This is a genomic window from Chromohalobacter sp. 11-W (genome assembly GCF_029889905.1).
Classification (GTDB): domain Bacteria; phylum Pseudomonadota; class Gammaproteobacteria; order Pseudomonadales; family Halomonadaceae; genus Chromohalobacter.
This window is the reverse complement of sequence record NZ_JARANZ010000001.1, coordinates 57,427-115,097: the sequence shown is the minus strand read 5'-3', so window position 1 is coordinate 115,097 and position 57,671 is coordinate 57,427. Positions and strand designations below refer to the sequence as shown.

Here is a 57,671-nt window from a genome sequence, read left to right as displayed (position 1 = left end):
CCGCTCAGTTCGCCGAACTGGAAACCCTCGGCGAGCTGACCAAGATCGCCTGGAAGCACGACGTTCAAGTGATGATCGAAGGCCCCGGCCACGTGCCGATGCAATTGATCAAGGAGAACATGGATAAGCAGCTCGCGGAGTGCGACGAGGCCCCTTTCTACACCCTAGGCCCGCTGACCACCGATATTGCGCCGGGCTATGACCACATCACCTCCGGCATCGGCGCGGCGATGATCGGCTGGTATGGCTGCGCCATGCTCTGCTACGTCACGCCCAAGGAGCATCTGGGCCTACCCAATAAGGACGACGTCAAGACCGGTATCATCACCTACAAGATCGCCGCGCATGCCGCAGATCTCGCCAAGGGTCATCCGGCCGCGCAACGCCGCGACAACGCGCTCTCGAAAGCGCGTTTCGAATTCCGCTGGGAGGATCAGTTCAACCTGGGACTCGACCCCGACACCGCCCGCGCCTATCACGATGAAACGCTACCCAAGGACTCGGCCAAGGTGGCGCACTTCTGCTCGATGTGCGGGCCCAAGTTCTGCTCGATGAAGATCAGCCATGAAGTGCGCGATCATGTCTTCAAGGAGCGAGAGCCCAAAGGCAGCGGCGGCGAGGAGGAGTTGAGCGAGGCTGAAAGCGCACGCCGCGACGGCATGCGCGAACAAGCCGAGCAATTCCGCGCGCAAGGCGGCAACTTATACCGCGAGGTCTAACACGCACCCGAGACGGAAAAGGCCGCGCCAGCACGTCGTGGTCGATGTCCGGGCCGGGCTGGCTGTCCACGAGAGGCCGGCACCGTGGCGTGCGGGATGCGTGAGGTCCAGATGGCATCTAGACTGGGTGATCCTTCGATCGCGGTCGGCGATCGATGACCATCGCAGACAGGAGCGTCGATATGCTCAACGACTGGCTCGTATCCCATCCCTCCAATTTGGTCTGGGTGGTCTTGTGTACGTTCGTGCTGTATCTGGTCGTGGTGGCTTTGGCACGGTGGTCGGGCGTGCGTAGCTTCGCCGAGATGTCGACTTTCGATATCGTGGTCACGATCGCGCTCGGCTCGATGATCGCCAGCGTGGTGGTCTCCAAGAATCCGCCCCTTCTGCAGGGGTTGGTGGCAGTGGCTACGCTGTACGTGCTACAGCTGCTCGTGTCGCGACTGCGCTCGCGTTGCTCCGTGTTTGAGGCGGCGACCGACAATCGGCCAATTCTGCTCATGGGGTCGGGTGGCGAGATCAAGCACGCCAACCTGCGTGTGGCGCGCGTCACAGAGGATGATCTGCGCGCCCACATGCGCCGAGCCAATGTCTCGGATGCCCGTCAGGTACATGCAATGATCATGGAGGGCACCGGCAACATCAACGTATTGCACGGCAAGCATCACGAACTCGGCGATGAGCCGTGGATCCTGCACGGCGTACGTGATTACACGCGCTAGGCCTCGATCCGACCATCAGTCCATATCTGGGGCTCGACCTGGATACCGCCCGCAATACGAAAAAAGCCACGCCGTTATATGGCGTGGCTTTTCATTTCGAGCACGTTAGGCGAGATCAGCGCAGCGAGGTCATCAGCACTTCAGTATCGGTCACCTGAAAGTCGATCGACATCATGATGCTTAGTGCCGTGATGGTGAAGATCGAGAAGATGAACACCTTCTTGGCCCACACGCGGTCGTCGCCGGTGCGGTAACCACGAAGCGCCATGACGAGCCAATAAAGCCCCATCGCTGCCGCCACCGCGAAATAGCCATAGCCGGCATAGCCTCCTAGCGTGAGCATCAGGGTCGCACCCAAGAACGCCAGGATATACCAGAAGATATGATGCTTCGCCGCCCTCACGCCACGCGTTACCGGCAGTACCGGGATCGACGCCGCGCGATAGTCTTGGTAGCGGAAGATGGCAATGGCATACGAATGCGGCATCTGCCACAGGCAGAAGATCAAAAGCAGCGTCAGCGCACCAAGATCGAACTGCCCGCTGACCGCACAATAGCCCACCACCGGCGGCGCCGCGCCCGACAAGCTGCCCACCAGGGTGCCATAGACCGAGTGTCGTTTGAGATACAGGCTATAAAGCCCGACATAGACGACGAACCCGAGCAAGGCGAACAGCGTCGCCAAGGCATTGGTGCCCAGTGCCAAGATCAAGAAGCCTGCAATGCCCAACACACTGCCATATGCCAGCGTGATACCGGGTGAAATCAGCCCCTGGACCGTGACACGCCCTTGGGTACGCTCCATCAAACGATCGATATCGCGATCGATGTAGTTATTGAACACGCACCCGGACGCGATCACCAACGCAATTCCGATGACCGTGGCCAGAAAGAGCACGCCATCCACGCTTCCTTGGGAAGCGAGGAAGAAGCCCCCGGCCACGGAGATCAGATTGCCGAAGATGATGCCCGGCTTGGTAATGGAGACGTAGGGTTTGAGCATCACGCCGAGCGACTCACCCACCAAGCATCATGTTGGCGTGCAGGTTCTGCATGATCCACAGCGACCCACCTACCAGAATGACCAGGATCAACGCCGTAAAGATAAAGGACCCGGCGTTCCATCCCTCTTCGGTCTTGAAGTCCAGGTGCATGAACATGATCAACTGCACCAGCACCTGAAAGATGGCCATGATCGAGATCGTCACGACGACGGCCATATTGCTGAAGCCACCGCTCATGACCATCCAGAACGGGATGATCGTCAACACGAGAGAGAGGATCAAGCCAATTACATAGGACTTGACGCTGCCGTGATTGCCACCATCGTGGGAAGCATGTGCATCGCTCATTACAGAACTCCCATCAGATAGACGAAGGTAAAGACACAGATCCACACGATATCCAGGAAGTGCCAGAACAGGCTCAGGCACATGATGCGTGGGCGCGTCTTGTCGTTAAGGCCCTTCGTGAACAATTGGACGATCATCACCAGCATCCAGATCAGACCGAAGGTCACGTGGAGGCCATGCGTCCCGACCAGCGTGAAGAAGGAGGATAGGAAAGCACTACGATCCGGCCCAAAGCCTTCAGCAATCAGGTGATGGAATTCATAGATTTCCAACCCGATAAAGCCGGCACCCAGCAAGAACGTGATGACCAACCATCCTTTCACCTGCGCCACTCGATCGGCATGCATGGCCAGTACGGCCATGCCATAGGTGAAACTACTGAACAGCAGCAGGAAGGTACTGACCAAAATCAGCGGGAGCTCGAAGATATCGGCCCCAGAGGGGCCACCCGCCGTGCCTTTCATGAGCACGGCATAGGTCGCGAAAAGGCTCCCGAAGATGACCAGGTCACTCATCAGGTAGACCCAGAAGCCGAATACCTTCATGGCACCCGCATCGTGGTGCTCATGCTCGTCATGAGCATGAGCGTCATGTTGATTAACAGTTTGCGTCGTCATGATTACGCCTGCATCTCCAGCCGTTTATGGTGCTCGCGCTCAATACGCTCGACTTCCGCCGCCGGGACGTAGTAGTCGATGTCGTCGTTGAAGACACGGAACATGAAGGCTACGAACATGCCAATCGCGCCGACACCGGCCAGCCACCAGATATGCCAGACCAACGCGAAACCGAACACGATGCTGATCAGACCGATGATCGGTCCTGCCGCGGTGTTCTTCGGCATGTGAATGTCTTCGTACTGGGTCGGTTTGTCCGCTGCCATACCCTTCTCTTTCTTCGCTTCCCAGAAGGCATCGACGGAGCCGACATTGGGTAGATGCGCGAAGTTATAGAACGGTGCGGGAGAAGAGGTCGACCACTCGAGTGTACGCGCGTCCCACGGATCGCCCGTGATGTCGGCGTTTTTCTCGCGATCGCGAATACTCACGATGAACTGAATCACGGTGCAGGCGATACCGCACAGGATGCAGACGGCACCGACCCACGCCACGATCATCAGCGGCTGCCAATCGGCGTTGGCGTAAGACTGCATGCGACGCACTGCTCCCATGAAGCTCAGGATGTAGAGCGGCATGAAGGCTAGATAGAAACCGGTGATCCAGAACCAGAAGGAACGCTTGCCCCACTTCTCGTCGAGCGTAAAGCCGAAGGCCTTCGGGAACCAATAGGTCAGACCCGCGAGCATGCCGAACACCACGCCACCGATGATGACGTTGTGGAAGTGAGCGATGACGAACAGGCTGTTATGCAGTATGAAGTTCGCGCCGGGCACGGCCAGCATCACCCCGGTCATGCCACCGATGGTGAAAGTGATGATGAAGCCCAGCGTCCAGAGTACCGGCGATGTGAACTGCAGCCGACCGCGATACATGGTGAACAGCCAGTTGAAGATCTTCACCCCGGTCGGAATGGCGATGATCATCGTCGCGATACCGAAGAAGGCGTTGACGTTCGCGCCAGCCCCCATGGTGAAGAAGTGGTGTAGCCACACCACGAACGACAGGATGGTGATACAAGCCGTCGCCCAAACCATGGTGTTGTAACCGAACAAGCGCTTCTTGGCGAAGGTCGCAATGACCTCGGAGAACACCCCGAAAGCCGGCAGGATGAGAATGTACACCTCAGGATGGCCCCAGGCCCAGATGAGATTGACGTACATCATCATGTTGCCGCCCATATCGTTCGTGAAGAAGTGCATCCCCAGGTAACGATCGAGAGTCAGCAGTGCAATGGTCGCAGTCAGAATCGGAAAAGAAGCTATGATCAGGATGTTCGCGCACAGCGACGTCCAGGTGAAGATCGGCATGCGGAACAGCGTCATGCCCTTGGTACGCATCTTCAGAATGGTGACGAAGAAGTTGATACCGGTCAGGGTGGTGCCGATCCCCGATATCTGCAGTCCCCATATCCAATAATCGACCCCTACGCCGGGACTGTACTGTATTCCCGATAATGGCGCATAGGCCAACCAGCCGGTCTTGCCATACTCACCAATGAGTAGCGATACCATGGTCAAGACGACACCCGCCATGAACAGCCAGAAACTCAGGTTGTTCATGAACGGGAAGGCGACGTCACGCGCACCGATCTGCAGCGGCACAACCAGGTTCATCAAGCCGATGACCATGGGCATGGCCACGAAGAAGATCATGATCACACCATGCGCGGTGAAGATCTGATCGTAATGCTCAGGCGGTAGATAGCCCTCGGCGCCGCCGGCGGCCAAAGCCTGCTGGGTGCGCATCATGATGGCGTCGGCGAAACCGCGTAGCAACATGACCAATGCTACGAGGAAATACATGATACCCAGTTTCTTGTGGTCGATGGAGGTGATCCACTCCGTCCACAGCCACTTCCACTTCTTGAAATACGTAAGGGCACCGACCACGATCAACCCGCCCAGCGCCATGACAAGCGCGGTCACGACGAGGATCGGTTCGTGGTAAGGAATAGCCTCAAGGCTGAGTTTTCCGAACATAATGTTACTCCGCTGCCTCTGCGCTCATGGACGTCTCGCCATGGCCGCCATCGTGTCCACCTTCACCGTTGCCACCATGGAAACTCTCGACGATGTCGCGGTACAGGCCTGACGTTACGTCGGAGAAATACTCCACAGGATGGTCCGTGGACGGTTCCGCCAACTCTTGGTAGCTCCCTTCATACGAGAGCGTCTCGGACGACTGACCCACCTTGTCGACCCAGGCATCGAAATCATCCTGCGACATGGCGCGTGCATCGAAGGTCATCTCCGAGAAACCCTCGCCACTGTAGTTGGAGGACTTGCCGTCGTAGACGCCCGCCTCGTTCGCCACCAGGTACACGTCGTTGTCCATGCCGGCCATGGCATAGATCTGACTACCCAGGGTGGGAATGAAGAACGAGTTCATCACCGAGGCCGAGGTCACGCGGAAGTGAACCGGCACATCGACGGGCATGGCTACTTCGTTGACCGTTGCGATGCCTTGCTCGGGATAGATGAACAACCACTTCCAGTCCAAAGCGACGACCTGTACTTCCATGGTCTCGGCGTCGGATTCGATCGGCTTGTGCGGATCCAGCGAGTGCGACGTTTTCCAGGTAATGATCCCCAGAAACAGGATGATTACGCAGGGGATGAGCCACACAACGGCTTCGATCTTGTTGGAGTGCGCCCAGTCCGGCATGTACTTGGCGGCATGGTTGCTATGCCGATATTTCCAAGCAAAAACCACCGTCATGACGATAACGGGGATCACCACAATCATCATCAGCCAGAAAGCCGTGATGATCAGCGATTTCAGCTCCACCCCGATCTGGCCCTTCGGATCCACCAGCGCCGCGTCGCAGCCACTCAGCAACACTGCGATCAGAGGTAGGATACCGAGCCATCCCAGGTTCTTCTTCATTCTCATTGCATGGCCTCACTCAAGCATGGGAAGACGTTGCAGCGCTTGCTCATTGAATGCTTTCCTCCGCTAGCGACCCGTTAGGCCTGGCGGTCAAAATGTAGTGGCACGTTCGCCAACGGAACGTCAGCGACTTGGAGCGTGTCCAAATGGTCGGCTCATGCATTACTGACCACTTGGAAACGCCCCATGGCATGCATCCCGACCGATCACCGGTTTCCCGGCTGCCCATGGCACGAGTGTGATGCGCTCTGAAGGTTGGGCGTACCGCGCATGCTAGGCAATGGTGAATGTCTCCGCCATAAACGAGCACGCATTGATTACGCCATCTCACCCCTCGCCTGCCTGCTAAAGCATCGCTATTCGGTCGAATGCAGGCAACAAGCAGGGAGAGCCGACGGGGCGGCATTCTGAAGCAAAATCAGGCGAAATAGAAGCGACCAATTGCCGCATCCATGTCGCACCCTGAGCCTCTTGACTGAGCAAGCGCTCATACGATTGTAGGGGGTAGCGCAAGGTCCCTCAACGACGCCATGACATGGGATCAGAAAAGATCCGGCGCAAACACCAGCAACGCCACGCCGACGCCCGTGGCCAACGAAATTCCACCGCCCCACAGCATCCCCCTGCGCACTTGCTGCCAGGTATCGTGGACGCGAACGGCACGGGCCACCTTGACCTTTAGCTCCGCGTAGCGGGCGTATTCGCCATCGGCGCTGATCGAGAAGTCGTTGGCCACGTTGCCGTTCCAATATGGCGCATGACTCAACCCCATTCGCGCACGCAGCAGCCCTATGCCCGTCAAGGTGCCATAGAGCTGGTCGTATTCACGCTTGCGCGATTCGACGCGCAAGACATCTTCGGCGTCCGTCTTGACGGCCTGATTCTCACAGCGCGCAATGGCCCGGGCGATGCCCGCGTCGTTCGCCGACACGTGTATGTTCAATCGTCGATAAAGATCACGCATGTTGGCGCATCAAATAATCGTAGGCATTCTTGATTCGCTGAAAGCGCAGCGACGCCGTGACCATCGCCTCCTGACTTTGCGCATGATAGCGATCGGGATGGTATTTTTGGGCCAGACGTCGGTAGGCGCGCTTGATGTCGCTCTTCTGTGCATTTTCCATCAAACCCAGTACGGCCAATGCCCGCTGAGCCTTTTCATTACCCGTGGCATGGCCTTTGGCATACGCACCGTCGTGGGAAAAGCCTTCGTTGGAGAAACCCTCGCGATGCCGCTTGCCCTTGTCCGAATGCTGGCCATCATGGGCCTGCTCACGCTGCCCGGTCTTCTCGCGCCGCCAACGCCAGCGACGCTGCCGAGCTTCTTCACGCTCGTCCTTGGCATGCTCACGCTGGCGATAGCGCCGCTCATGCCAGTGACGGTCCCGCGAACCTTGCGCGTTGTCTTCCTCCCCACCCGTGCGCTCCCGAGAACTTTCACCTTGCGCGCCGCGATGGCCTTGCTGGGAGGAATGCCGATGATCGGCACTCTCGCGTGACCGCCAGTAATGTGCGGCACTCGGGTCCTCGGGCGCCTCCAGCGGGTAACCGGCAACATCCCGGAACAAGACCTCGAACGTCTCTGGCGCTACGTTCAGCAGGTCGGCCAGAAAACGCAGCACATGATGCTGGCCAGCCGCCAATGCCCCTTCATGGGTTGCCACATGAATCGCTTGGCGGAGAAAGGTTTCCCGGCGCGGCCCTCGATAATAGCGCTGCAACACTTCCGCCGCGAGCTGCAAGGCGACGAAATCCGGCGCACTCGCCAGGTCGACGATCAACTGATAACCATGATCGTGACGAAAGTCTCCGGTGAGCTCGTCGAGCAAGGTGCGCTTGCGGTCGCTCAAGGTCCCCTGCCCATCGCTCATCGCCAGCCACGCCAATAACAACAACGCAGCCGTATCGGCCTCGTTACGGCTGCTGAGCAATAAACGCTCGAAAGGCGTAAAACGCGATGATGCCATGCCAGCTCCTGGCTTTTGGATTGTTCGTTATAGGTAATTGCCGCGTGGCGTGCGAGCATCCTATGAGCATCGGCCGCTAGCTGCATACCTTTAACGGTGACGCCATGACATGAGTCATCCCCTTTTTTCTAGCTAGCCACCTCCGCAGTCGCGATCAACTGGTGTCGGATGGCGCATCGCTGACATCGCCACTGGCCGTCGTGGCATGCTCAGTCGCAGTCGGCAGGTTCTCAGCCTCGACCGATGACTGTTCGAGACTCACGCTCATACGCGGCATGGCGAGTTCCATGCCGAGTTCATCGAAACGTCGCTTGAGCCGCAGGTTGAAAGCCCGCGCCACGTCCCACTGCATGATCGGCGCCGTGCGCATGCGCATACGCAGAATCGCCGCACCGGCATCGAAACTTTCCACCCCCTGGAGCTCCAGCGGCGACCAGATGTAATGCCGCATCATCGGATCTCGGCGCAGCTCTTCGGCCACTTCACGCACGATAGCGATCGCTTCGTCGATCTTCATATGATGCGCCACACGAACACGCATCAGGGCGACACCGAATTCCCGTGAAAAATTCTGGATTCCCTTGATCTGACTAAAGGGCATCGTATGCACGATGCCATCCAGGTCACGCAAGCGCACAGTGCGCAGACTCAATCCCTCGACCGTCCCCATGTGCCCGCTCAGGTCGACGAAATCGTCGATGGCCAACGAATCCTCGATGAGGATGAAAAGCCCCGTGATCAGGTCCTGGACCAGCGTCTGAGCGCCAAAGCCCACCGCCAGACCGATCACCCCGGCACCGGCCAGCAGCGGCGTGACATTAACCCCCAGATTGGCCAGCGCCACGATGACCGCGATAATCACGATGGTGGCAAAGACCACATTGCGAATCAGCGGTGTAATGGTTTGCGCCCGCGTGCTCTGCGCGCGCCCGCTGCGACCGCGCTTGGAAGAGAGCAATGCCCGCTCGATCGCGGTATCGGCAAGAATCCAGACCAGCCACGCCAGCAGCAAGGTCATGCCGATACTGATCAGCGATTGCCCGATACGCTGGCTGATGCCCTCGTCCCCACCAAAGGCCAACAACGACAAGCCCCAGACACGCATCGCCAACTCGGCGAAGACCAACCAGCTGACCAAGTGCGCCAGAGTATAACCGAAGCGCAGCAGACGCCGCCGATACTGTGACTGACGACGCAGCTTGGAAGGCTGCTCGGCATGGCGATGAATCAGACCATTGATGATCAGGGTCACCACCAATAATCCGGCGGTCACGATGGCCTTGGCGAAGGCGCTGCGTGAATCGCCCTCCGATGTCAGGATCGCAACCAGCGAGACCACGACCATGAGCAGAATCGGCACATGCCACAATGACCCGATCACCTGGATCAACTCACTGCTGGCACGCTTGTCGCGCCGGTAGCGATAGGGCCGATTACGGATCAGGTGCTTGATCGGGCGCTTGAAGCGGATCGTAAACGCCCCCGTCAACAAGGCGGCGGTGACATTGGACAGCATCGAGACCATTTCCGCTAACGACGCTCCCAAGTCCGAGCGCAGTTCCGAGGCATTCGAGGCGTCGCCCAAGGCGACCAGCGCACCGATGATGAACAACCAGCGAGCTGCCCGGCGATGCAGAATACGCAAAGCAACACGACGATGGCCGTTAGCGAATAGCGAGAAGACGACTTCACACACGGCGGTGAACAGAATCCCACACAAGGTGATGTAAGCGATCACCATCGCCAGCGTCATCCCCAGTGTGGACGTCATGCCGTGCACGACACCCAGGGTGAGGCCGAAGGCGAGGCCCCAGGGTAGCAAGCGCCGCAGCATATGGCGTATCAGCATCCAGGTGCTCGGCTCGGCGCTGAGCGTGAGTTGCATGTTCATGCGCTTGGCCAAGCTGCGCCCGCCGAACACCATCAGCGCCGCGCTACCGCCCCACAATCCCAGCACCCAGACGAAATCGCCGACGAGATGCAGCAACGACTCCAACGACGAGACACGCTGCGTCAGGGTGTCCCCCGCCCGTTCGCCCAGACGTTGCCAATACTCGAACGGGGTCACGACCTCGCCGGAATCGCTCAATGAGGTCAGCGAGTCCGCAATGGCCCCCAACAACCCTCGCGGCGACTCTGGCTCGGCGTCGGCATCGGCGCCCTCCAGCGAGGCTCGCAACTCACGCAACTGTGTGAGCAAGGCGTCTCGACGCTCCTGATCCTCGAGCATCGAGATGACGCTATCTAACGAGGCACGCGCCTGCGCGTTCGATGGCACCTCATCTTGTGATGCCTGACCGTTACTGCCCCCGGACAGAGCCGCCAGCGGGGATGCACTCTGGCCCCACGCACTGCCGGAAAAAACTAGTAATGCACACAAGAGGAGGATTCCTCGGTACCAATGCGCCACGCCCTTGATCATGCTCACCTCACCTCGTCTTCCCATCATGACAGAGTGCCCTAGCCGAGCGTCGCAACCAACCGGCCGGCACGTCTGCACCATGCACGCGCAAATAAAAAAGCCAGGGCGCGAAGCCCTGGCCATAGTCGGTTCAATCGAAGATCAGTGACTGTTTGTCGGCGGCCCGGACGTTGCCGACGTCTCGTCGTCATCCTCGTGATGAGAGGATACGCCCCGTTTCTTCTGCAGCCATACCTGCGCGTTGGCGATCATGGCGTAGAAGGCTGGCACGAAGAAGCTCGCCAACACGGCCACCGAGACCATCCCCATCGCCACCGTGGTGCCGATATGATGGCTGTTGGTGTCATTGGCACCACTCGCGATGGCCAGCGGCAAGGTCCCGAAGATGAACGCCAGCGAGGTCATCACGATCGGTCGGAAACGCAGCTCAGAGGCGGTCAATGCGGCATCACGGATCGACTTGCCGAGTTCGCGCCGCTGCAACTCGGCGAACTCGACGATCAGGATGGCGTTTTTAGCCGCCAGCCCGACCACCACCAGCATGCCCACCTGGACATAGACACTGGTATCCAATCCACGCAGCACGATCCCGCCGATGGACCCGATAAAGGCAAAGGGTACCGCCGTGATGACCGCCAGCGGCAACGCCCAGCTTTCGTACTGCGCCGCCAGGATCAAGAAGACCATCAGAATGCCGAAGGTAATGGCAATAATCGCGGCATTGCCGGCATTGGCCTCCTGGAAGGACGTGCCTGTCCAGCCCATCCCCCAATCGTTGCCAAGTTCTTGCTGAACCACCTCTTGCATCGCAGCGATCGCCTGGCCCGAGCTATAACCCGGCGCGGGGCCACCCTGGAACTGCGCCGACGGATAGACACCAAAGCGCGATACGACAGAGGGTGCCGACTGACGTTCGAGCGTCACGAACTCGGAAATCGGGATACGCTCGCCATCGCCGCCACGCACGAAGATCTTGTTCAAGTCATCGGGTGTTTGCCGGAACGTGTCCTCGTTCTGCATGTAGACCTGGAAGTTGCGGTTCTGATACGTGAAATAGTTCACGAAACCGCTGCCTAGCGTATTCGAAAGCGTCGTATTGAGATCATTGATCGACACGCCGTAACTCAGGGCTTTTTCCTGGTCTATATGCGCTCGATACGATGGCACCGAGGCATCGAAGGTGGTGAACACCTGGGCCAGCTCAGGACGCTTGTTGGCAGCCTGCATTATTTTACCGGAAGCCTGCATCAACTCGCGGGAATCAGCCCCACCGTAGGACTGCAGATAACCGGTGAAGCCACCCGTGGTGGAAAGCCCGATGATCGGCGGCATGTTGAAGGCCATGGTCGTACCACCCTCAAGACCAGCCCCAATGCGATTGATCTTGGCGATCATGTCCTCGACGGACTCATCACGCTCTCCCCATGGCTTCATGGTGATGAACATCACGCCCTTGGCCGTATTGACCGCGCTGGAGAGCATATCGTAGCCGGCTATCGCCGTGGAATATGCCACCGCCGGGTCCTGCTCGATCTTGTTGCTCAGCTTCTCCATGTACTCGGTGGTACGCGCAACCGATGCGCCTTGTGGCAAGGTGATACTCGCGATGGCGATCCCCTGGTCGGTTTCGGGAATCAATGTCGAAGGATTGCTCTGGTACAGCCAATAGGAACAGCCGATGATGAGCGCCGCCAAGACCAGCGTCAGCACCCAAGCCTTGACCAGCAAGCGTACGACTGCCATGTACCCCCGCGTCACCCAATCGAAGAAGCGATCGAACAGACGGAATGGTGTCGAAGCGGCACGCGCGATCTTGGAATCGCCTATCTCTGACTTATGCTTGACGAAAAGCGCGCTCATTGCCGGCGTGAAGGTCAAGGCCACGACTGCTGAGATGGCCACGGAGATGGCAATGGTCAACGCGAACTGCTGGTAGATCTGGCCGGTAAAACCACCCAAGAAAGCCACCGGTATAAACACCGCCGCCATGATGAACGAAGTTGCTATAACCGGGCCGCTCACTTCTTTCATGGCGGTGATGGCCGCCTTGCGTATGGGTATTTCGGGATCTTCCTCCAGTAATCGCTCGACGTTTTCCACCACCAGTATCGCGTCATCGACCACGATGCCGATCGCCAGCACCATGGCAAACAGCGACAACAAGTTGATCGAGAAGCCGAACATGTACAGCCCGGCGAAGGTCCCCACCACCGAGACCGGCACCACCGACATGGCAATGATCGTGGTGCGCCAGTTCTGCAGAAAGATGAACACGATCACCGCAACGATCAGCAACGCCTCTATGAACGTATGGAAGACCGACTCCACCGAGGCATCGATAAACAATGTCGTATCGTAAGGCACGTCATACTTAAGCCCCGGCGGAAACCGCTCGGACAGCTCGTCCATCTTGCTCTTGACGGCCTCGGCGGTTTCCAGGGCATTAGCGCCGGGCTGCTGATTGATCATGATCGGCGTCATGGTGGCGCCGTTCATGTTGGCGTTGACCGAATAGGATGACGCCCCCAGTTCGACACGCGCCACATCGCTCAAGCGCAGCGCCGAGCCATCGTTGTTGGTGCGCAGAATGATATCGCGGAATTGTTCCGCATTAGCCAAACGCCCCGGCGCCGTAATGGTATACGTATACGCACGCGGGTCCTCTTGCGGCGCCTGGGCCAGGGCCCCCGCCGGAATTTCCGTATTCTGCGACCGGATGGCATTGGCCACCTCGGCCGAGGTCATGTCGTACTGCGCCAATTTATCCGGATTGAGCCAGATACGCATGGCGAACTCGCCACCCCCCAGCACCTCGGCCGTCCCCACGCCGGGGACCTGGCGGAGTTCATTGAGGATATTGAGCGTGGCGTAGTTCTGCATGTAGATGTTGTTGTATTCATCCGTCGGCGACGTCAACGCCACCAACATCAAGATACTGCTTGAACTCAGCTCAACCGTGACCCCTTGCGATTGCACCGATTCAGGCAACTGCGACAACGCCTGCTGGACACGGTTATTGACGTTGATCGTGTTGATATCACCGTCAGTACCGATACCGAACGAGACGTTCATCCGCATCGAGCCATTATCGGCACTGGTCGAGGTCATGTAGATCATGTCCTCGACCCCGTTGATCGCCTCGGCGATCGGAGCCGCCACGGTCTTAGAGACCGTCTCGGCATCGGCACCGGGATAGGTTGCCTGCACGGAAACCGTTGGCGGTACGACGCTGGGATATTGCTCGATGGGCAAGACGCGCATCGCCATTATCCCGATCACCGCCACGATGATCGAAATAACGGTGGCGAAGACCGGCCGTTTTATGAAGAAGTTGGAAATATTCATCCGTCAGGCTCCACCTTCCTCGTTGGCTTGGCCATCGCCATTGGATGCCCCTTTCTTCTCGGTCTGACTTCCCGATGCAGCCTCGCCTTTTTCGGCACCCGAGAGCGCTTCGGCATCGCCGTCGAACGGCTGAGGATCGATGCTCGCACCGGCACTGATGTTGCCTGGATCGCTGACGATGACGCGGTCTCCCGCCTTGATCCCGTCCATAATGATCATCCACGGTCCCGCTGTATCACCGAGCTGCACGGTCTGCGTGCGCACCTTGTCTTCTTCATTCAGCACATAGACTTGAGGACCCATCAGCCCTTGCGTCACAGCAATCTCGGGCACGGCGAACACATCGAAGCGCTTCAGGCCTTCCAGCTCGATGCGCACGAACTGTCCCGGCATGAACATGCCATCGGGATTATCGAAGAAGGCATTCGCCTGCACGGTGCTGGTGCTTTCGCTGACACGCGAGCCCAAAAATTCTACGCGCCCTGTCAGGGTCTGCCCCGGCAACGCCGGAATCTGCAGTTCGGCGGTAATCGCCTCTTTACCCTGTTGTTGCTGGCGCTGACGCCGTAGTTCGAAGGCTTCTTCCTGAGGCAGTTGGAAACGCACCTCGAGAGGATTGAGCGGGGTAATCGTCGCCAACTCGGTGCCATCGTTGACGAGATTGCCGAGATTCACCTCGCTCAGGCTGATCATGCCCGCTACCGGCGCCTCGACATCGGTGTAATCAAGATCGATACGCGCGCTATCAAGCGACGCTTGTGCCTGGGCAACGCTGGCACGCGCGACCTTGAGATCGGCCTGCGCCTGATCACGTTGTTGTACACTGACGGAGTTCTGCTTGAGCAGGCGCTCATAGCGGGCGGCATTAGTCCGCGCCAGTTCCGCATCGGCCTGCGCGCTTTGCAGATCCGCCTCGCGCTGGCGCACGGTCGCTTGATAGGTTTCGGGTTCGATCGTGTAGAGACTCTCGCCCTTCTCGACCTGCTGGCCGGGGTCGAAATGCCGCTCTTCGAGCGTACCGCTGACACGCGCCACGACGGTCACTTCATTATCGCTGCGCAGCATGGCAGGATAAGATTTATCGAGCGAAATGTCGCGCTTGGCCATTTCCATGACCTGAGCCTTTTTGGGCGGCGGAGAAGACGCCTCGCTTGACTGCTGCTGAGCATCGTCATCGCTGCCGCAGCCCATCAACAGAACGCCCGCCAACGCCACGGCCCAAAGGCCCCGGCGCTCATTCCCTGTCGTGGATACCATCGGTATTTTACCTTGTTTGATCGAGATCAATGATGGCTAAGACTACACGCATACATACATGAATGTAAATGCCATTCACTTGGGGTATGATGTCTAAAAAAGTCTCGCCTCTCGGTGTTCATTCCCCGCCGTCTGGCCGGATTCATCAACGAGATCACGCCATGCCCCGCAGAACCAAAGCCGAAGCTGAGGCCACGCGAGAAGCCTTGCTCGATGCCGCCGAAGACGTCTTCCTCGAAAAGGGCGTCTCACGCACCTCGCTCGAACATATCGCGCGTCATGCCGGTATGACGCGCGGCGCCGTGTATTGGCACTTCAAGAACAAAGCCGACCTGTTCCATGCCATGCTCGACCGGGTCAAGATGCCGCTTCAGCAGATCATCGACGACATCACCGCCGAGCGCCAGGCCACAGGACCGCTGGATACGCTGCGCCTTGCCACGCTACACGCCTTCGAGATGCTCGAGCGCCCACGTTCATGTCGCGTCCACACCATCTTGATGCATCGCTGCGAATTCATCAGCGACATCAACCCCGTGGAGCTTCAGAACCGCCTGGCCTCAGATTGCCGCGAAGTCGTGCGACGCTGCTTTCAGCAAGCCCACGATGAGGGCCTGCTCATCGATGAGATCGCACCGGACGTCGCCACCCTGATGCTGCACTCGATGATCGGCGGCTTGGTACACGACTGGCTCCGAGCTCCCGATAGTTTCTCGCTGCGCGAAAGCGGCGGCGAGGCAATCGACCGCCTGTTTCACCTCATCACGCGACGCGCCTAAGCTTCTGCTGCATTGCAGCATCACGTCTATACTGGTGACGTATCGATTTTCAGGACCATGACGTGGATGAGCTTGTTCTGCTCCAGCACCGTGAACTCGAGATCGCCGTGCGCGTCTGGCACCCCGACGCCCCACGGACATTGATCGCCTGGCACGGCCTATCGAGGCATGGCGGCGACTTCGAGTTCCTGGCTCGACTGCTTGGCCCCCGTTGGCGATTGATCGCCCCGGATACACCAGGACGCGGCCTTTCCAGTTGGTCGCTCTTTCCCGCCTACGATTATCTCTACGCACATTACATGCGTATTGCCATCGCGGTCCTTGATCACTTCGAACTCACCAGCGTTCCCTGGCTAGGCACGTCGATGGGCGGGCTGCTGGGACTACTCTTGGCCGCCGACGCGTCGCACGGCCATCGTGTAGCGGCTCTGGTTCTCAACGATGTCGGCCCAACCGTCGAGGCGAAAGGCCTGCAACGCCTGGCGAATCACTTCATTTCGACGCAGCGGTTCACGACCTTGCGGGCACTGGAGTCGGAAATCCGCGATCACTACCAGAGCTTCGGCATCGATAGCGAAGCCGTATGGCAACGCTTGCTCTTGGGCAGTGCCCGACGCTTACCCGACGGCAGCTGGAGCCACCATTTCGATCCGCGTATCGCCGAGCAATTCGTCCACGACACGCCTCGCGACCTGTGGGCCGCCTGGAAATCCCTGCATTGTCCCTTGATGACCATACGCGGCATGCAATCCGATATCCTGTCGCGCCAAACGCTATCGGCCATGCGTCACCACCAACCCAACACCCGTATCCTCGAAGTGCCCGGGTGTGGCCATGCCCCCATGCTCGACAAGGCTTCACAAAGCGCCCCGATCGCCGCGTTTCTCGACACTCGGCGGGTACGTGAGCGGTGTGTCCCTCCTACAGTTGGCAATACATGGTGGCAACGTCTGTTGCGTACGCCCCGGCAACATTAAGCCGATTGCAAGCGCACGATAGCCCGCTCGACGCCCGCCCGGTAGGCACCACCGAACAGCAGCAGGTGATTAAGCAGCGGATATAACTGGAACAACGTCTCGCGGCGCCCCCAGTCATCGGGGCGAGCACCATCCCAGTATGCCTCGAAGAACGCCTCGCCCGGCGCACCGAACAGCGTCAGCATCGCCAGATCGACCTCGGGATAATGATAGTAGACAGCAGGATCGATGATGGCCGGTCCTTCGGGCGTGGTGAGCACATTACCGGACCACAGGTCGCCATGCACGAGGCTTGGCGGCACGTCCGGCAACCACGTCTCGAGCCGGTCGGCGACATCGCTCAGAGCGTCCAGCATCGTTGCGGGCAGCAATCCGCGTTCAACACAGGCCCTGCCCAGCGGCATCAGCCGGCGCTCGCGCTGAAAAACGCGACCATCATCACAGGGCGTATTGCGCTGCGCCGTGGGCCCGCAGCGGTTATCACTCGGCCATCCGTGACGCTCGCCGTGAACGGCGTGCAACCCACGCAGGCCTTCGCCAAGCCTCGCTTCATCGCGCTTGCCGCCCGATACCAATGCCTCCATGACCAGCCATTCTCCTTCCTGGGCGATCACCGTCGGCACTTTCAACTTCGTCTCTGCACGTTGCAAGGCGCACAAACCTTCGGCTTCGGCGGCCAGTGCCTCGGGGGTGTCACGTTTGACCACCACCGCACCCTGATCGGTTTCCAACCAGGCAACCTCGGCAATGTCACCGCCCGCCAAAGCCCGAGGCTCACCCCGGGCGACAAGATGTTGCGATGCCAGCACGGCACGCAGCGACTCTTGCATATTGACCTCCAATTAACGGCGTTCTCCCATGCCCCCGAACGTTCTACCCCGCTCCGAGGCGCACGACACGTGTTCAGCGTTCCTCCGGCATGGACGTGTTTGCGGTACCCGATGGCGGCACGTCACCCGTCTCCTTGCCTCGCCGCTGCTTCAACTCCTGCTGAAACAGCGTCTGAAATTCGGCCATGGCTTCGCGCTCGGACTTCATCAAGGCTTCCGAATCATGGCGATGGGCGTAGGACGACGCCAGCAATTGATTATCGAAATCGCGAAAAGTGCGGACGGCATCCAACGCATTGGAGCCAGGGTAGCCAAGGCCCTTGAGTACCTCCACGCTCATTTCCATGCTCGAAGCGAACGTCTCACGCACGACGGCATCGACGCCGATCTCCATCAACTGCCAGGCATGATGGCGGTTACGCGCACGAGCGAAGATTTTGATTTGCGGGTAGTGATTGTGCACCATCCTAGCGATGGCCAGTGCCGCTTCTTCATCGTCGACGGCGATCACCAGCACCTTGGCTTGCGCGAGACCCGCCGAGCGCAAGACATCGAGGCGCGCGGCGTCGGCATAATAGATACGCGACCCGAAGCGACGAATGAATTCCACCTGGGTGATATTGGGATCAAGCGCGGTAAAGCTGATGCCTTGCAACTTGAGCACGCGCGCCACCATCTGCCCGAAGCGCCCCAGTCCCGCAATCAGGACCGGCGGCGTCTCGTCGCCGAAGTCCTGGTCATAAGGACGGCTCTCCCCCATCCGAGCGGCGAGCCGATTACCGCCACGATAAAGAAACGGCGTGAGCGCCATGCTCAAGGTCACTGCTGCGATGCACAGGCTGGCGATGCGTTGATCGAAAACTCCCGCACTGACCGCTGCGCTGAGCAACACGAAATCGAATTCACCGCCCTGGGCGATCACCGTCGCCAAGCGCGGGATCTCCTGACGCGGCAAGCGCGCCGCCATGCCCACCAGCGTGATGACGACCAGCTTGGCCGTCAGTAGCCCCAGGGTGATGCCCAGCACCCACCCTACGTTGTCGAAAACGAGCGTCAGGTCGACCGACATACCCACGGCGATGAAAAACAGCCCCAGCAGGATGCCCTTGAAAGGCTCGATGTTGGCCTCGAGCTCGTGCCGATACACCGTATCCGCCAGCATGACGCCACCGAGAAAGGCCCCCAGCGCCATGGACAAGCCCGCCCACTCCATGACTAGCGCCATGGTAAGCACCATAAACAATGCCGCGGCGGTGAACACCTCGTGCACACCGCTGCGCGCGATGAGCGCCAATACGCGCGGAAAGACCAAACGTCCGAAGGCGATCGCGGCCAGCACCATGCCCACGGCCTTACCGATATCGAGCCACACCGCATTATCATGGCCACCAAGGTCACCCGCGAATAATGGCAGCAAGGCGAGTAGCGGGATGACCGCCAGATCCTGGAAGAGCAGGATGGAGAACGCTGTCTGCCCATGGGGTGTGGCCAGGCGATGCTGCTCATTGAGAAGCTGCAGAGCGAACGCCGTGGAAGACAGCGCCAGGATCAGCCCCAGCAGCACCGCGAGCTCCCATGTCAGCCCCAATGCCAGCCCGATGGGCGTCAACAGCACGCCACTCCCCAGCAGTTGCAGAAGCCCCAGCCCGAACAGCTGCTTGCGCATGCCCCACAAACGCGAAGGCTCCATCTCGAGGCCGATGAGGAACAACAGCATCACTACGCCGAATTCGGAGAAATGCAGCACCTCTTCAGGCTCGGCGATAAAACCGAGCACGGACGGCCCCAGCAGCAGCCCCACCGCGAGATAGCCCAGTATCGAGCCCAACCCCAGGCGTTGAAACAGCGGCACGGCGATGATGGCAGCGCCTAGCAGTACCGTTGCCTCATAGAAAAAATTCATGCGCTAGCCTTCCTCATATGATCCTTCCATGACCGCGCCACGGCACGCTTCCCAGCGATGGTTACTGCTCATTGTACGTGACGAAACGGTAAGCGTTCGCGGCATGCCAGGCGATAGTCGCCCATGGCGTAGCGCTCCTCGACGCAGAACCGCGCGACCGCCTCCCGAAACCCTGCATGCGGCAAATAATGCAGCGAAGTGCTCAGTTCAGGCGAGAAGCCGCGAAATAACTTGTGCTCACCCTGAGTACCGGGGTCGAAACGTTGCAGGCCCTGTTCAAGGCAGTATTCGATACCTTGGTAATAACATGCTTCGAAGTGCAGGCAGTCGGCAACGACTTCACTGCCCCAATAGCGTCCATACAACGTATCACCGCCGCGTAGATAGAGCGCCGCAGCGACCGGCGTATCGCCCTGACGCACCTGTACAAGCATGAGCGCCTCGCCCATCGTCGCGCGCAGCCGCTTGAAGAATGCTTCGCTGAGATAAGGCATCTGCCCGCGCTCGAGATAGGTGATGCGGTAGCAGCGATAGAAGTGGGCCAATGCGGCGGCATCGATGTCGTCCCCACTCAGGCGATGCAGACTTAATCCTTGTTCGGCGACCTTGCGACGTTCACGGCGAATCTCCTTGCGCCGTCTCCCCACCATTGACGCCAGGAAGCCCTCGAAATCGCCGTAACCGGCATCGCGCCACTCGAAACGCACCGCCTCACGTCTCAACAGGGCCGGCCACTGCGCTTGCCACTGCGTAATCTCTTGCTCATCGGCGAACAACAAATGCCAACTCGACAAGTCGTCGCCCCGCTCCTCGAGAAAAGCCGCTACCGCCTGTATGGCCTGGGCGGACGAGATGTCCGACGCCACGGCCAGGCGCGGGCCGACGGCGGGGGTGAAGGGAATAGCGCTCAACTGCTTGGGATAATACCGCCCACCGGCACGCTCCCAGGCCTCGGCCCAGCTCCAGTCGAAGACGTACTCGCCAAAGGAATGCATCTTGAGATAGTGCGGCAGCACGCCCACCAGGCGCTCGCCCTGCCACAGCGAGAGGTGGCGCGGCACCCAGCCACTCTCGGCGTCCACACAGCCGGTGCTTTCCAGGGCATCCAGAAATTCGTGCCGCAGGAAGGGGTAACTCCTGCCTACCAACGCATTCCATGTTTCGAGCGGGACATCGGCTACGCGCGTCAGCTCCCGTATCTTCACGCCCATCGCCACGCCTCCCGAAGCGGATTCCCGAATATCACGGCTCATGCTAGGGTGAGGCCAACCCATTTCTGGAGCAAGCGATGCCCCGCGTCACGCCCGCGCCATCCACACCACCACCAACACCGCAGCTCAACACCATGGCCATCGTCGCTTTTGCGCTGAGTGTGCTGGGCATCTTCGTGCTGCCTAGCGCGCTGGGTGGCGTCGTCTGCGGCCATCTGGCACGCCGACAGATCCGTCGTACGAATGAACAAGGCGATGCTTGGGCACTGGCGGCACTCATCCTCGGTTATCTACTACTCCTGCTATCGATTGCGGGCTTGTTATTGTTCGGCGGCTTCATGATCACCATGTTCGGTGTCATGGCCTTCATGTAAGCACTTCACCAGCCGACGCAAAGCCCGGTGGCAGTGGTGCCTATCGTATAGCTGCGCTAAGCTGGCGTCCCCGTTTCGGAACCTCGCCGTATAGGATGCACGATGCTGGATTCGCTCCTCGACAACGACTTTTACAAGTTCACCATGCAAAGCGCGGTCATCAAGCGCTTTCCTTATGCGCGAGCTCGCTATGCCTTTATCAACCGGGGTGACCATACCTTTCCCCCTGGCTTTGCCGAGCGACTACGCGAGGCAGTGGACGCCATGGCGAATCTGTCGCTGACCCTCGAGGAAAAGCGTTACCTGGAACGCACCTGCCCTTATCTCGACCCGACGTATCTCGACTTCCTGTCGGGGTTTCATTACAACCCCGAGGAAGTCGAAATCGTACAGCAGGGCGGACACTTCACGTTGCGCATCGAGGGGCTCTGGTATCGCACCATCCTCTGGGAAGTACCGCTGATGGCGCTGATCAGCGAAATCTGGTATCAGATGGGCGACGGTCAGCGCGACTCGGATGCGCTCATCGATACTCGCACCCGCGACAAGATCGAGCACTACAAGCGCATGGGTCTCAAGATCGCCGAGTTCGGCACCCGTCGGCGCTACTCTTATGACGTCCACGACCGTGTCGTGGCTTCGCTATGCCATCACGGGAGCGGTACCTTTTCCGGTTCGAGCAACGTTCACCTAGCCATGCGACATGGCGTCAAACCGATCGGTACGCATGCCCACGAATGGTTCATGTTTCACGGCGCGCGCTTCGGCTTCAAGATGGCCAATAGCCTGGCCCTGGAGCATTGGGTAGACGTATATCGCGGCGACCTGGGCATCGCGCTTACAGACACCTTTACCTCAGCCACCTTCTTCGACAGCTTCGACAAGAAGTTCGCCAAGCTCTTCGATGGCGTGCGTCACGATAGCGGCGACCCACTTGACTTCGCGGCCGCCACCATCGCGCATTACGAGCGCATGGGCATCGACCCACGCACCAAGACCATCATCTTCTCCGACGCCTTGACCCCCGAGCGTGTGGAGCGTATCGACAACTTCTGTCGTGGACGCATCACCACCGCCTTCGGCATCGGCACCAACTTCACCAACGATGTCGGCGTTACGCCAATGAACATGGTCATCAAGATGACCGAGGCGCGCCCAGAAGGGCAACACTGGATCCCGGTGATCAAGCTCTCCGACGTTCCCGACAAAAACACCGGCGACGCCGACATGATCGAACTCGCCAAACGCGTTCTGGCCCTCTCCCGGCGCGCCTGATTCGCTACCGGTGGCAATCTAGCGGCACGACATGGCGCCGCTAGATTGCATGTCAGTCCTGGTTGAGAGCACGATCCAGCGCCACCAGGGCCGATTGCCAAGAGGCCGCGTCGGCGGCGGCATCATAGCCCAATGGCAGGTCGAACTCTTCTGCCTGAGCATCGGATGCCGGATTACTGAAACCATGCTTGGCGCCCGGGTACTGCACCACGCGTACCTCAGCGCCCTGATCGCTTAGCGTCTGTGCCATCGATTCCAGCGCATCCGGTTCGACCAGGCCGTCGGCCTCGCCATTGTGAATCTGCACGATGCCATCGAAAGGCTGCGGGTCGGAGACCGCTTGAGTAGGACTGCCATGGAAACTGATCGCCGCCTCAATGGGCATGCCCGCCAGCGCCATGTTCATCACCACACCGCCGCCGAAGCAATATCCCAACGCCGCCATGCGATCGCCACGCACGTAGGGCTGCTCCCGCAGCTTGGTCATGGCCGCCTCGAGGCTCGCACGCGCCGTAGGCCAGTCGCTCATCACACGCTGGGAGAACGCCTTGGCATCCTGCGGATGCGCCGCTGTCTTCCCCTTGCCATACATATCGACCGCCAAGGCGACGAATCCCAGCGCCGCCAGCTGATCGGCGCGTGACTTCGCGTAATCGTTGAGGCCCCACCATTCGTGTACCAACAACACCGCCGGGCGCGGCTCCTCGTCATTGACGTTGCGTGCCAGATACCCCTGGTACGTTTCTCCGCCAGTGGAGTATTCGAACGTCTCGCCGACGACCTTCGGACCTTCCACGGTGTCCGCCCAGGCGCCGAGACTCAGCATGCTCAGCAAACAGGCCAGCAGAATTCGCATCATGTTCTTCTCCTTGGTTCTTACGCCGTGTCCGGCTAACGCGCGGCGATGTGGCATACGAGGATCGGGTAATTGCATAACCTGTTCATACGGGTTGCGGCGGCGCCTGATGCACGCGGTTACGGCCGTTGTGCTTGGCGGCATAGAGCCCCATGTCAGCGCGATGCAGCAGCGACTCCACCCCCTCGCGGGATTGGCGTTCCGCCACGCCGAAACTGACCGAGAAGCTCAGCCATTCGCCATGAAATTCGACCCGTACGCTTTCGAATTTCTTGCGCAGCCGCTCGGCCAGCAACGCCGCGTCGTTCAGCGACTGACCGGCCAGCATCAACGAGAATTCTTCTCCACCGATGCGTCCGAATACATCGTGATCGCGCAACGCAGTACGGCATATCTCACCCACGCAAGCCAACACCAGATCGCCGGCCGCATGACCCCAAGTGTCGTTGATCGCCTTGAAATGGTCGATATCGAAAATCACCAGGGACACACGCTGGGCCACATGATCGGCGGCCTCCAGGCCGCTACGCAAGCAACTCAAGTAGGCACCACGATTGAGCGCTCCGGTGAGACTATCAGTTGTCGAAAGCTCATGCAGACGATGCTCGCGATGCTTGCGGTCGGTAATATCGCGGGCCACCGCGAGGATCCATTCGTAGCGTTCGCTGGCAGGATTCAAATAGGGCGAACAGCAGGTCTCCAGCCACACATAATGGCCTAGCCGATGCCGCATGCGCAGTTCCATGCGCAGCGGTTCGCCATGACGCGAGGCATCGTGAATCAGGCGTTGCACGCGCGGCGCGTCGTCCGGCGGCAACAACTCCAACAGTCCGCGTTCGTGCAACGTTTCGGGACGATGCCCGAGCAGGCCGCGAATCGACGGCGACGCGAAACGGCATTCCCCATCAGCGTCCATCAACAAGATAGCATCGCTGACATTTTCGACGATGAAGCGATAACGGCGCTCGCTGTCGGCCAACCCCTCAAGACGGGTAAGCGCCACCTGCGTCTCGCTGATGTCGGCCAGGGAACCGATCAACTCGATAACATCGCCCGTAGCGTCACGCTGCACCGCGATGTCGTCTTGCATGTAGCGAACATGCCCTTCGGCGCACGTGATGCAGTAATACAGGCGAATACGCGACTCGCCCGCCGCTAGCCTATCGAGCAGACGCGCCTCGACTTCCTCGGCATCGCGCACATGCTCGAGCCACAAAGCAGGGGTAGACTGAAGTTGCGCCCGCGTGGCGCCGATCAGCGTCGCGAGATTATAGCTAACGTAGTGCAGATCATTGCGCCACCAGCCGGGGCCGGTCGCATATAGGATGGCGGGAGAGCCCTCCAGCAATGCATCGCAATCGCTGGGAAGCGTGGAGAACCCCTTCGCGGCCGGTATGTCCATAATGAGTCATCGCCCCACTTCACAGGCTTCGTGACGAATTCACACGACCGCTGACTCGGCGAAGGCACAAGCGGGCTACCGCACCCCGGTGCGCCGCTGCGGCGGCGAGACCTGTGAAGCTTCCGGCTCGGCTTGCTCAACGGGTCGGCGATCATGCGTTTCGAGATAGGCCGACACCAGGGTGCGCAGCTCTTCAATGCCCAGCGCCACACGCTCGCAACGGGACTGTCCCGACCAAGCGACGTAGACGGCAGGCGTGTCGCGCGATTGATCGACACCGGTGATCTTCCCTTGGCGATTGCGGTGTCCGTCGCGCAGCATGACACCGACTAGCCGATGAGCCTGTTGCACAAAATCGCGCATGATGCCCGTTCCGTTGATGAGAAATGATGCATGCCTTCTGCAGTCTATCACAGGAAGGGTATAAACCCGACCATGACGTGATGATGGACCCATTATGGCACTTTCGTCATTCTCTACAGGACAGGAGCTGAGGCATCGTCACGAAAGTTGCAATATGCCAGTGGCAATGCGGTGCTGCCTTACTTTGAACATCGGCCGCGGGGTATCGAATCTTGAATGTCTCCGGCAGAAAAAAGGCGCCCTGAGGCGCCTGATTTCCCGAGTACCTGACGTACCCGATGGGAAGCGAGAGCGAACGGACAACGATCGAGCGGAGCCGTGAGTGCGCGAGACGTGTATCCGGACGCTCCCACACGGGGTGGTTACGTCACCGACGACGACCTTACTTGGCCGCGTGCATTGCCAGTGCCGTATCCAGCATACGGTTGGAGAAACCCCATTCGTTGTCGTACCAGGCCATCACCTTGACCAGGCGACCGTTGACGCGCGTGTGATTGGCGTCGAAGGTGGACGAGTTCGCATCGTGGTTGAAATCGATCGACACCAATGGCTGGGCGTTAGAGGCCAGCACCGGAGAATTCTCGGCCGCCTTCTCGACGATGGCGTTGATTTCTTCCTGAGTGGTTTCACGGCCGGCCGTAAAGGTCAGGTCGACCAGCGACACGTTGATGACCGGCACGCGGACCGCCAAACCATCGAACTTGCCTTCGAGCTCGGGCAATACTCGACCCACGGCTGCGGCAGCGCCCGTCTTGGTAGGAATCATCGACTGAGTCGCGCTACGCGCCCGGTAGGGATCCTTATGATAGACGTCGGACAAGTTCTGGTCGTTGGTGTAGGCATGCACCGTCGTCATCAAGCCGTTTTCGATGCCCACCGCATCATTGAGCGCCTTAGCGACCGGTGCCAGGCAATTGGTGGTGCAAGAGGCGTTGGAAACCACACGATGCTCACTGGTCAACACGTCCTCGTTGACACCGAACACCACCATGGCATCGGCATCGCCGCTGGGCGCGGAGATCAGCACACGTTCGGCGCCCGCCTCGAGGTGCTTGGCGGCGGCGTCACGCTTGGTAAAGAGCCCCGTGCACTCCATGACCAGATCGACATTCAGCGATGTCCAGGGCAAGGCGGCCGGATCACGCTCGGATAGTATGCGGATGCGGTCGCCATCGACGTTCAGCGACTCGTCGTCGTGCCCCACCTCGAACATGAAGTGTCCATGCACGCTATCATGCTTGAGTAGATGGGCGTTGAGCGACGGGTCGCCCAGATCGTTGATGGCCACGACTTCGACGCGGTCGCGATAACCGTTTTCGTAGAGAGCCCGCAGGACGTTACGACCGATACGCCCAAACCCGTTGATTGCAATACGCAGCGTCATATTGGCTTCCTCCTTTGATTGGCGTCACCCCAAGGATACGATAAGTATCTTTTGGAAGAATACTACAGCTATCCTCTTAATTTGGGCAAAAGACGCACGACCATCAAGGTATTTTTTGCTAAATTTACTTACATGATCACCCAACGCACTTGATGAGGTCCTGACATGCCACTGAATCAGACCGTTGCCGACGTTACTCACCGCATCGAAGAACGCTCCAAGGAGCGCCGGGCGCTCTACGAAAAGCGCATGCACGATCAGTACAAGCGCGGCGTCCACCGCAGCGATCTCAGCTGCGGCAACCTTGCTCATGGCGTCGCCTCCTGCGGCAGCCAGGACAAGAATCAGCTCAAGCTGATGAACTCCGCCAACCTGGGCATCATATCGGCCTACAACGACATGCTGTCGGCGCACCAACCCCTCGAGACCTTCCCTGCCACCATCAAGGACGCCGCTCGACAAATGGGCTCGACCGCCCAGTTCGCGGGTGGCGTCCCCGCCATGTGCGACGGCGTTACGCAGGGCCAGCCCGGCATGGAGCTGTCTCTGTTTTCACGCGATGTCATCGCCATGGCCACGGCGGTAGGCCTGTCACACAACATGTTCGATGGCGCCCTCTACCTTGGTGTGTGTGACAAGATCGTCCCGGGGCTGTTCATTGCGGCGGCGCGTTTCGGCCATCTGCCGGCCACCTTCGTGCCCGCCGGCCCGATGCCCAGCGGCCTGCCCAACAAGGAAAAGGCCCGGGTCCGCCAGCTGTTTGCCGAGGGCAAGGCCTCTCGCGAAGATCTATTGGAAGCCGAGTCGCAGTCCTACCACAGCCCTGGCACCTGCACCTTTTACGGCACCGCCAACTCCAATCAGCTGATGATGGAAATGATGGGCCTGCACCTGCCAGGGACATCGTTCGTCAATCCTGGCACCGAAATGCGCGAAGCCCTGACCCAGTTCGCCACCCAGCAGACGATTCGCAACACCGAGCCGGGCGGCGATTACCGGCCCTTCTACAAGCAGATCGACGCGCGTGCCATCGTCAACGCCATCGTCGGCCTGCTCGCCTCGGGCGGCTCCACCAACCATACCCTGCACCTGGTAGCCATGGCTGCCGCTGCGGGGCTGACCTTGACCTGGGATGACTTCACCGACCTTTCCGCGGTAACGCCGAGCCTGATGCACGTCTATCCCAACGGCCAAGCGGACATCAACCACTTCCAGGCCGCGGGCGGCATGAGCCTCTTGTTCCGTGAACTGATCAAGGCTGGGCTCATCCACAGCGACATTCCGACCGCGTTCGGCACCGACATGACGGCGTACACCAAAGAGCCCTTCCTCGAAGACGGCGAACTGATCTGGCGCGAAGGCCCCGAACAAAGCCTCGACGAGGACGTCCTGCGTCCGGTATCGAACCCCTTCTCCCCGACCGGTGGACTGACGGTACTCGACGGCAACCTGGGACGCGGGGTGATCAAGATTTCCGCCGTGAAGCAGGAAAATCGCCTGGTTGAGGCGCCCATTCGGATCTTCGAGGATCAGAACGACCTTCAGGGCGCCTTCGAAGCCGGCGAGCTGGACCGTGACGTCATCGCCGTCGTCCGCTTTCAGGGGCCCCAGGCTAACGGCATGCCCGAGCTGCATAAGCTCACGCCCTACCTCGGGGTCCTGCAGGATCGCGGCTACAAGGTCGCGCTGGTGACCGACGGCCGTATGTCCGGCGCCTCCGGCAAGGTCCCTGCAGCGATCCATATGACGCCGGAAGCCCTCGACGGCGGTCCGTTGGGCAAGCTTCGCGACGGCGATGTCGTGCGCCTCGACGCCGACAACGGCAGCCTGGAAGTAAAACTCGACGCACAGACCTGGGCGCAACGCGAGCAGGCTGTCGGCAATCTCGACCACTACCATGTGGGACTGGGACGCGAGCTCTTCAGCGGCTTCCGTCAACTCGCCATGCGCGGCGAGGAAGGCTGCAGCGTGCTGGGCGGCTTCGAGGCCGACGACCTCGCTCGTCAAGGAGCGCACATTCAAGACGAGGATGCTTGAATGAGCCGACCTGCCTTGATTGGCGACATCGGCGGCACCAATGCCCGCTTCGCCTTGGTGACGCCGGGGGCGTTCGATCTTCAGGCCATTCGAACGCTTCCTTGTGCACATTACCCGACACTGTCCGAGGCGATTCGCGCCTACCTCGACGAGGTAGGCGCGGACGTCCCCCGCGAGGCCTGCCTCGCCTTTGCCTGCCCCGTACACAACGATGAAGTCCGCATGACCAACAACGCCTGGAGCTTCTCCAAGCGCCAGGTCACCGAGGAGTTCGGTTTCGAGCTGTTCAAGGTCATCAATGACTTCACCGCACAAGCACTGGGTGTTCCCCACGTGGATGCCAAGGACCTGGTACCACTAGGAGAAGGCGAAGCTGCCCCGGGCAGCGCAAGATTGATCTTCGGCCCCGGCACCGGCCTGGGCATGGCAGGTCTCTTTCCCGGTCAACACGACTGGATACCACTTCCCACCGAAGGTGGACACGTGTCCTTCGCGCCCACCGACGCGCATGAACGCGAGCTGCTGGCGTACTTTTACCAACACTACGGGCGCGTCTCGGTGGAGCGTATTCTCTGTGGTCAAGGCTTGCTGGATCTTTATCGCGCGAATGCGCATCTGGCCAAGCAGATTGCCCACTACAACACGCCTGCCGAGGTGACCGGCGCGGCACGCGCTGGCGACCCGCTCGCGCGTCAGTCTCTAGAGCGCTTCCTCAAGATTCTCGGCGATGTCAGTGGCGATGCAGCCTTGATGCTCGGTGCGCGCGGCGGCGTCTATCTGTGTGGCGGTATCCTGCCACGCCTGCTCGATTGGCTGCCCCATAGCCACTTCCGTGACGCCTTCGCCGACAAAGGGCGCATGCACGCGTACACTGCTCACATTCCCGTGTGGGTGGTCACAGCACCCTGGAATGGGTTGCTGGGTGCCTGCGAAGCGTTACATAACGAGGAGGTGGCATGATTCCCGATTCCCTGCGTCAATTGCTCGACGCGACCCAGGGGCAACGCGAAGCCGAATGGCTGGGGCGTCGCGTGCTATTGTTCAATGCCGACTGGGGCGAGCTAGCAGTCTCTCTGCAAGGCGCCCAGGTGCTGCATTATTTACCGTTCGCGCCCGGCACGGAGGATGGCTGGCTATGGGTAACGCCCACGCCACAAGCGTTGCCGGGTACGATACGCGGCGGCATCCCGGTATGCTGGCCCTGGTTCGCCGACGAGTCGCCGGACGGCCGCGGCCCCATGCATGGCACGGCGCGTCAGGCCGAATGGCGCCTCGACGGGATCGACGATGAGGATGAAGGCGTCGAGGTGCATCTATCGCCGACGACGCGCCTCGACGAACAACTCACGCCCCGCGTGATGATCCACGCCAGCGCCCAGCGCCTGCATGTCGAGTTGATTACCGAACACCGCGGTGAAACGCCCGTAAAACTGACCGCGGCATTGCATAGCTACCTGAGTGTTGCGCATACCCACCAATGCCGTGTCGAGGGCTTGGCCGGCGCGCGCTACCTGGACAAGCGCCAGGACTTTTCCGAGGCGCACCAACAAGGCGAGCTCGGCGTACGCGGCCCACTGGATCGCATCTACGAATCCAATCGTCCACTCGTACTCGACGACGGCGCACGTCGCCTCCAGATCGCCAAGCAAGGCAGCGATTCCACGGTGGTCTGGCATCCCGACACTGAATTGCCCGGCGACACGCCCGCCGACATCGGGCATCGCTTCCTATGCGTCGAAGCCGCCTGTACCCGCGTCGACCCCGTATGGCTGGTGCCTGGCGCCCAGCACCTCCTGGCCACCACTCTGACCCGCGAGGACATGACGCAATGAGCGATGAGCTGACGTTCGACGTTCCCTTCGTACTAGGTATGATGCGCCTCCACGAGCGCCCCGAGCTAGCCAGCGCCACACGCCTGGCCGACTGGATCGAAGCACGCCTCGATGAAGGGCTCGATTGGTTCGATCACGCTGATATCTACGGCAATCGTGAGTGTGAACGACTGTTCGGCGAGGCCTTGGCACAGCGTCCGGCGCTCAAGGCCCGCGTCAAGGTAATCACCAAAACGGATATCGTGCTGCCCGCGCGCGACACGTCGCGCTTCGGGGTCAAGCATTACGATACCTCCCCCGATTATCTGAACGCGCGAATCGACGCATCGCTGAAGCAGCTTGGCGTCGAGCGCCTCGATCACTTCCTGCTACACCGCCCCGATCCATTACTCGATGCTCACGCCACCGGTGTGGCGCTGGACGCCGCTATCGACGCTGGCAAGATCGGCGCAGTGGGAGTATCCAACTTCCTGCCCGAACAGTGGCGGCGCCTACAAGCCGCCATGCGCCACCCGCTCGGCGCGCATCAATTCGAGTTGTCGCTGGCACGTCCGGAAGTGCTTTTCGATGGGTTCTACGATGCCGTGATCGCCGACGACCTCGCGCCCATGGCTTGGTCGCCACTAGGCGGTGGGTTGGTCTTCGAAGATGTCCTGGGCAGCGCGCTGGAGCATTTCGCCGAAGAGTTCGAGTCGAGCACCGCCGGATTGGCGCTGGCCTGGCTACGACGCCTGCCGGGACATCCCGCGCCGGTCATCGGCACCCTCAAGGAAAGCCGTATTCAAGCATTGCACCGTGACAGCAACCTGACGCTGGATCGGGCCACTTGGTTCGCATTGCTTGAAGAGGCACGCAGTCATCGTGTGGCCTAGCCAGCGTCTCGCATGCAGCTTTCGTCGAATGAGCATTGTGGACCCGACGGCGAGCTGACACGATTCATCCAACCGACCCGCGTGGTCATGCCGCTCGATTCATGAAGAAGGATGACGCCATGTTCCAACTCACGCGCAGCGTCACCTGGCGCGCTCTCGAACGTCTCCACCGCGAGACCGCCGATGATCGCATCAGTGATTACTTTGCCGCCGACCCCAAGCGTTTCGACAAGATGAGCCTGCGCGTCGGCGGCTTGTTCCTGGATTATTCCAAGCACCACGTCTCGGATGCCGTGCTCGCCAAACTGATCGAGCTCGCCGATCACTCGGCGCTTGTCCAGCGTCGCGCGCAGATGTTCTCCGGTGACATCATCAACGTCACCGAAGATCGCCCGGTCCTGCATACCGCCCTGCGTCATCTGGGCGATGAGCCGGTCTACGCCGATGGCAAGGACGTCATGCCCGAGATTCAGAGCACGCGCGAACAGATCAAGCGCTTCTCGGAAGAAGTACGCAGCGGTGACTGGAAAGGCTACAGCGGCGAGCGGATCAAAGATGTGGTCAACATCGGCATCGGCGGCTCGGACCTGGGACCCAACATGGCCTGCCGCGCGCTGCTCAAGCACCGCGACGGCGAACTCAACTTTCACTTTGTCTCCAACGTCGACGGCGCGCACATCCAGAAAGTGCTCAGAGCACTCGACCCGGCGACCACGCTGTTCATCGTCTCGACCAAGACCTTTTCTACCCAGGAAACGCTGCTCAACGCCAAGACCGCACGACGCTGGTTCCTAGACAATGCCGGCGAAGATGCCGATGTCGGCGCGCATTTCATTGCTGCCTCGACCAACCGCAAGGCCGCGATGGAATTCGGCATCCGCGAGGAAAACGTCTTCGAATTCTGGGCCTGGGTCGGCGGGCGATACTCGATGTGGTCGTCGATCGGTCTGCCCATCGCGCTGTCCATCGGCTTCGAAGGATTCATGGAACTCCTCGAAGGTGCCTACGAGATGGACCAGCACTTCATCGAGGCGCCATTCGATCAGAACATGCCGGTACTCATGGCGTTGATCGGCATCTGGTACATCAATTTCATCGGCGCCGAGACGCATGCCATCGTGCCCTACGATCAGGCCTTGCATCAGCTACCGTCGTTTCTCCAGCAGCTCGACATGGAATCCAACGGCAAGTCGGTGGATATCTTCGGTCAGCCGGTGAATTACAAGACCGGCCCCATCGTCTGGGGGCAGACGGGATCCAACGGGCAGCATGCGTTCTTCCAACTGCTTCATCAGGGCACGCGCTACGTGCCCATCGACTTCATCGCCTCGCTCAAACCCGAGCCGGAATTCGAGGATCACCACTTCGCCCTGCTCACCAACATGCTGGCGCAAGCCAACGCCTTCATGGAAGGCAGCCAGGACGGTAGCCAGCTCGATCCCTATAGCTGTCCCGGCAACCGTCCCTCGAGCACACTGTTGCTCGATGAGTTGACGCCCAAGAATCTGGGCGCACTGATCGCCTTGTACGAACACAAAGTCTTCGTTCAGGGCGTGATCTGGAACATCAATTCCTTCGACCAATGGGGCGTGCAGCTCGGCAAGCGTATCGCCGGCGAGATCAGCGAGCGCATCGACACCAACGCGGCGGATTTCGATGTCTCCACTCAAGGCCTGCTGTCGCTGGTGCGCGAGCACTTTCCGACCACCTCCGCCAAGAGCAAGGATAAAACGCGCAGCAAGAAGTCTCGGGAGGATGCGTCATGACACCGTTGATCGCCTTCGGCGAAGCCCTCGTCGACATGCTATCCAATCGCTTAGATGGCGCCACCGACGACATCCCCGAAACCTTCACGCCCTATGCGGGCGGCGCGCCGGCCAATGTCGCTGTGGCCTGCGCGCGCCTGGGGCTGCCGAGTCGCTTCTTGGGCATGGTCGGCGACGACCGCTTCGGCGACTTTCTCGTCGAGGAACTCGCGCGTCATGGTGTGTCGGTCGAGGACATTCGCCGCACGCGCGAGGCGCGCACGGCCCTGGCCTTCGTCTCGCGCGATGCCCAGGGCGAGCGGCGTTTCGACTTCTACCGTCCACCTGCGGCGGATCTGCTTTATCGTCTTGAGCATTTGCCCGCGGGCATCTTCGCCGAGCCGGCGATCCTGCATATGTGCAGCAACAGCCTCACCGATGACGCAATCGCCGAGACCACACTGAGCATCGCCGACATCGCGCGGCGCGGCGAGGCCTTGATCAGCGTCGATGCCAACCTGCGCCACAATCTGTGGCCCGATAACCGCGTCGATATCGGCCGTGTCACCGCCCTGCTCGACCACGCGCACCTGCTCAAGCTGTCCCGCGAGGAGCTCGACCTACTGCGCGGCGATCACGACGTCGATACCTGGCTGCAATGGCGTCTGGCCGCTGGCGTGCGCCTGATCGTGATCACCGACGGGCCAGCCCCGGTCGTCGTGCATCGGCTTGGCAAGGTCATTCACGTGACACCGCCCGACGTGACGGCTGTGGACACCACCGCCGGAGGCGACGCCTTCGTAGGCGGCCTGCTGGCGCAACTGGCCGAGGCCGATGTCACCGCCGCCACGCTCGGCGACTGGTGCCAGGACGAAACCCGCTTGCGAGACGCCACTCAGCGTGCCTGTCGCTGCGGGGCCTTCGCCGTAACGCGCCCCGGCGCTTACACGGCACTGCCCACCCGCGACGACCTCGACGCCATGCAATGACCAGCCAAGCGCCCGGGTCGGGCGCTCAAAGCAAGGCGTTGAACTGCTTCAGCCATTCGGGATGCGCGGGCCACGCCGGCGCCGAGACCAACCGACCACAGGTCACCGCTTGATCCGCCGCAAGCTCGACGAATTCGCCGCCCGCCAAGCGCACCTCTGGCGCACAAGCGGGATAAGCCGAGACACGTCGCCCAGCCAGCGATGCCGCCGCAGCGAGCAACTGCGCCCCGTGACAGATCGAAGCAACGGGCTTGTCGGCCTCCAGGAAGTGACGCACGATGGCCAGCACGCGCTCATCGAGGCGCAGATATTCTGGGGCGCGCCCGCCCGGTATCACCAGCGCATCGTAATGTGAGACCTCGATCTCGGCGAAGCTGGCATTGACGATGAAGTGGTGGCCGGGCTTCTCGGAATAGGTCTGATCGCCCTCGAAATCGTGAATGGCTGTCTTGACGCTATCGCCCTTTTTCTTGTCCGGGCAGACCGCGTCGACGTCATGTCCCATCGCCTGCAGTGCCTGGAAGGGCACCATGATCTCGTAGTCCTCGACGAAATCACCGGCAATCACGAGTATTCTGGCCATGCGTCGGACTCCTGCAGGAAGGTGGAAAACGAATTGGCTTTTACCCTTTCAGCGTAGTGCCTGACACGCCACGCTGCACATGGAAACGGCGCCCCGCGCCGGCACTCGAGGGAGTCCAAGATGCACGGATTGCACCGCTTCACCGCCCTGGCACTCGTCGCCTGCTGGGCCTGTCTCGGCGTCATGTCCTATGCGCATGCCGCCCCCCACCCCTTTTCCGCCACCTATCACCTGCGCCTCGACGGCTGGCCGGATGCCGACGTCCATCATCGTCTCAGCCATATTGCTGCGAACGACTGGCAAAGCGAGATGCGCGCCAGCATCCTCACCGCCAAGGGCTACGAGCGCGGCAAGTTCCGCCTCGACGGCGGCGAACTGAATGCCTGGCATTACGCCAGTGGCTACTCGCTGTTCGGCCTCGGGGAGCGTTACCACCTGTCGGCAAGCGATCTCGCCGATCTGCCCGATCGCCAGAGCGCCTTGTTCCAGTTATCCCGCGAGTTGGACGACGCCCCCTGTCAGGGGAGCGAATCCACGCCCTGCGAACTGGCGTATGCCGACCATAAAGGACGTACCGAGCATTTCGCTTATCGCGTCGCGGCACCACAAACCCTCGACGTGCCAGCCGGCGAGTTCGAAGCACGCTGGATCGATGGATGGAATCCGGAAAAGCCCGACCGCCGCCTGCGCCTGGCGTTTTCATCGACCACACCCGGCTTGCTGATCAGCGTGGAATACTACCGCGACGGCGAGTTGACGAGTCGCATGACGCTGACTGAGTTGAGTCGATGAAAGCTGCTAACCACCCATAAGCAAAAGCTTTTGCGTGCTCCTCCCGGCTCACATAGAGTGACCGCTTCCGAGACGACTTACACTACCCAGGAGCGGGCATGCTGGCCGGACTTTTGTTGATACTGCTTCCTCTGATCGTGGGCTATCTGGTGCCGGTACGTCATGCCGGCGTGCTTGCCACGATCGACCGTGGCGTCAATGGCTCGGTCTACATCATCTTGTTCCTGATGGGCGTCAGTCTCGCCGGCCTCGAGGACCTGTTGGGCCAGCTCTCGCGCATGAGCGGCCAGGCCGCAACCTTGTTCGCGATCATCACCCCGCTCAACTTGCTGGCGTTGGCCTGGTTGTCACGCCGCAGCCGCCTGCGTGTCGGAGAGTCGCCGCGCGTCGCCAACGCACCGACCAGCACCGGCGCGGCGCTGGCCGGCTCGTTGTCGCTGGCAGGCGTGGTGGTCTTGGGAACGCTATTCGGCGTGGCGGCCGGTCATTGGGGCGCCGGGGTCGTACAGGCCTGGGCGGAGCCACTCGCCGAATGGGCGCTCTACCTGCTATTGGCGCTGATCGGCTGCCAATTGCGCAACTCGGGCATGCCGCTCAAGCAAATCCTGCTCAATCGCCACGGCCTGGTCATCGCCATCAGCGTGGCGCTCAGCTCACTGCTGGGCGGCCTGCTGGCCGCCCCGCTACTCGATCTACGCTGGAACGAGGGCCTCGCCATGGCCGCCGGTTTCGGCTGGTATTCCCTCTCCGGGATTCTCATCGGCGACCAGCTCGGGCCCGTGCTCGGCGGCGTGGCCTTCTTCAACGATCTGGCGCGTGAACTGTTCGCTTTCCTGCTCATCCCCCTGGTCATTCATCGCGCCACGCCGCTCGCCATCGGCTATGGCGGCGCCACGTCCATGGACTTCACCCTGCCCGTCATTCAGCAGCACGGTGGCGTGGCCTGCGTGCCCATCGCCATCGTCAACGGCTTCTTGCTATCGCTACTCTCGCCACCGTTGATTCTGCTCTTGCTATCTTTCTGACGCCGCTTGCGACCATGGCCCAACAGTCATGTCCAGACGAGGATGCTAATCTCCGAAAACGTTACCGCTAACATTGCGGCATAACATAACAAGGAGATGGGGACACACATGCCGCGTCGTTCATCGGGTCGCGTCACGCTTCAGGATATCGCCGAACGCGTCGGCGTCAGCAAAGTCACGGTCTCGCGCTGCCTGCGCGAGCCCCAGCGCGTCTCCGAAACGGTGAGACTGCGCATCGAAGAAGCCATCGAGGTGCTGGATTACATCCCCAATCGCCAAGCCGGGGCACTTTCCAGCGGACGCAGCCTGAGCGTGGCATTGCTGGTGCCATCGATTTCCAATTCGGTGTTCTCCGAGGTCCAGCGAGGCGTCGATGAAGGGCTCCGCGAGGCCGGCTATCAGGTGCTCATGGGCCACACCGGGTACTCGATCCTCGAGGAGGAACGGCTGATCGATACCTTCTTGGCTTACGGTGTCGACGGCTTCGTGCTCTCCAGCACCCGACACACTGACTACGCCCAGCGCCTTCTAAATCGTGCGCGTCTGCCGGTGGTGGAAACCATGGAGCTGACCGATAACCCGCTCGACATCAACGTCGGCCTCGATCAACGCGTGGCGGGGCGTGCCATCGGAGAGACCTTGATCGCTGCCGGCTATCGGCGCATCGGATTCTGCGGCGCACGGCTCGACTATCGAGTGCAGCAGCGGCTGGCCGGCTGGGAAGATGCCTTGAAAGCGGCAGGGCTCTCGACGCAGCGCTGCCAAACGACGCCACGCCCCTCGTCCTATCGCCTTGGCGGAGAACTGCTTTCAGCCATGCTCGAACGCTGGCCGGACATGGATGCCGTGTTCTGTTGTAACGATGACCTGGCGGCGGGGGCCTTGTTCGAATGCCAGCGGCGGCGTCTCGATGTGCCCGGGCAGTTGGCCCTGGCGGGCTTCAACGGCCTCGACATCACCGATGCGACCTGGCCGACACTTACCACCGTCATCACGCCTCGTCGCGCCATTGGCGAACAGGCCGCGCGTCTGATCGTCGAGCGCCTGCAGGGAGCGCCGCGCAATCCTTCTCGCCATGACATGGGCTTCGAGATCGCTCTGCGTCAAAGTACCTGACGACACGCCTCGCTCACGAGGCGTGTTGGGTACCACGCTGCGACACACCCTGCACGCTGAGAGCGACGACATCGTCCAGCGACGCATCAATATCCACGGTAACGGCTTCGTCTTTTCCCGGTGACTCGAGTGTGGCCAGTTGACTATCGAGCATGGCCTCCCCCTTGAAGAAGTGATCCTGACGCGCCTTCAGACGCTCCAGCAGCACCTCGCGCGTACCGGCTAGATGCACGAAGCACAGCGCCTCATCGCCGCCACGCAACAAGTCGCGATACTCGCGCTTGAGCGCCGAACAGCCAATCACCACGGTTTCCCGGTTGTCGCGCCCTTCCCGCACCAGCTCGGACAAACGCGTCAGCCAGCCGGCACGATCCTCGTCGTTGAGCGGTTCCCCGCGCGACATCTTGGCCACGCTGGTCGCCGAATGATAAGTATCACCGTCGATAAAACGCCCATCGAGCGCTTCGGCCAAGCGTTCACCGACCGACGTCTTTCCGCAGCCCGATACACCCATGACGATGATCCGCTGCGGATTGCTCGTCGACTCGTTCATATTCACCTTTCCTCGTTTCTCTATTCGCCTTTCGGAGCATTGTTGCGCATGGAATGTTACCGGTAACATTCATTTTCCTAAATCCGACGCCAAGGCACAACGCGACCATCGCCGCATCCCCTCGTTGCCGGTCGCGCCTCCAATAGAGGTTTCGCACACATGGATAACGCCACCCCCCTGCTTCTTTCCGCGCTGGGCGGCATCATATTGCTGTTGTATCTGGTCATGCGCCTGCGCCTGCATGCCTTCGTCGCGCTGTTGACCGTCAGCCTGATCGTGGGCCTCACCACGGGCATGGATCTCGATGCCATTCTTCAATCCGTGCAGGACGGCATGGGCGGCACGCTCGGCTTCGTCGCGACCGTCGTCGGTCTTGGCGCGATGTTCGGCAAGATGCTGGAAGTCTCCGGCGGGGTCGATCGCCTGGCCAGCACGTTGCTCAATCGCTTCGGGGAAAACCGCTCGCAATGGGCCATGGGGGTCACCGGTTTTCTGGTCGCGATTCCCGTGTTCCTGGATGTCGCCTTCATCATTCTGGTGCCGCTGGTCTATGCTCTGACCCGCCGCACCGGGCGCTCCCTGCTCTACTATGGTATCCCGCTCCTCGCCGGCCTTGCAGTTACCCATTCGTTCATTCCCCCGACGCCGGGGCCGATTGCCGTGGCGGAACTGATCGGTGCCGATCTGGGCTATGTCATCCTCTTCGGGGCCATGGCGGGGCTGCCGGCCATGATCATCGCAGGGCCGATCTTCGGGCGTTATATCGCCAAGCATATCGACGCTGGCATTCCTGACTACATGGAGCTGCCCAAGGACGAGATCGACAGCACCGGGCTACCGAGCTTCAAGCTGATCCTCGCCATCATTCTGCTGCCGCTGGTCCTGATCGTGCTCAATACCGTCTCGGGTGCGGTACTGGCCGACGATAATCCAATCGTCACCACCTTGGCGTTCGTGGGTCATCCCTTCGTGGCGCTGACGCTGGCGACACTGCTGTCGTTCGTGTTCCTGGGGACGCGGCGTGGCATGAGCCGCGAGAATGTCATGGAAGTCGCCACCAAGGCGCTCGAACCGGCCGGCATCATCATCCTCGTCACCGGTGCCGGCGGCGTCTTCAAGCAGATGTTGATCGACTCCGGCGTCGGCGATGTCATGGGCCAGATGATGGCCGATAGCGCCCTACCGCCGATTCTGCTCGCCTTCTTGATTTCCACCGCCGTGCGCGTGGTACAAGGTTCCGCCACCGTGGCGATGATTACCGCCGCCGGACTGATGGCGCCCTTGATCTCGACCCTGGGCCTGGAAGGACCGGTGCTTGGCTTGATCGTGATCGCCATCGCCTCCGGCGCCACGGTGCTCAGTCACGTAAACGACTCCGGCTTCTGGCTGGTCAACCGTTACTTCGGCCTCACCGAAGCGCAGACCCTGAAAAGCTGGACGGTGATGGAGACGTTGATCGGGCTGGTGGGCCTGGTGGTCGCACTGATCATCGGCCTGTTCGTGTAAGCTCGCGTCACGCATCGCATAAAACGCAGAAGGGGCCACGATGGCCCCTTCTGTATTTGCATATCGCGGTTTCTATCTTCCCGCTGCGCGCATCTCGATCACGGCCAAGGCTTACAGCTTATACAGCTTGACCACGTCCTCGATGCTGGCCAATCGACGCTGGGCCAGCGCTTCTCCCAGCGCCTTGCCGCGATAGCCTTCCTCGAGCAACGTGCGTGGTTCGATCTCGATCGCTTGTTGCCAGGCCTCTTCGATACACTCGGCCAACGCTGGCGCTTCCTGGGCCAGATAACGCTGCAAGGGCTCGATGCGCTCGCGACGCCGCCAGGCATCGATGCCATCGAACCAGGCCAGCACGTCGTTAGCCTCCAAGGCCCGGCCTTCAGCCGTCTGTTTCAGCGCCCGGGTACGCGCCACCTGGCGAGCAAGGTCACGCCACGCATTGGGCACACGCAGGCGCTCGCACAACGCCTCGCGCGCTTCGTCGGCCAGGGCTTCTAGCAAGCGCGCCCAACGCCACATCGCGGGTTCGTCGGTGGCAGGCAATGTCGCCATGGCCTTTTCGCCAAGGTCGAGAGCGGCGGCGGCATTCAATTCCGGCATCCACACGGCCAGGGCCCCGCACTCTTGCAGCGCTCGGAAGTAGGCGATGGGACGCGGCTCAGCCAGCGCCTTGACGGTCTCCTGCCAGACACGCTCGGCGACGAGGTGACCGATTTCGCCGCTGTCACATAGTCGACGCATCAGGCGCTTCGTGTCGTCGGCGATGACGAAGCCCAGATCCCGATAGCGCGCCCAGAAGCGTGCCGTACGCAGCACACGCAAAGGGTCTTCGATGAACGCCTCGGAGACATGACGCAGCACGCGCGCGTCGAGATCCTGCGCCCCGTGGAAAGGATCGACCAGATGCCCTTCAGGGTCTTCCGCCATGGCGTTGATGGTCAGGTCGCGGCGCGCCAGGTCTTCCTCGAGGGTCACCTCAGGGCTGGCGTGAACCACGAACCCGGTATAGCCGTGCCCCTGCTTGCGCTCGGTACGCGCCAGGGCATACTCCTCGTGGGTCACCGGGTGCAGGAAGACCGGAAAGTCGCGCCCCACCGCAATGAATCCCCGCGCGGTGAGTGCTTCCGGGGTGGCACCGACCACCACCCAGTCTTCATCGGTGACTGGCCAGCCCAGACGCGCATCGCGCACCGCCCCGCCTACCCGGTAGACGGCGAAGCCTTCGAGCACATCGCGCGGCTCGTTCATCGGCTCAGCTCTCGACCTGCTCGGGGTGGCGCGCGGCCCAATCGGTGAAGCCGCCGTCCAGACTATAGACATCGCTAAAGCCTTGGGCCGCCAGCCAGGTCGCCGCCTGCTGGCTGGAGTGGCCGTGATAGCAGACCACCACCATGGGGCGTTCACGCGGCGCCGACTCGAACAATTCCGCCACGCTGGCGTTGTCGAGGTGGTGGCTACCGGGAATATGCCCCTGCGAATAACTCAACGGGTCGCGGATATCGACCAGCGTCAGCTCACGGGCGTTCTCGAGCCATTCGGCCAGCGTAGTCGGGGCAAGGTGGGTAAAGCTCGTCTCGTGAGACATGAAAATGCTCCTTGGCAGATCAGTATCAACGCCGCGGATGGGCCGGCTCGACGTAACGTTCGCCACTTTCCAGATCGACCGCGGTCAGCTCGCTACCCCAGACACAGCCGGTGTCCAGCGCCAGGGCGCGCACGCGGGCTTCGGGGGTCTTGCCCTGAAGCGCCGCCCAGTGACCGAAGACGATACGCGGATCATCATCACGCGGGTAGGTGAACCAGGGTGCGAAGTCGGCGGGCGCGCTATCCAGCCCTTCTTTGGCGTCGAAGTCGAGCGTGCCGTCGGCGGCGATGAAACGCATGCGCGTGAAGGTATTGACGATGACACGCAAACGCTCGATGCCACGCAGGTCCTCCGACCAGCGCGCCGGCGAATTGCCGTACATCGCGGCCAGGAAGTCGCCCACCGCATCGCCACGCAGCACCGCCTCGACCTCGGCGGCGTAGTCGCTCGCCTGCTGCAGCGACCAATGTGGCGGCAGCCCGGCATGTACCATGACGGCATCGAGCGCGGCATCATGCACCAGCAGTGGCTGGCGACGCAGCCAATCGAGCAGCTCGTCGCGGTCATCGGCCTCGAGAATCGGTTGCAGCGTATCGGAACGCTTGAGCGGCGCGTCGGCCCAGGCCGCCGCCAGCAAATGCAAGTCGTGATTACCCAGCACGACCCGGGCACTGTCGCCCAGCGCCTTCACGGCGCGCAGGCAATCAAGCGACCCCGGCCCACGGTTGACCAGGTCGCCTACTAGCCACAGGCGGTCGCGCCGTGGATCGAAGGCAATCCGTTCGAGCAACGCCGCGAATTCCGTATAGCAGCCCTGCAAGTCGCCGATGGCATATGTCGACATATTTCTCCCAACCAAACTCAGTGTACCTGGTTAGGCCCCGCAAGACGGAAGGCCGCGATGGGGACCTCGAAGGCGCGCTGCTCGGTCGTGTCCAGGCAGGTATAGCTCCCTTCCATGACGCCCACCGGGCCATCGAGCACCGCGCGGCTGGTATAACGAAAGCGTTGACCGGGGCCGATCAACGGCTGCTGCCCTACGACGCCCTTGCCGCGCACTTCCTGCACCTTGCCGCTGCTCTGGGTAATCTGCCAATGGCGCGCCAGCAGTTGGATCGAGCGCATCGAGCGGTTATGCACGGTAATCGTATAACTGAAGACGTAACGCTGTTCGGCGGGAGCGGATTCACCTGCCTGGTAGGCGGGCTCGACTTCCACCTGGACTTCCGCGGCCACGTCGCTCATGGCGTCGCTCCCGCGACATGATTGGCAATACGCACCAGCTCTGCGACGCTCAGCGTCTGCGGGCGACGCCCCGCATCGATCTCCAGCGCCTCCCACGCCGCGTCGTCAAGGCGCCCCTTGAAGTTATTACGCAGCGTCTTGCGACGCTGGCCGAAGGCCTCACGCACGATCTCGCTAAATAGCGCTTCGTCATGCGCGACATGCGGTGGCGTGGCGTGCGGTACCAAACGCACGATCGCCGACTCCACCTTGGGACGCGGCGCAAAGGCTTCCGGCGGAACCACGAACAAATTGTCCACCCGGCAATAATATTGCGCCATGACCGACAGACGCCCCCATGCCGAGCTCCCCGGCGTCGCCGCCAGACGCTCGACGACCTCCCTTTGCAGCATGAAATGCATGTCGGCGATGGCGCCACGCGCCGTCAACAGATGGAAGATTAGCGGCGTGGAGATGTTGTAAGGCAGGTTGCCAATGACACGTAGCGGCTTGCCGGGCACCTCCCCTTCCGCCGCGAGAGCGGCGAAGTCGAACTTGAGCGCGTCCCCCTCGTGAATGACGAACGCAGGATAATTGAAGAACTGCACGCGCAGCCCCGGAATCAGGTCACGATCCAGCTCGATGACCTCCAGCGCGCCGGAGGCATCCAGCAGCGGCTCCGTCAACGCGCCTTGCCCGGGGCCGATTTCGATCAAGCGCTGATCGGCCCTCGGCGCGATGGCATGCACGATACGCGCGATAACACCGGGATCGCGTAAGAAGTTCTGACCGAAGCGTTTACGGGCCTGGTGGACCGGGGGGCGATTGGACATGGACGTGGTGTATTCCTTGGGGCAATCGGGCATTCATTCAGGTGCGAAATGGTCGCTACGGGCCATCCTGGCGGCGACGTCGAGCGCCACTCGCAAACTGCCGGCGTCGGCCTGGCCACTCGCGGCCAAATCAAGCGCCGTACCGTGATCGACAGAGGTGCGAATCAGCGGCAACCCCAGCGTCACGTTAGCGGCTTCGCCGAAGCCGGCGTATTTCAGTACCGGCAAGCCCTGGTCGTGATACATGGCAAGCACGGCATCGGCATGTTTCAGATGATGCGGCGTGAACAGCGTATCGGCGGGCAAGGGACCGATGAGATCCAGCCCATCGCGACGTAGCTCGGCCAGCGCCGGCGCGATGATATCACGCTCTTCGGTACCCAAGTGGCCGTCCTCGCCGGCATGCGGATTGAGACCACAAACCAGGATGCGCGGCCGCGCGATGCCGAAGTGGCGGCGGAGATCCGCGTCCAGAATCGTTGTCACGCGACGTAAACTCTCGGCATCGATGGCATCGGCCACCGCGCGCAGCGGGAGATGCGTCGTCGCCAACGCCACGCGCAAAGGCGGCTCGGTGCGTTCGGTGGCCAGCATCATTACCACCTCCTCGACACCACAGGCATCGCGCAGGTATTCGGTGTGGCCGGTAAAACCGGGATAGCCGCCCTCGATGATCGCGCCCTTGTGCAAGGGAGCGGTGACCATGGCATCGGCATGGCCATCACGACAGGCCGCGATAGCGACATCCAGCGTTTCGAGCACATAGGCGGCGTTGGCGGGATCGAGCCGGCCGGCCTCGGAGGGGGCTCGCAGTCGCACCGGCCACACCGGCAAGACACCGTCACGCGGCGCAGGTACCGGCGCCCCATCGGCCAATGGGACGATGCGCACCGCCAACGCCAGATGCGCGGCGCGCTCGGCCAGCAATTCGGGATCGCCGATGGCAACGAGGCGCGTCTCGTGATCCTGCCACGCCACCGCCGCCAGTGCCAGCGTCAAATCCGGGCCGATTCCCGCCGGCTCGCCGGTGGTCAATGCCAGCACCGGAGAAGACGTCATCACTGCTGGCCGTCTTCCAGGCGGTTATCGATATACGCGCCGGAGCGGATTTCTTGCGTCCAGGCCTCGAGTTCGTCGTTCACCTTGCGCTGGAACAGGGTCTGACGGACCTGTTCGCGCTGAGCATCACGGGTCACGTCCTTCTGGCGACGATCTTCGAGCTCGATCACATGATAACCAAAGCGCGAACGCACCGGCTGAGACAACTCGCCGACATCCATGTCGTTCACGGCATTCTCGAACGACGGCACCATCTGGCCGGGACGCACCCAGCCCAGCTCACCACCGTCGAGGGCGCTGCCGTCGTCGTCGCTGTACTGCTGCGCCAACTCGGCAAAGCTCTCGCCGCCCGCGATCCGTCGACGAATGTCCTCGGCCAGCGCCTCGGCCTGCTCGTCGTTACGGTTCGGATTGGTGCCGATCAGGATATGGCGCACTTGGTTCTCGGTGACCACCGTCTTCTGTTCGCCCTGGCTGCCGCGCGTCTCGATGCGCTTGACCAAGTGGAAACCGCTGGGGCTACGTACCGGCTCGCTGACCTCGCCGTCGGCAAGCTGGGGCACCACATCGGCAAAGATCGTTGGTAACCGGTCACCGCGACGCCAGCCCAGATCACCACCGGAAAGCGCCTGCTCGCCATCGGAATCGGCCGTGGCGAGTTGCTGAAAATCAGCGCCATTTTGTAGCTGGCGATAAAGATCGCGTGCCTCGGTCTGCGCCTGTTCGACCTGCTCGGGCGTGGGCGACTCGGGTAGCGAGACGAGAATGTGCGCCAGATGATAGGCCGTATCGGAAGATTCACCTTGCTGATCGAGATAGCGATCCACTTCACGATCGGTAATGTTGACGCGACTGGCAACCTGGCTCTGTTGCACCTGACGCAGCAGCATCTCGCGACGTACTTGTTCGCGTACCGCCGCCAACGACATGCCGTCTTGCTCGAGCGAGTCGGCGAACTCATCCAGCGTCATGTCATTGTTCTCGGCGATATCGCGCACGGCGGCATTGAGCTGCGTATCGTCAATGCTCACATTGGCGCGGTCGGCCATCTGCAACTGGATTTGCTCGACGATCATGCGGTCGAGCACCTGGCGGCGCAGGTCTTCCTTGTCCGGCACGGGCACATTGCGCCTGGCCATCTGCTGACTTACCTGGGCAACGCGATCCTCGAGCTGGCTCTGCATGATCGCATCCTTGTTGACGACCGCCACGATGCGGTCCAGCGGCTGGGGTTGTGCCAGCGCTACTAGTGGCGTCAACGCCATCAACAGCATGAAGCCCAGGGAGGCGAACGATCTCAAGCGCATGAAGTCCTCTCTACGTTACTGTCTTGTCGCCGGCGCATGCCTGAACCGGCGGTGAATAGATGCCAATGTGGCTTAGAAGCTCGTCGCCCGGTAACCGGGAATGGCTTCCTCGAAGTAACTATCGGCTTCCTGGCCAACGCCACCCAAGCCCTTGAACACGAAGCGCAGGAACAGTCCGCGATCCGTGTAGTCGTCATCGATGGTATTGGCGGTGTCATTGTCTTCGACCCACTCACGCCAGACGAGCTGTACCGCGGAGCAACAGTCGTTGAACTGGATGCCCGCCAATTGCTCCAGAGCGCGATCATTGGTGTTGTCATACAAGAAACGACCGATCAGATCCAGATTCGATGTCGCCCGATACGCGAACGACACGTCGTAATCCTCGCGATTGTAGCCCAGGCGATCCTCGGCATCGTCCTGCGGCTGAAACCCTTCGAGTTGCCAATTGTAGCCAAGGTTCAATACGTGGCCCGCGGGATCCTGGTACTGCAGATACGCCGAGGCCTTCTCGGTCATGCTGCGATCGGGATCATAGAACCAGGAATAGCGGCTACGCCAGCGCTGGGTCATCTGCCATTCCAACTCAGTGATCACTGGCGAGCGGTCCCGCGTGGCGTTGTACCAGTCCTGATAATTGCGCTCACGATCCGGCAAGGTGTCGGGGTCGCCGTTCATGTCGATGTTGCGATTGGAGAAATAGCTGCTTTGCCCCACCGACAGCGACAAGCGTTCACGCCCGGTAGCGTCTTCCAGAAAGCGTGTAGAGGCGCCATAAGACAACTTGTTGACATCGCCCAGGCGGTCGGCGCCGGAGAACCGGTAAGGCGACCACAGCTGCCCCCAGGAGACGGCACGCTCGCTGGTATCGAAGTCGGGGAAGTCGCTCTGGTCACGTTCCGGCACGTAAGCGTAGTAGAGTCGCGGCTCCAAGGTCTGGCGCCAATCGGTGCCGAACAGCGTGGTGTCGCGCTCGAAGATCAGCCCTGAATCCATCGACAGCACCGGCGCCACCAGGGAAGGGTCCTCGTCGCGGTCGGTTTGCCGATTGCCATAATCGAGTTGGTAGCTCGACTGCCAGAGCTGCGCGCGCGGCTCGAAAAAGCCCCAACTGGGATCGGCGCGCCACCCCAGCGCCGGCGTCAGATGCACCCGCGAGCCATTGGCGGCCTCGCGCAGCGGAATTCTGCGCTGATTGCCGGTTTCCTCATCTGTCCACAATCCCTGGCTGTTGACACCATCGAGATTGCGCCAGAAGTAGGTCGCGTTGGAATTCCACTCCTGATAGAAGCCGTTGTCCTGGCTCCAGCGGGCATCCGCGCTCAGGCTGGGCAACCGATAGAAGGGCTTGTCGTCCTCATCGAGTGGATAGTCGAGCTTTTGATATCCTTGGGCACGGGCATCGAGGCGCCAAGTATCGCCGCGATACGTCATGCGTGCCAGACGCGCCAGGTGATCGGTATCCTGCTCGGCAAAATCGCGGCCGAAATCATCGAAGTAGCGACCGTCGCTCGCCGCCCCATACGCCAGTTGATAATCCAACTGCGGGGTGAAACGTCCTGCATGTTGATAATCGATGTACCAGCGCTCTTCGCCCTCAAAGGCGTCATCGGGGTCGTTGGGGTTATCGCTTGCGCCGCCCCGATCGCTGGCCAGATAGGCACCTTCGACCGTGCCCTGATCGCTACCGAACAAGTAACGGAACTCACCGCCCAGCATGGTGCCGTGCTCGCTCATCCAGCGCGGCGACAGAGTGGCATCGTAATTGGGCGCCAAGTTGAGATAGTAGGGCTGAGTATAATCGAGCCCGTCGCTCGAAAAGCCCAGCGTCGGCCATAGGAAGCCGCTCTGCCGGCGATCGTCGATGGGGAAACGTATCCAAGGCCAATAGAACACCGGCACGTCGCCCATCTCCAGGCGTGCATTGGTCGCGGTACCGAAGCCCTCTTCACGGTCCAGGGTCACGTCGCTCCCCACCATGCGCCACAGGCGATTACCCGGCTCGCAGGTGGTAAAGCTGGCATCGTCGAGGCGATAGCGGCCGTCGGGCAGGCGTTGAAGTTCGATGGCATCGCCACGCAAGCGCTGATCGTGGATGACGTAATGTGCATCGTCGATTTGGGCGGCGTCGCTATCCAGCGCCATGCTGGCATCGCCGCCGCGCACCAGCAGCCCTGGATTGCGAACCGCCGTCGGGCCCTCGGCGAAGGCGCGATCGCGCTCGGCGTTGACACGCACGCGCGGCGACTCGAGTTGCGTCTCGCCACGCCGCAGCGCCACTTCGCCGGACAACATGGTGCCGCCATCGTCGCCATAGGCCGCTTCAGCCGAGTCGGTGCGGATCTGCCGAGGCGTATCGCCGGCAGGCAGCTGATAGCCTGGCTCGACGTAGCGCCCGCTACACAGCGCACCTTGCGGCGCGTTATCGCCCCAAGGCTGCCAGTCCAACTGCTGCGCAGGCAGGGGGGCGGGAGGCGCTGCGTGGGCAGCGGCGGTCATCAAGCCTGAGAGGGCAGTCCAGAAGAATCGCTTGCCCATGGTCCTCTGTGTCCTTGCCGAGTGGAATCGGTATTATACAGTCCCTGTCGCGTGCGTCTGCCTCGCTAAGACACACCCAGTGCGGCACGCAGACGTATCACGCGGCGCCATGAGCGTCGGCGATGCGCGACGAGTGAAGGACGCGCCAGGGAATCGACGCCCAGCATGCGGCGGCGAACCAGGCCCGTCAACACGCAACCCACGAGGAGCCTGCATGAACGAGCGCTCGGAAACCCTGCAACGCTGGGTCGCTCGGCAACACGCCCTGCCCTTCGACGCCTGCCCGTTGGAAGACGTCGCCGGCGATGCCAGCTTCCGCCATTACTACCGTTTCCGTCTGCCCGATGGGACCCCGCGCGTACTAATGGATGCCCCACCCGAGCACGAGAACAGCCAAGCGTTCGTGGACATCGCCCGTGCTTGGCGCGCGGCGCGGCTACCGGTGCCAGCCCTGTATGGCGTCGATCTCGAGGCCGGCTTCGTCGAACTCGAAGACCTGGGCGACGACGTCATGCACCATCACTTGGGAAGCGATGCCGATGCCCACATCTGGTTCGAGCGTGCCCTGCATCTGCTGGAACACCTGCAGCGCCAGGCGCCCTGCGACGACCTGCCCGAGTATGACCACGCCCTGCTAGCGCGTGAGCTGGATCTTTTTCCTGAGTGGTGTCTCACGGAACTGCTCGACCTTCCCATACCGCCCAGTTGGCCCGCGCTACGCGAGTCACTCATCGACACCGCCCTCGCTCAGCCCCGGGTCGCCGTCCACCGCGACTTCGACGCCATGAACCTGATGCTGCACGAGGACGCCCTGTGGCTCATCGACTTCCAGGATGCTGTCCAGGGGCCGATCAGCTACGACCTGGTATCGCTGCTACGCGGGCGCTATCGCTTGTGGCCACAGGCGCGCATGGCCGACTTCATCGAGAGCTTCCGCCAGCGCGCACAGGAGGATGGACGCCTGGCATCCGTCGACGCCAACACCTTTCATCGTCAGGTCGAGGCCATGGGCGTGCAACGTTCGCTCAAGGTACTGGGGATTTTCTGCCGCCTGACGCTGCGCGATGCCAAGCCGCGCTACCTGGAGCGCCTGCCGCACTTCCTGGCGCATTTGCGGCAAGGACTTGCGGCACTTCCCGAGCACGGTGAATTCCTCACCTGGGTGGACACCACCTTCACTCCCGCGCTGTGCCGCGAACTCGACCGCCGGGGCGTCCCCCATTCCCTGGAGGAGTGCACTTCATGAAGGCCATGATCCTCGCCGCTGGCCTGGGGACGCGGATGCGCCCCCTCACCGATCATTGCCCCAAACCACTGCTTCCGGTCGCCGGCAAGCCGTTGATCGTGCACCATCTGGAGCGTCTGGCGGCGGCGGGCATCACCGATATCGTGATCAACGTCAGCTACCGCGCCGAGCAGATCGTCGAAGCTCTCGGCGACGGCCAACGCTTCGGCGTATCGCTCGCCTTCAGCCACGAGACGACGCCCCTCGAGACGGCAGGCGGTATTCGCCATGCACTGCCCTTGCTGGGCGACACGCCCTTTCTACTCATCAATGGCGACGTCTGGTGCGATGTCGCGCTGGAGACGCTGCCCGAGTTGAGGGACGATCTCGCCCATCTGGTCTTGGTCGACAACCCCGGCCACCACACCAAGGGTGACTTCGCCCTCGACGAGGCGGGACGCGTGCGGCTCGAAAGCACCCCCCGACTGACCTACGCGGGAGTGGCGCTACTCGACCCCGCGCTCGTCGCCTCACTGCCTGACGACACGCCCACCAAACTGGCGCCCCTGCTCCGTGAGGCGATCACGGCGGGACGTGTCGGCGGCACTCATCATCGCGGCGGCTGGGTGGATGTTGGCACCCCCGAGCGCCTCGAGGCGCTGGACGCCTACCTGCGCGACATTTGAGATCGGCCATGGGCATCCCCACATTGAGTGAACGCCCCACACGGCGAGAGGCGACATAGACACGCCTCTCCCGTTACCATGCAACGTTTCCGAGCCACGCCCCAGGCGCGCGGCACACGCAGACAGATGAGGAACCCCAGCCCATGAAAGCCAGCATCAAGTGGACCGACGGTCGCCAGTTCGTCGCCGAGGCCGGCAGCGGCCATAGCGTGGTGCTCGATGGCAATCCCGAGCACGGCGGCCGCAACACCGGTGCACGCCCCATGGAGATGATGCTCATGGGCCTGGGTGGCTGCACCTCATTCGACGTCATGCAGATTCTCGAAAAAGCGCGTGCCTCCGTGACCGACTGCGTGGCAAGCGTCGAGGCCGAACGCGCCGAGGGCACGCCCTCGGTATTCACCAAGATTCATGTGCATTTCACGGTGACAGGCCACAGCCTCAAGGAAGCCCAGGTCAAGCGCGCGGTGGAACTTTCCGCCGACAAGTATTGCAGCGCGTCGATCATGCTCGCGCGCGGCGGCGTCGAGATGACGCATTCCTACGAGCTCGTCGAGGCATGAAGCGCCCATGCGGCGTGTGCGTGACGACATGATCCGCATGGCGGCCTAAAAGAAATTGCAATCGACAGATGCGCCGGTCACGGTGGATGTGCATAATACGCGCCTTCCTGCATACGCATCTGCTCGGGTTCCGGCGCCTGTTCGTCGGGTTCAGTACCAACCTGCCAACTGGGAGGCTCGGACGTGACCGATAATCTCCGACTCCACGGGTTCAACAACCTGACCAGCTCGCTGAGCTTCAATATCTATGATATCTGCTATGCCAAGACGGAAGAGCAGCGCAAGGCTTACATCGATTACATCGATGAGCTTTACAACGCCGAACGCCTGACGCAGATCCTCAAGGACGTCACCAACATCATCGGTGCGCACGTGCTCAATATCTCGCGCCAGGATTACGAGCCGCACGGCGCCAGCGTGACCATCCTCATCGCCGAACATGAGCTCGATGAGCACGATCCCGAGCATATCGAGCCGGGGCCGGGGCCGCTCCCCGAAACCGTACTCGGGCACCTCGACAAGAGTCACGTCACGGTGCATACCTATCCGGAGTCGCACCCGGACAACGGCATCAGCACCTTTCGCCTGGACATCGACGTGTCTACCTGCGGCATGATCAGCCCGCTCAAGGCGCTGAACTATCTCATCCACAGTTTCGATTCCGACATCGTGACCACGGATTATCGCGTGCGCGGCTTCACGCGCGACGTCGACGGCCGCAAGCTGTTCATCGACCACGACATCACCTCCATCCAGGACTACCTGGCGGAAGATACCAAGCGCGCCTATCAGATGGTCGACGTCAACGTCTATCAGGAAAACATGTTCCACACCAAGATGTTGCTGAAGGACTTCGAACTCGACAATTACCTGTTCGGCAGCACGCGTCGCGACCTGACCTTCGAGGAAGCCCGCAACATCGAGGATCGGCTGCGCAAGGAGATGCTGGAAATCTTCTATTCCCGCAACCTCGACTGATTTGCCGCTGCGCGGCGACGCCTTGATCCGTCAGTTTGAAGTGAGAAGAAAAAGCGACCCCCACCTTGGCTAGGCCGAGGTGGGGGTCGCTTTTGGGTATTTCTCTTCTAGCGCCCGGCTTCGCGCTTATAGCTGTAATGCGCTTATAGCTTATAAACCGATCTGGTCATCACCTGCGACATCACCCGCATGCCCAGCTTGAGAGGAGCAGGGAAGCGCGAGCCGCCCGCCTCCAGCGCCCAACGTTCGTGATGCGCTTCGTCGGTGCGCATCTGCTCGAGCACCGCCCGCGAGCGCCTGTCGCCCTGCGGCAGTTTGTGCATGTGATCGTCGAGGTGACGACCCACCTGCTCCTCGGTAGCAGCGACGAAGCCCAAGCTGATGTTATCGCCCAGTACCCCAGCGAGTGCCCCCATGCCGAATGACGCCGCGTAGAACGCCGGGTTGAGATAGCTGGTCCGGTCATTGAGCTCGCGCAAACGTTCATCGCACCAGGCAAGATGGTCGATTTCCTCGGCCGCCGCCTGTTCCATTTGATCGCGCGTCTCGTGCAGCTTGGCGGTTGACCCCTGGCCCTGATAGAGCGCCTGGGCACACACCTCACCGGTATGATTGATGCGCATCAGCCCCGCAGCATGGCGACGCTCGGCGTCGGTCATTTCGGCATCCTGCGTGCCTACGGCGGGGTTGGCGCGCGAGGCACTGGCGGCGTGCGGCACCAGCGTGCGCAGGATAGTATCGAACTGCTGGATCAGGTTATCGGTGCGGGAAAGCTGACGGGACATGTAGGAGTCTCCATGCAACGAAGCGGAGTGTAAAAAGCGCGGCCATCGTGAAACCGGGCCACTCGAGGAGCGAGCGGCCCGGTAGCATCGATGCGTCCATCGCTGGGAAGAAACGCGCAAGATGCTGGCGCGTTACGGTCAGCCCGCTGGCCAAGTGAAGCGACGACCGCCCATCAAATGCATATGCACATGATAGACCGACTGGCCGCCATGTTCATTGCAATTCATCACCACACGATAACCGTCCTCGGCAAAACCGAGGTCCCGCGCCAGGCGTGCGGCGGTATGCTGTAGCCGCCCGACCAACGCCAGATCGTCCTCTTCGATGTCGTTGAGCGTGGCGATGTGCTTCTTGGGGATGATCAACACATGCGTGGGCGCCTGGGGATTGATGTCGTTGAACGCCAATACGTGATCGTCCTCGTAGACGATATCCGGCTCGATATCGCGGTTGACCATCTTGCAGAACAGACAATCCATGGGCCTTTCCTCCTCGCGTCGATGTAGAAATAGCTGCCTAGGCCTCATCTGAAAAGTGCCTAGCGGAAGCGGCGCTGATCCAACAACTGCGTCACCAGCGGTGCCAGAATCAAATCCATGGCTAGCGACATGCGTGCGCCCGGCACCACCAGGGTATGCGGGCGCGTCATGAAGGAGTCGCGAATCATGGTCAGTAGATACGGGAAATCCACCGCATGCGGGTCGCGAAAGCGAATCACCACCATGGACTCGGCATCGGTGGGAATGTCCTGTACCTCGAAGGGGTTGGACGTATCTACCGTCGGCACACGCTGAAAGTTGATGTGACTGCGGGAGAACTGCGGCTGAATATAACGCACATAATCGTGCATGCGCCCCAGGATGGTATCGATCACCGATTCCTGCGAATGGCCACGCAGATTGGTATCGCGGTGAATCTTCTGGATCCACTCGAGATTCATCGTCGGCGCTACGCCGACCAACAGATCGACATGCTTGGCGATATCGTATTCATGCGTCACCAACCCGCCATGCAGGCCTTCGTAGAATAGCAGGTCGGTGCCGCCGGGGACTGGCTCCCACTCGGTGAACGTGCCCACCTGATACCCCGCCTCGATATGCTGCTTGTCCTCGGCATGGATGTAATGACGATGCATGCCCATGCCCAGGTCGCCGTATTCCTGGAACAGGCCCTCGAGGCGATCGAGCAGGTTGGCTTCCACCGCGAAATGCGAAAGTTCGGACTTGCGGCTAGGCTCCTCCTCGAAGATGCGCGCCAGCTCATCGCGCGTGTAGCGATGAAAGGCATCGCCGTCGACAAACGCCGCGTGAATATCCTCGCGCGCGAACATGCGCTCGAATGTCCGCTTGACGGTCGTGGTACCGGCTCCAGAGGAGCCGGTTACCGCGATGATCGGATATTCACGCGACATGGCGCGTTTCTCCGATTAGCGAAATCCTCGACACTCGGCGCATGCTGGCCGCGCGCTCGGCACTGCTCGATCGTACAGCTTCCATGTCGCGTTACCCTGCTCGTCACTTATCGTTAGTAGAGCGGCATGCCGAACGCCTCATGCGCCGGCGTCACGCTCCCGGGCCACCGCGCGATGGGCGATGTCACGGCGATACAGCGCCTCTGGCCAATCGATCGCTGCCACACCTTCATAGGCATGCTCGCGCGCCACCGTGACACGTGCTCCCAAGGCCGTCACACATAGTACGCGGCCACCGCTGGTCACGACCCGACCATCGTCGCGCAAAGCGGTGCCGGCGTGGAATACCTTGCAGCCCACGGCCTCGGCGCCGTCCAACCCTTCGATGACATCGCCCTTACGGTAGGCATCGGGATAACCGCCGGCCGCCATGACCACGCCCACCGCCGCACGAGTGTCCCAATCGCATTGCTGAGCCGCGAGCTGCCCTTGGGTCGCCGCCAGGCACAGCGCCACCAAATCCGACTTCAAGCGCAGCAGGATGGGCTGGGTTTCCGGGTCGCCGAAACGGCAGTTGTACTCGATCACCTTGGGCGCGCCTTGCGGCGAGATCATCAGCCCGGCATACAGAAAGCCGGTATAGGGGCGCCCTTCGGCGGCCATGCCGCGCACGGTGGGCAGGATGACCTCATCCATGATGCGCTGTTCGACCGCCGCAGTGACGACAGGCGCCGGCGAATAGGCGCCCATGCCTCCGGTGTTGGGGCCCGTATCTCCATCACCGGCACGCTTGTGGTCCTGGCTGGTGGCCATCGGCAACACGTGCTCGCCGTCCACCATGACGATGAAGCTGGCCTCCTCGCCTTGCAGAAACTCCTCGATTACCACCCGCGCACCGGCATCGCCGAAGGCATTGCCGGCTAGAATGTCACGTACCGCCGCATCGGCCTCTTCCAGTGTCATGGCCACGATCACCCCCTTGCCGGCAGCGAGACCGTCGGCCTTGATGACGATCGGAGCCCCCTGCTCACGCACGTAGGCCAGTGCCGGTTCGAGATCGGTGAAGGTGGCATAGGCGGCGGTGGGAATCGCATGCCGAGCAAGGAAGTCCTTGGCGAAGGCCTTGGAACCCTCCAACTGAGCGGCAGCCTGAGTGGGGCCAAAGACAGCCAACCCCGCCGCTTGAAAACGATCGACCACACCCTCGACCAGCGGCGCTTCGGGGCCAACGATGGTCAGCTCCACGCCATTGTCGCGGGCGAAGGCCTCTAGCCCCGGCAGGTCGGTGGCGGCGACATCCACGTTAGTGAGTTTCGACTCGCGCGCCGTGCCGGCGTTGCCCGGCGCCACGAAGACGGCATCGACGCGTGGAGATTGGGCCGCCTTCCAGGCGAGTGCGTGCTCGCGGCCACCGCCGCCGATGATCAAAACCTTCATCTGGATAAGACCTTATGGAGCTATGACGAAAAAGATCGAACCATTATGGCAGAAAGCGTGCGCCACGACAGAGCGCGACGTCAGCGTTCCGGCATATCATCGTCGGGCGCCTGGTGCTGACGCATCATGCGTTGCCAGAAACGCAGATTTTCCTCGGCCAGCTCCTGCATAGTCTCTACTGGCGAGTGACGAATCGCCTGCTGCCACTGATCCTGCATATGGCGCTGCTGTTCGAGCATCAGTTGCGTGCCTTGCTCGAGATAACGGGCCAGCGGCAAAGACTGCCCCATGGCGTAAATACGGATCAATTGTTCGAGCAAGTTATTGGAGAAGACATCGGCATCGTTGTCGTTGCGCTGCTCCTGCTCGGTGATGATCGACAGCAGGATGGGCCGGGTCAGATCTTCACCGCTCTTGGCATCCTCGACGCGAAACGGCACCTCGTCGAGTACCAGGCAACGCAAATCCTCCAGCGTCACATAGTGACTCTGCTGAGTATCGTAGAGACGACGATTGGCATACTTGCGTATCACGCGCACGGCGCAGTCCTTACTAAGGCTTTCATTGCATTGTGCACCGACATTCGAGCAGCGCAAGCCACCCACGACAGCACGGGGGCATAATAGTAGACTACGCGCGCCATTCGCGGAGCTTTCATGAACCTCATCCTCTTCGACGACAACGACCGCCTCGATGCCCAGCGCATGCATCTGCGCGACCCCGTACGCCTACGCCATCTGCGCGAAATACATCGCGCCGTGCCCGGCGACGAACTGAGCGTGGGCCTGGTCGGCGGCGCGCTGGGGCGCGGGCGGCTACAGTCACTGGATGACACGGGTGCCGTTTTCACGGTCACCCTGGATCGCGATCCCCCCGCGCCGTTGCCGGTCCATCTGCTGTTGGCGCTGCCGCGTCCTCGCATGCTAGCCCGCACGCTCGAGCACGTCACCGCTTTGGGGGTGAAACAGCTTACCCTGCTGCATACTCGGCGCGTCGAAAAAAGCTACTGGCAGTCGCCGGAACTAACCCCCGAGAAGATCCGCCATCATCTCATCCTCGGACTCGAGCAGGCACGCGACACGCATCTGCCATGCGTGACATTCGAGCCACGTTTCAAGCCCTTCATCGAGGATCGCCTGCCTGTACAACTGAGCGGGCGTCGCGCGCTGATCGCACATCCCGGCATGGCCACGACCTGCCCACGCGGCCTCGACGAACCCGTCACACTAGCGATCGGCCCCGAAGGCGGCTTCGTGCCTTACGAAGTCGAGCGGTTCCAGGCCCTCGGTTTCGAAGGCGTGCACCTGGGCGAGCGTATCCTGCGCGTCGAAACCGCCGTGACCGCGCTGCTCGCACGCCTTTTCTGACCCTCACCCGGCGCCCCATCCGCACCGCCTCTGTATGAGGCAAGATTAAGGCGCTAACTTGCCTTCGGTTTGCTTATTCGCGCATGCGATTCGCGGAGCCCTCAATCCGCTGCCGATACTGTCGATATTCAGTAGTCGACCTCGACAAGGTTTCGCCAAGGATAATAAGAGGAACGCAGGATATGGGCTTATTTCGTTTGCCACACCAGCATGCAGCCGTACTCAATGCCATCCATCGCGCCATGGCGGTCATCGAGTTCTCGCCCCAGGGTGTCATCCTCTCAGCCAATGCCAATTTCCTCGCTACCACCGGCTATCAGGCCGAAACGCTGCTCGGTCAGCATCACCGGCTGCTATGTGATCGCGAATTGGCTGTAAGCCATGAGTACGCGGCTTTCTGCGAGCGCCTGCGCCAGGGAGAGTTCATCGCCGGTCGCTTCAAGCGCGTGGCGCGCGACGGCCGACCTCTTTGGCTAGAAGCTTCCTACAATCCCATCACCGACCGACACGGCAAGGTCGTTCGTGTAGTCAAGACAGCAACCGACATCAGCGAGCGCGTTCGTCGCGAACAGGACATGAAAAGCCGGCTCAACGCCCTCGACCGCTCTATGGCCATCATCGAGTTCACCCCCGATGGCCATATCATCACCGCCAACCGGAATTTCCTCGATACCGTGGGCTACACTCTCCAGGAGATCGAGGGCATGCACCACCGCATTTTCTGCGCACGCAACTACGCCGAAGGCCAGGAATATCGCGCTTTTTGGCACCGTCTTAACGCCGGTGAGTTCATGTCAGGGCAGTTTCAACGCGTCGACAAGCAGGGCCATACCCTGTGGCTCGAAGCAAGTTACAATCCAGTCTTCGATCCCGATGGGCATCTCTACAAGGTGGTCAAGTTCGCCACCAACATCACCGATCGCGTGACGCGCGAGAACGAAAGCGCGCAGATGGCCTACCGCATCTCCTCGA

At 61.1% G+C, this 57,671-nt stretch carries 54 protein-coding genes (2 of these 54 only partly in view); 22 read left to right on the top strand and 32 right to left on the bottom strand.

The features are described 5' to 3' along the window. Both thiC and OP494_RS00550 read left to right on the top strand, forming a co-directional pair. On the top strand, positions 1–719 hold the 3' end of the coding sequence (thiC, locus tag OP494_RS00555; RefSeq protein ID WP_280538801.1) for a phosphomethylpyrimidine synthase ThiC. Its footprint begins 1,198 nt before the window's first position; only the last 719 of its 1,917 coding nucleotides appear in the window; its start codon lies off the left edge, out of view; it ends in the stop codon at positions 717–719. Positions 720–901: 182 nt separating this feature from the next. Further along, positions 902–1,441 (top strand): YetF domain-containing protein, encoded by a 540-nt coding sequence (locus OP494_RS00550; RefSeq protein ID WP_280538800.1) that lies wholly within the window; start codon positions 902–904, stop codon positions 1,439–1,441. A 115-nt stretch (positions 1,442–1,556) separates the two neighbouring features. Here OP494_RS00550 and cyoE read toward each other — a convergent pair whose 3' ends face one another. The 10 genes from cyoE to OP494_RS00500 form a co-directional block, all read right to left on the bottom strand. Next, positions 1,557–2,444, bottom strand: coding sequence for a heme o synthase (gene cyoE / locus OP494_RS00545; protein WP_280539171.1), 888 nt, complete (start codon positions 2,442–2,444; stop codon positions 1,557–1,559). A 13-nt stretch (positions 2,445–2,457) separates the two neighbouring features. After that, the gene (cyoD, locus tag OP494_RS00540; protein ID WP_280538799.1) at positions 2,458–2,793 is read right to left on the bottom strand and encodes a cytochrome o ubiquinol oxidase subunit IV; all 336 of its coding nucleotides are present in this window, start codon (positions 2,791–2,793) and stop codon (positions 2,458–2,460) included. Next, on the bottom strand, positions 2,793–3,410 hold the full coding sequence (locus OP494_RS00535; protein WP_280538798.1) for a cytochrome o ubiquinol oxidase subunit III: 618 nt from the start codon (positions 3,408–3,410) through the stop codon (positions 2,793–2,795). Before OP494_RS00535 ends, cyoD begins: the two co-directional genes overlap by 1 nt. 2 nt (positions 3,411–3,412) lie before the next feature. Next, on the bottom strand, positions 3,413–5,392 hold the full coding sequence (gene cyoB / locus OP494_RS00530) for a cytochrome o ubiquinol oxidase subunit I (RefSeq protein ID WP_280538797.1): 1,980 nt from the start codon (positions 5,390–5,392) through the stop codon (positions 3,413–3,415). 4 nt (positions 5,393–5,396) lie between these two features. After that, positions 5,397–6,305 (bottom strand): ubiquinol oxidase subunit II, encoded by a 909-nt coding sequence (cyoA, locus tag OP494_RS00525; RefSeq protein ID WP_280538796.1) that lies wholly within the window; start codon positions 6,303–6,305, stop codon positions 5,397–5,399. A 538-nt stretch (positions 6,306–6,843) separates the two neighbouring features. Beyond that, positions 6,844–7,233, bottom strand: a complete 390-nt coding sequence (locus OP494_RS00520; RefSeq protein ID WP_280538795.1) for a hypothetical protein — start codon at positions 7,231–7,233, stop codon at positions 6,844–6,846. 25 nt (positions 7,234–7,258) lie between these two features. Further along, a complete protein-coding gene (locus OP494_RS00515) occupies positions 7,259–8,269 on the bottom strand; it encodes a J domain-containing protein (protein ID WP_280538793.1) in 1,011 nt (336 codons plus the stop codon). Positions 8,270–8,423: 154 nt separating this feature from the next. Further along, positions 8,424–10,718, bottom strand: coding sequence for a mechanosensitive ion channel family protein (locus OP494_RS00510; protein WP_280538792.1), 2,295 nt, complete (start codon positions 10,716–10,718; stop codon positions 8,424–8,426). A 114-nt stretch (positions 10,719–10,832) separates the two neighbouring features. Next, positions 10,833–14,036: a multidrug efflux RND transporter permease subunit gene (locus tag OP494_RS00505; RefSeq protein WP_280538791.1), complete on the bottom strand. Its 3,204-nt coding sequence runs from the start codon at positions 14,034–14,036 to the stop codon at positions 10,833–10,835. 3 nt (positions 14,037–14,039) lie between these two features. Continuing rightward, positions 14,040–15,293, bottom strand: coding sequence for an efflux RND transporter periplasmic adaptor subunit (locus OP494_RS00500; protein WP_280538790.1), 1,254 nt, complete (start codon positions 15,291–15,293; stop codon positions 14,040–14,042). Between the two features lie 161 nt (positions 15,294–15,454). Here OP494_RS00500 and OP494_RS00495 point away from each other — a divergent pair, with 161 nt between their 5' ends. Together OP494_RS00495 and OP494_RS00490 are read left to right on the top strand one after the other, a co-directional pair. Next, positions 15,455–16,072, top strand: a complete 618-nt coding sequence (locus tag OP494_RS00495) for a TetR family transcriptional regulator (protein ID WP_280538789.1) — start codon at positions 15,455–15,457, stop codon at positions 16,070–16,072. 62 nt (positions 16,073–16,134) lie between these two features. Further along, on the top strand, positions 16,135–17,049 hold the full coding sequence (locus OP494_RS00490; RefSeq protein ID WP_280538788.1) for an alpha/beta hydrolase: 915 nt from the start codon (positions 16,135–16,137) through the stop codon (positions 17,047–17,049). Here the strand turns inward: OP494_RS00490 and OP494_RS00485 are convergent. The 3 genes from OP494_RS00485 to OP494_RS00475 all read right to left on the bottom strand — a co-directional run bounded on the left by OP494_RS00485 (position 17,046) and on the right by OP494_RS00475 (position 20,993). Continuing rightward, positions 17,046–17,879: a fructosamine kinase family protein gene (locus tag OP494_RS00485; RefSeq protein WP_280538787.1), complete on the bottom strand. Its 834-nt coding sequence runs from the start codon at positions 17,877–17,879 to the stop codon at positions 17,046–17,048. The genes OP494_RS00490 and OP494_RS00485 overlap by 4 nt on opposite strands. Before the next feature lie 73 nt (positions 17,880–17,952). Beyond that, positions 17,953–19,782 (bottom strand): monovalent cation:proton antiporter-2 (CPA2) family protein, encoded by a 1,830-nt coding sequence (locus OP494_RS00480; RefSeq protein ID WP_280538786.1) that lies wholly within the window; start codon positions 19,780–19,782, stop codon positions 17,953–17,955. 68 nt (positions 19,783–19,850) lie between these two features. Continuing rightward, positions 19,851–20,993, bottom strand: coding sequence for a GNAT family N-acetyltransferase (locus OP494_RS00475; protein WP_280538785.1), 1,143 nt, complete (start codon positions 20,991–20,993; stop codon positions 19,851–19,853). Between the two features lie 77 nt (positions 20,994–21,070). Between OP494_RS00475 and OP494_RS00470 the strand changes: the two genes are divergently transcribed. Both OP494_RS00470 and pncB read left to right on the top strand, forming a co-directional pair. Beyond that, positions 21,071–21,367, top strand: a complete 297-nt coding sequence (locus tag OP494_RS00470) for a DUF4190 domain-containing protein (RefSeq protein ID WP_040244432.1) — start codon at positions 21,071–21,073, stop codon at positions 21,365–21,367. Between the two features lie 102 nt (positions 21,368–21,469). Beyond that, positions 21,470–22,642 (top strand): nicotinate phosphoribosyltransferase, encoded by a 1,173-nt coding sequence (gene pncB, locus OP494_RS00465; protein ID WP_040244435.1) that lies wholly within the window; start codon positions 21,470–21,472, stop codon positions 22,640–22,642. 52 nt (positions 22,643–22,694) lie between these two features. Here pncB and OP494_RS00460 read toward each other — a convergent pair whose 3' ends face one another. The 4 genes from OP494_RS00460 to gap all read right to left on the bottom strand — a co-directional run bounded on the left by OP494_RS00460 (position 22,695) and on the right by gap (position 26,647). Continuing rightward, complete coding sequence (locus tag OP494_RS00460) at positions 22,695–23,501, bottom strand: dienelactone hydrolase family protein (RefSeq protein ID WP_280538784.1); 807 nt, start codon at positions 23,499–23,501, stop codon at positions 22,695–22,697. Positions 23,502–23,583: 82 nt separating this feature from the next. Continuing rightward, positions 23,584–24,900 carry a diguanylate cyclase gene (locus OP494_RS00455; RefSeq protein WP_280538783.1) on the bottom strand — a complete coding sequence of 439 codons (1,317 nt, stop codon included), beginning with the start codon at positions 24,898–24,900 and terminating at the stop codon, positions 23,584–23,586. A gap of 75 nt (positions 24,901–24,975) precedes the next feature. Beyond that, positions 24,976–25,263 carry a hypothetical protein gene (locus OP494_RS00450; protein ID WP_280538782.1) on the bottom strand — a complete coding sequence of 96 codons (288 nt, stop codon included), beginning with the start codon at positions 25,261–25,263 and terminating at the stop codon, positions 24,976–24,978. Positions 25,264–25,645: 382 nt separating this feature from the next. Further along, on the bottom strand, positions 25,646–26,647 hold the full coding sequence (gene gap / locus OP494_RS00445) for a type I glyceraldehyde-3-phosphate dehydrogenase (RefSeq protein WP_277811091.1): 1,002 nt from the start codon (positions 26,645–26,647) through the stop codon (positions 25,646–25,648). A 165-nt stretch (positions 26,648–26,812) separates the two neighbouring features. On the opposite strand from gap, the gene edd reads away from it, so the two are divergent. The 6 genes from edd (at position 26,813) to OP494_RS00415 (ending at position 34,122) form a co-directional block, all read left to right on the top strand. Beyond that, positions 26,813–28,684 (top strand): phosphogluconate dehydratase, encoded by a 1,872-nt coding sequence (gene edd / locus OP494_RS00440; protein ID WP_280538781.1) that lies wholly within the window; start codon positions 26,813–26,815, stop codon positions 28,682–28,684. Next, entirely contained in the window at positions 28,685–29,644 is a 960-nt protein-coding gene (gene glk, locus OP494_RS00435; protein WP_280538780.1) for a glucokinase, read from the top strand. Beyond that, on the top strand, positions 29,641–30,516 hold the full coding sequence (locus tag OP494_RS00430) for a D-hexose-6-phosphate mutarotase (protein WP_280538779.1): 876 nt from the start codon (positions 29,641–29,643) through the stop codon (positions 30,514–30,516). Before glk ends, OP494_RS00430 begins: the two co-directional genes overlap by 4 nt. Beyond that, a complete protein-coding gene (locus tag OP494_RS00425; RefSeq protein WP_280538778.1) occupies positions 30,513–31,388 on the top strand; it encodes an aldo/keto reductase in 876 nt (291 codons plus the stop codon). Before OP494_RS00430 ends, OP494_RS00425 begins: the two co-directional genes overlap by 4 nt. 119 nt (positions 31,389–31,507) lie before the next feature. Further along, complete coding sequence (gene pgi / locus OP494_RS00420) at positions 31,508–33,154, top strand: glucose-6-phosphate isomerase (RefSeq protein WP_280538777.1); 1,647 nt, start codon at positions 31,508–31,510, stop codon at positions 33,152–33,154. Next, positions 33,151–34,122 carry a carbohydrate kinase gene (locus OP494_RS00415; RefSeq protein ID WP_280538776.1) on the top strand — a complete coding sequence of 324 codons (972 nt, stop codon included), beginning with the start codon at positions 33,151–33,153 and terminating at the stop codon, positions 34,120–34,122. The genes pgi and OP494_RS00415 overlap by 4 nt, the downstream gene beginning before the upstream one ends. A 25-nt stretch (positions 34,123–34,147) precedes the next feature. Here the strand turns inward: OP494_RS00415 and OP494_RS00410 are convergent, their stop codons facing one another. Further along, positions 34,148–34,705, bottom strand: a complete 558-nt coding sequence (locus tag OP494_RS00410; RefSeq protein WP_280538775.1) for a DJ-1/PfpI family protein — start codon at positions 34,703–34,705, stop codon at positions 34,148–34,150. Positions 34,706–34,825: 120 nt separating this feature from the next. On the opposite strand from OP494_RS00410, the gene OP494_RS00405 reads away from it, so the two are divergent. The 3 genes from OP494_RS00405 to OP494_RS00395 all read left to right on the top strand — a co-directional run bounded on the left by OP494_RS00405 (position 34,826) and on the right by OP494_RS00395 (position 37,638). Further along, a complete protein-coding gene (locus OP494_RS00405) occupies positions 34,826–35,497 on the top strand; it encodes a hypothetical protein (protein ID WP_280538774.1) in 672 nt (223 codons plus the stop codon). Positions 35,498–35,595: 98 nt separating this feature from the next. Continuing rightward, the gene (locus tag OP494_RS00400) at positions 35,596–36,522 is read left to right on the top strand and encodes a lysine exporter LysO family protein (RefSeq protein ID WP_280538773.1); all 927 of its coding nucleotides are present in this window, start codon (positions 35,596–35,598) and stop codon (positions 36,520–36,522) included. A gap of 108 nt (positions 36,523–36,630) precedes the next feature. Then, entirely contained in the window at positions 36,631–37,638 is a 1,008-nt protein-coding gene (locus tag OP494_RS00395) for a LacI family DNA-binding transcriptional regulator (protein WP_280538772.1), read from the top strand. 13 nt (positions 37,639–37,651) lie between these two features. On the opposite strand, the gene OP494_RS00390 is transcribed toward OP494_RS00395, so the two are convergent. Beyond that, positions 37,652–38,191, bottom strand: a complete 540-nt coding sequence (locus OP494_RS00390) for a gluconokinase (protein ID WP_280538771.1) — start codon at positions 38,189–38,191, stop codon at positions 37,652–37,654. 159 nt (positions 38,192–38,350) lie between these two features. Between OP494_RS00390 and OP494_RS00385 the strand changes: the two genes are divergently transcribed. After that, positions 38,351–39,697 (top strand): gluconate:H+ symporter, encoded by a 1,347-nt coding sequence (locus OP494_RS00385; protein WP_280538770.1) that lies wholly within the window; start codon positions 38,351–38,353, stop codon positions 39,695–39,697. A 111-nt stretch (positions 39,698–39,808) separates the two neighbouring features. Here the strand turns inward: OP494_RS00385 and OP494_RS00380 are convergent, their stop codons facing one another. From OP494_RS00380 to OP494_RS00345, 8 genes are all read right to left on the bottom strand, one after another. After that, the gene (locus OP494_RS00380; RefSeq protein ID WP_280538769.1) at positions 39,809–40,948 is read right to left on the bottom strand and encodes a polynucleotide adenylyltransferase; all 1,140 of its coding nucleotides are present in this window, start codon (positions 40,946–40,948) and stop codon (positions 39,809–39,811) included. A gap of 4 nt (positions 40,949–40,952) precedes the next feature. Further along, the gene (glpE, locus tag OP494_RS00375) at positions 40,953–41,285 is read right to left on the bottom strand and encodes a thiosulfate sulfurtransferase GlpE (protein ID WP_280538768.1); all 333 of its coding nucleotides are present in this window, start codon (positions 41,283–41,285) and stop codon (positions 40,953–40,955) included. A 25-nt stretch (positions 41,286–41,310) separates the two neighbouring features. Continuing rightward, positions 41,311–42,129: a symmetrical bis(5'-nucleosyl)-tetraphosphatase gene (locus OP494_RS00370; RefSeq protein ID WP_280538767.1), complete on the bottom strand. Its 819-nt coding sequence runs from the start codon at positions 42,127–42,129 to the stop codon at positions 41,311–41,313. A gap of 17 nt (positions 42,130–42,146) precedes the next feature. After that, on the bottom strand, positions 42,147–42,530 hold the full coding sequence (gene apaG / locus OP494_RS00365) for a Co2+/Mg2+ efflux protein ApaG (RefSeq protein WP_280538766.1): 384 nt from the start codon (positions 42,528–42,530) through the stop codon (positions 42,147–42,149). Next, entirely contained in the window at positions 42,527–43,342 is an 816-nt protein-coding gene (rsmA, locus tag OP494_RS00360) for a 16S rRNA (adenine(1518)-N(6)/adenine(1519)-N(6))-dimethyltransferase RsmA (protein ID WP_280538765.1), read from the bottom strand. Before rsmA ends, apaG begins: the two co-directional genes overlap by 4 nt. Before the next feature lie 33 nt (positions 43,343–43,375). Beyond that, entirely contained in the window at positions 43,376–44,401 is a 1,026-nt protein-coding gene (pdxA, locus tag OP494_RS00355; RefSeq protein ID WP_280538764.1) for a 4-hydroxythreonine-4-phosphate dehydrogenase PdxA, read from the bottom strand. Then, positions 44,401–45,708 (bottom strand): peptidylprolyl isomerase, encoded by a 1,308-nt coding sequence (locus OP494_RS00350; RefSeq protein ID WP_280538763.1) that lies wholly within the window; start codon positions 45,706–45,708, stop codon positions 44,401–44,403. The genes pdxA and OP494_RS00350 overlap by 1 nt, the downstream gene beginning before the upstream one ends. Before the next feature lie 72 nt (positions 45,709–45,780). Continuing rightward, complete coding sequence (locus OP494_RS00345; RefSeq protein WP_280538762.1) at positions 45,781–48,246, bottom strand: LPS-assembly protein LptD; 2,466 nt, start codon at positions 48,244–48,246, stop codon at positions 45,781–45,783. A gap of 214 nt (positions 48,247–48,460) precedes the next feature. On the opposite strand from OP494_RS00345, the gene OP494_RS00340 reads away from it, so the two are divergent. From OP494_RS00340 to speD, 4 genes are all read left to right on the top strand, one after another. Beyond that, positions 48,461–49,492: a phosphotransferase gene (locus tag OP494_RS00340; RefSeq protein ID WP_280538761.1), complete on the top strand. Its 1,032-nt coding sequence runs from the start codon at positions 48,461–48,463 to the stop codon at positions 49,490–49,492. After that, entirely contained in the window at positions 49,489–50,157 is a 669-nt protein-coding gene (gene murU / locus OP494_RS00335) for an N-acetylmuramate alpha-1-phosphate uridylyltransferase MurU (RefSeq protein WP_280538760.1), read from the top strand. The genes OP494_RS00340 and murU overlap by 4 nt, the downstream gene beginning before the upstream one ends. 143 nt (positions 50,158–50,300) lie before the next feature. Then, positions 50,301–50,720 carry an OsmC family protein gene (locus tag OP494_RS00330; RefSeq protein ID WP_280538758.1) on the top strand — a complete coding sequence of 140 codons (420 nt, stop codon included), beginning with the start codon at positions 50,301–50,303 and terminating at the stop codon, positions 50,718–50,720. Between the two features lie 183 nt (positions 50,721–50,903). After that, on the top strand, positions 50,904–51,698 hold the full coding sequence (gene speD / locus OP494_RS00325) for an adenosylmethionine decarboxylase (RefSeq protein WP_040244482.1): 795 nt from the start codon (positions 50,904–50,906) through the stop codon (positions 51,696–51,698). Between the two features lie 143 nt (positions 51,699–51,841). On the opposite strand, the gene coq7 is transcribed toward speD, so the two are convergent. From coq7 to phaR, 5 genes are all read right to left on the bottom strand, one after another. After that, a complete protein-coding gene (coq7, locus tag OP494_RS00320) occupies positions 51,842–52,483 on the bottom strand; it encodes a 2-polyprenyl-3-methyl-6-methoxy-1,4-benzoquinone monooxygenase (protein ID WP_280538757.1) in 642 nt (213 codons plus the stop codon). A 138-nt stretch (positions 52,484–52,621) separates the two neighbouring features. Continuing rightward, entirely contained in the window at positions 52,622–52,963 is a 342-nt protein-coding gene (locus tag OP494_RS00315) for a histidine triad nucleotide-binding protein (RefSeq protein ID WP_280538756.1), read from the bottom strand. A 59-nt stretch (positions 52,964–53,022) separates the two neighbouring features. Continuing rightward, positions 53,023–53,895 carry a phosphoribulokinase gene (locus OP494_RS00310; RefSeq protein ID WP_280538755.1) on the bottom strand — a complete coding sequence of 291 codons (873 nt, stop codon included), beginning with the start codon at positions 53,893–53,895 and terminating at the stop codon, positions 53,023–53,025. Positions 53,896–54,033: 138 nt separating this feature from the next. Further along, positions 54,034–55,332 (bottom strand): phosphoribosylamine--glycine ligase, encoded by a 1,299-nt coding sequence (gene purD, locus OP494_RS00305; protein WP_280538754.1) that lies wholly within the window; start codon positions 55,330–55,332, stop codon positions 54,034–54,036. 80 nt (positions 55,333–55,412) lie between these two features. After that, complete coding sequence (phaR, locus tag OP494_RS00300; RefSeq protein ID WP_280538753.1) at positions 55,413–55,871, bottom strand: polyhydroxyalkanoate synthesis repressor PhaR; 459 nt, start codon at positions 55,869–55,871, stop codon at positions 55,413–55,415. Between the two features lie 117 nt (positions 55,872–55,988). Here phaR and OP494_RS00295 point away from each other — a divergent pair, with 117 nt between their 5' ends. Next, positions 55,989–56,699: a 16S rRNA (uracil(1498)-N(3))-methyltransferase gene (locus tag OP494_RS00295; protein WP_280538752.1), complete on the top strand. Its 711-nt coding sequence runs from the start codon at positions 55,989–55,991 to the stop codon at positions 56,697–56,699. A 182-nt stretch (positions 56,700–56,881) separates the two neighbouring features. After that, positions 56,882–57,671 carry the 5' portion of a PAS domain-containing methyl-accepting chemotaxis protein gene (locus OP494_RS00290; RefSeq protein WP_280538751.1) on the top strand. 545 nt of this gene lie beyond the right edge of the window, so only the first 790 of its 1,335 coding nucleotides appear in the window; its start codon is at positions 56,882–56,884; its stop codon lies beyond the right edge, outside the window.

Coding starts and splice junctions, on each gene's coding strand:
- OP494_RS00550 (WP_280538800.1), top strand. CDS start 902: ATGCTCAACGACTGGCTCGTATCCCATCCCTCCAATTTGGTCTGGGTG.
- cyoE (WP_280539171.1), bottom strand. CDS start 2,444: ATGCTCAAACCCTACGTCTCCATTACCAAGCCGGGCATCATCTTCGGC.
- cyoD (WP_280538799.1), bottom strand. CDS start 2,793: ATGAGCGATGCACATGCTTCCCACGATGGTGGCAATCACGGCAGCGTC.
- OP494_RS00535 (WP_280538798.1), bottom strand. CDS start 3,410: ATGACGACGCAAACTGTTAATCAACATGACGCTCATGCTCATGACGAG.
- cyoB (WP_280538797.1), bottom strand. CDS start 5,392: ATGTTCGGAAAACTCAGCCTTGAGGCTATTCCTTACCACGAACCGATC.
- cyoA (WP_280538796.1), bottom strand. CDS start 6,305: ATGAGAATGAAGAAGAACCTGGGATGGCTCGGTATCCTACCTCTGATC.
- OP494_RS00515 (WP_280538793.1), bottom strand. CDS start 8,269: ATGGCATCATCGCGTTTTACGCCTTTCGAGCGTTTATTGCTCAGCAGC.
- OP494_RS00510 (WP_280538792.1), bottom strand. CDS start 10,718: ATGATGGGAAGACGAGGTGAGGTGAGCATGATCAAGGGCGTGGCGCAT.
- OP494_RS00505 (WP_280538791.1), bottom strand. CDS start 14,036: ATGAATATTTCCAACTTCTTCATAAAACGGCCGGTCTTCGCCACCGTT.
- OP494_RS00500 (WP_280538790.1), bottom strand. CDS start 15,293: ATGGTATCCACGACAGGGAATGAGCGCCGGGGCCTTTGGGCCGTGGCG.
- OP494_RS00495 (WP_280538789.1), top strand. CDS start 15,455: ATGCCCCGCAGAACCAAAGCCGAAGCTGAGGCCACGCGAGAAGCCTTG.
- OP494_RS00485 (WP_280538787.1), bottom strand. CDS start 17,879: ATGCAAGAGTCGCTGCGTGCCGTGCTGGCATCGCAACATCTTGTCGCC.
- OP494_RS00480 (WP_280538786.1), bottom strand. CDS start 19,782: ATGAATTTTTTCTATGAGGCAACGGTACTGCTAGGCGCTGCCATCATC.
- OP494_RS00475 (WP_280538785.1), bottom strand. CDS start 20,993: ATGGGCGTGAAGATACGGGAGCTGACGCGCGTAGCCGATGTCCCGCTC.
- OP494_RS00470 (WP_040244432.1), top strand. CDS start 21,071: ATGCCCCGCGTCACGCCCGCGCCATCCACACCACCACCAACACCGCAG.
- pncB (WP_040244435.1), top strand. CDS start 21,470: ATGCTGGATTCGCTCCTCGACAACGACTTTTACAAGTTCACCATGCAA.
- OP494_RS00460 (WP_280538784.1), bottom strand. CDS start 23,501: ATGATGCGAATTCTGCTGGCCTGTTTGCTGAGCATGCTGAGTCTCGGC.
- OP494_RS00455 (WP_280538783.1), bottom strand. CDS start 24,900: ATGGACATACCGGCCGCGAAGGGGTTCTCCACGCTTCCCAGCGATTGC.
- OP494_RS00450 (WP_280538782.1), bottom strand. CDS start 25,263: ATGCGCGATTTTGTGCAACAGGCTCATCGGCTAGTCGGTGTCATGCTG.
- gap (WP_277811091.1), bottom strand. CDS start 26,647: ATGACGCTGCGTATTGCAATCAACGGGTTTGGGCGTATCGGTCGTAAC.
- edd (WP_280538781.1), top strand. CDS start 26,813: ATGCCACTGAATCAGACCGTTGCCGACGTTACTCACCGCATCGAAGAA.
- glk (WP_280538780.1), top strand. CDS start 28,685: ATGAGCCGACCTGCCTTGATTGGCGACATCGGCGGCACCAATGCCCGC.
- OP494_RS00430 (WP_280538779.1), top strand. CDS start 29,641: ATGATTCCCGATTCCCTGCGTCAATTGCTCGACGCGACCCAGGGGCAA.
- OP494_RS00425 (WP_280538778.1), top strand. CDS start 30,513: ATGAGCGATGAGCTGACGTTCGACGTTCCCTTCGTACTAGGTATGATG.
- pgi (WP_280538777.1), top strand. CDS start 31,508: ATGTTCCAACTCACGCGCAGCGTCACCTGGCGCGCTCTCGAACGTCTC.
- OP494_RS00415 (WP_280538776.1), top strand. CDS start 33,151: ATGACACCGTTGATCGCCTTCGGCGAAGCCCTCGTCGACATGCTATCC.
- OP494_RS00410 (WP_280538775.1), bottom strand. CDS start 34,705: ATGGCCAGAATACTCGTGATTGCCGGTGATTTCGTCGAGGACTACGAG.
- OP494_RS00405 (WP_280538774.1), top strand. CDS start 34,826: ATGCACGGATTGCACCGCTTCACCGCCCTGGCACTCGTCGCCTGCTGG.
- OP494_RS00400 (WP_280538773.1), top strand. CDS start 35,596: ATGCTGGCCGGACTTTTGTTGATACTGCTTCCTCTGATCGTGGGCTAT.
- OP494_RS00395 (WP_280538772.1), top strand. CDS start 36,631: ATGCCGCGTCGTTCATCGGGTCGCGTCACGCTTCAGGATATCGCCGAA.
- OP494_RS00390 (WP_280538771.1), bottom strand. CDS start 38,191: ATGAACGAGTCGACGAGCAATCCGCAGCGGATCATCGTCATGGGTGTA.
- OP494_RS00385 (WP_280538770.1), top strand. CDS start 38,351: ATGGATAACGCCACCCCCCTGCTTCTTTCCGCGCTGGGCGGCATCATA.
- OP494_RS00380 (WP_280538769.1), bottom strand. CDS start 40,948: ATGAACGAGCCGCGCGATGTGCTCGAAGGCTTCGCCGTCTACCGGGTA.
- glpE (WP_280538768.1), bottom strand. CDS start 41,285: ATGTCTCACGAGACGAGCTTTACCCACCTTGCCCCGACTACGCTGGCC.
- OP494_RS00370 (WP_280538767.1), bottom strand. CDS start 42,129: ATGTCGACATATGCCATCGGCGACTTGCAGGGCTGCTATACGGAATTC.
- apaG (WP_280538766.1), bottom strand. CDS start 42,530: ATGAGCGACGTGGCCGCGGAAGTCCAGGTGGAAGTCGAGCCCGCCTAC.
- rsmA (WP_280538765.1), bottom strand. CDS start 43,342: ATGTCCAATCGCCCCCCGGTCCACCAGGCCCGTAAACGCTTCGGTCAG.
- pdxA (WP_280538764.1), bottom strand. CDS start 44,401: ATGACGTCTTCTCCGGTGCTGGCATTGACCACCGGCGAGCCGGCGGGA.
- OP494_RS00350 (WP_280538763.1), bottom strand. CDS start 45,708: ATGCGCTTGAGATCGTTCGCCTCCCTGGGCTTCATGCTGTTGATGGCG.
- OP494_RS00345 (WP_280538762.1), bottom strand. CDS start 48,246: ATGGGCAAGCGATTCTTCTGGACTGCCCTCTCAGGCTTGATGACCGCC.
- OP494_RS00340 (WP_280538761.1), top strand. CDS start 48,461: ATGAACGAGCGCTCGGAAACCCTGCAACGCTGGGTCGCTCGGCAACAC.
- murU (WP_280538760.1), top strand. CDS start 49,489: ATGAAGGCCATGATCCTCGCCGCTGGCCTGGGGACGCGGATGCGCCCC.
- OP494_RS00330 (WP_280538758.1), top strand. CDS start 50,301: ATGAAAGCCAGCATCAAGTGGACCGACGGTCGCCAGTTCGTCGCCGAG.
- coq7 (WP_280538757.1), bottom strand. CDS start 52,483: ATGTCCCGTCAGCTTTCCCGCACCGATAACCTGATCCAGCAGTTCGAT.
- OP494_RS00315 (WP_280538756.1), bottom strand. CDS start 52,963: ATGGATTGTCTGTTCTGCAAGATGGTCAACCGCGATATCGAGCCGGAT.
- OP494_RS00310 (WP_280538755.1), bottom strand. CDS start 53,895: ATGTCGCGTGAATATCCGATCATCGCGGTAACCGGCTCCTCTGGAGCC.
- purD (WP_280538754.1), bottom strand. CDS start 55,332: ATGAAGGTTTTGATCATCGGCGGCGGTGGCCGCGAGCACGCACTCGCC.
- OP494_RS00295 (WP_280538752.1), top strand. CDS start 55,989: ATGAACCTCATCCTCTTCGACGACAACGACCGCCTCGATGCCCAGCGC.